The organism is Rhodococcoides kyotonense (assembly GCF_001645385.1).
Lineage (GTDB): Bacteria > Actinomycetota > Actinomycetes > Mycobacteriales > Mycobacteriaceae > Rhodococcoides > Rhodococcoides kyotonensis_B.
The window spans coordinates 288,358-346,028 of record NZ_LVHI01000001.1; the positions used below are offsets into that span (position 1 = coordinate 288,358).

Sequence of the window (57,671 nt, forward strand, 5' to 3'; positions counted from 1 at the left end):
GTTCGTCTCGTGGGCTTCGAGGCCGCGGGTGACGGCGTCGAGACAGGTCGTCACGCAGCCACGATCAGCGGCGGTACCCCGGGAGCCCTGCACGGCGCGTACTCCTACCTGCTGCAGGACGAGGACGGCCAGACCATCGAGTCGCACTCGATCTCGGCAGGTCTGGACTACCCGGGCGTCGGCCCGGAGCACTCGCATCTCAACGATCTCGGACGCGCGGAGTACCGCGGGATCACCGACACCGAAGCGATGGATGCCTTCAAGCTGCTCAGCCGGACCGAGGGCATCATCCCGGCCATCGAGTCGGCGCACGCGGTCGCCGGTGCGCTGAAGCTCGGCAAGGAACTGGGCGAAGGCAAGATCGTGCTCGTGAACCTGTCCGGCCGCGGCGACAAGGACGTCGACACCGCAGCCGAATGGTTCGGGCTGGTCGACAGCGATGGCGAAGCACACGTGGACGCCGAGAAGGGTGCGCAGGAATGACCGAACGTTCAGGGCTCGCAGCCACATTCGAGAAGACTCGCGCCGAGAACCGCGCAGCGCTCGTCGGTTACCTGCCGGCCGGTTTCCCGACGGTCGAAGGGTCGATCGAGGTTCTCGAGACCATGGTGAAGTCCGGTTGCGACATCGTCGAGGTCGGAATCCCGTATTCCGACCCGGTCATGGACGGCCCGACCATCCAGGCGGCCGCCGACACGGCATTGCGCGCGGGTGTCAAGGTCAAGGACGTCTTCACGGTCGTCGAGAAGGTGTCGGCGGCGGGTGGTAGCGCGGTCGTCATGACGTACTGGAATCTGGTGCTGCGCTACGGAATAGATCGGTTCGCGCGGGATCTCGCGAACGCAGGCGGACTCGGCATCATCACTCCCGACCTCATTCCCGACGAAGCAGGGGAGTGGCTGGAGGCGTCGAAGGCACACGATCTCGATCGCATCTTCCTCGTCGCGCCGTCGTCCACGGAGGAGCGTCTCGCCAGCACGGTCGAACTGAGCAGTGGTTTCGTCTACGCCGCCTCGACGATGGGCGTGACCGGCGCACGCGACGCCGTGTCGTCGGCCGCTCCCGAACTGACGAAGCGCATCCGCGCTCACTCCGACATTCCGATCGGCGTCGGACTCGGTGTGCGTTCGGGCGCGCAGGCCGCCGAGATCGCCCGCTACGCCGACGCGGTCATCGTCGGTTCCGCTCTGGTCAGCGCGGTCGACAACGGACTGGATGCTGTCGCCTCGCTCACGAGCGAACTCGCCGAGGGCGTCCGTTCGGCTAACGTGTCGTCGTGACTTCCGCCCTTGCGTCGTCGACCTCTGTCCTTGCCTACATTCCCAGCCCGCCGCAGGGCGTCTGGTACGTGGGTCCGCTCGCATTGCGGGCCTACGCGCTGTTCATCGTTCTCGGCATCGTCGTCGCGATCATCTGGGGTGACCGTCGCTGGGTCGCTCGCGGAGGAACCAAGGGAACGGTTCTCGACGTCGCGGTGTGGGCCGTCCCGTTCGGCCTGATCGGCGGGCGGCTCTACCACGTCGCCACGGACTGGACCACGTACTTCGGTGCGGGCGGTGACCCGATTCGAGCGCTGAAGGTCTGGGAGGGTGGCCTCGGAATCTGGGGCGCCGTACTGCTCGGTGGCGTCGGCGCCTGGATCGCGTGCCGCAGACGCGGTATTCCGCTGCCCGCGTTCGGCGACGCCGTGGCACCCCCGATCCTGCTGGCACAGGCGATCGGCCGCATCGGCAACTACTTCAACCAGGAGCTGTACGGCCGCGAGACCACGGTGCCGTGGGGTCTCGAAATCTACGAACGCGCCGACGCGAACGGCCGCATCGATTCGCTGTCCGGTGTGTCGACGGGACTCGTCGAGAGGGTCGTCCACCCGACGTTCTTGTACGAGCTCCTGTGGAGCCTCGCGGTCGTCGTGGTTCTCGTCATCGTGGACAAGCGGTTCTCCATCGGCCACGGACGCCTGTTCGCGCTCTACGTCGCCGGTTACTGTGCGGGTCGATTCTGGGTCGAGCTCATGCGAGACGACTACGCGACGCACATCGCAGGCATTCGCATCAACTCGTTCACCTCGGCCATCGTCTTCGTGCTCGCGGTGGCGTACGTCGTGCTGGCCAAGAAGGGGCGCGAGGAGCCGTCGACCCTGGTGTCCAAGGGCGCCGAGGAGGAGAACGCGGCGACCGACGAAACAGCCGACGACGCCGCGGAACGCACACCCGAGAACTGAACCGACTCACATGGCAGACTCTCCGCATCAGCTGCCGACCTGAACGAGGAGCGCACGGTGACCGAGCCCGAGAAGAACCGAGACGAGACGACGAGCGGATCCCGCAGCGACGCGGAACGTCCGTCCACTCCACCGGAGTTCGGTGCACCGTTCGACTACGACGCGACCGCGGAAGCATCGTTGTCGGAGCCGCCCGCCACGTCGGAGATCGGGCCGGTCACCGGTGCGACGGGGTCGGGCTCCGGGTCGGGTCCGGGATGGGATGTTCACTCCGGCGTCGGCAACGGTCCCGGATGGGGAGCAAGCCCGAGCTACCCGCCGCCGAGTGAGCCCGACGCGCCGGGTGTGAATCTCGACAAGCCCTCGGCGACACCGTCGTACGACCCGAACGCGTACGGAACCGACTACGGAACTCAGCCGTACGGTGCTCCCACGTACGGCGCGCCCAACTACGGTGACCCGAACCACGGGGGACCGGTGTACGGGCCGCCGGACCCCGGCTACCAGCAGTTCGCGCAGCCGACTCCCGACGCGGGATACGCGCCGCCGCCCCCTCCCGGGTACGGACCCCAGGGCTACGCGCCACAGCCGTACGGCGGGTTCCAGGGTGGCTACGGCGTCGATCCGTCGGCACCGTTCGGGCGTCACCCGATGACGGGTGAGCCGCTGTCGGACAAGTCCAAGGTGACGGCCGGGCTTCTCGAAATCCTGCTCGGCGCTTTCGGTGCCGGTCGGTTCTATCTCAATCAGCCGGGGATCGCGATCGCGCAGATCGCCGTCACCTGGTTGACCTGTGGCATCGGTGGCATCTGGCCGTTGATCGACGGCATCATGATGCTCACCGGCAGTGTCCGCGACCAGCACGGTCGGCCACTGCGCGATTAGCGTCGGTCGAGACCGGTAGCCCTGGAATTGTCGAGCTGTCAAGGGCTACTGGTAGGCTCGTTTCGTTCGGCCCCGGCCGGACCCCTTCGCGGGCCAGAGTTGTCCCGGTAGACCCCGAATTTCAGCACGAGCGAGCTCTCGCGTGACCCGTATCGTTGTCACCAGAGCTCATTCGCTGGCGGAGTCGCCGAGGAAAGAACGCCGCCGATGCGGCGCACAGCATTTTCACGGTGTCTCCCTGGCACAGGTGGAGGAGACGAGAATGCTGTTCTCACAGTTGCCGGCAGAGCAAGGTCTGTACGACCCTGCCCAGGAGAAGGACTCGTGCGGCGTCGCCATGATCGCCGACGTGGCCGGACGTCGGTCGCACAGCATCGTCGCCGATGGAGTTCTGGCGCTCGAGAACCTCGAACATCGAGGCGCGGCCGGTGCGGAACCCAACAGCGGTGACGGCGCGGGCATCCTGTTGCAGCTTCCCGTCGAACTCCTCGAGTCTCTGGTCGACTTCCCGCTGCCCGAAGCGCTGGCGGACGGCACCAACACGTACGCCGCCGGAATCTGCTTCCTGCCGCAGGGCATTCGCGAACGCGCCGACGCCGTGGCGCGCGTCGAGGCGATCGCCCACGAAGAGGGTCTCGACGTACTCGGGTGGCGCGAAGTTCAGGTCGATCCCGACGGCGCGGACATCGGTCTGACAGCGCTCGGCTGCATGCCGCACATGTCCTATCTGTTCATGGCAGCGCCTGAGGTCGACGGCGTTCGGCTCGGCGGCCTCGAGCTCGACCGTCAGGTCTACGCAGTGCGTAAGCGCGCGGAGCGCGTCACGCCGGAGATCGCCGCGGCCGGTACCGGACTGTTCTTTCCGTCGCTGTCCAGCCGGACCATCGTTTACAAGGGCATGCTCACCACGATGCAGCTGCCCATGTTCTTCCCCGACCTTCGGAACCCGTTGTGCAAGAGCGCGATTGCGATCGTGCACAGCCGATTCTCGACCAACACGTTCCCGTCGTGGCCTCTTGCTCACCCGCACCGCTACGTCGCGCACAACGGTGAGATCAACACCGTCATGGGCAACCGCAACCGCATGCGGGCACGTGAGGCGATGCTGAGCAGCGCCATCATCCCTGGCGACCTCGAACGTCTGTATCCCATCTGCAACCCCGATGGTTCGGACTCCGTGTCCCTCGACGAGGTGCTCGAACTCCTGCATCTCGGTGGCCGCAGCGTGCCGCACGTCGTCATGATGATGCTGCCCGAGCCGTGGGAGAACCACCGCGACATGGACCCCGACGTGCGCGCGTTCTACCAGTTCCACGCGTCGATCATGGAGCCGTGGGACGGCCCCGCCTGCGTCACGTTCACCGACGGTTCCTACGTCGGTGCCGTGCTCGATCGCAACGGTCTGCGCCCCGGACGATGGTGGCAGACGGTCGACGGACGCATCATCCTCGCCAGTGAGGCGGGTGTCCTCGAGGTTCCGCAGTCCGAGGTCGTCGCGAAGGGTCGCCTCGAACCGGGCAAGATGTTCCTCGTCGACACCGCGGCGGGTCGCATCGTGCCCGACGCCGAGATCAAGCAGCAGCTCGCGGGCGAGCACCCGTATCAGGAATGGCTGCACGCGGGACTGCTCGAGATCAAGAGTCTGCCGGAGCGCGCCCACATCCAGTACAACCACGAGTCGGTCGTGCGCCGTCAGATCGCGTTCGGCTACACCGAGGAAGACCTGCGGGTCGTTCTGTCGCCGATGGCCGCGTCGGGCGGAGAACCGTTGGGCTCCATGGGAACCGACACTCCCGCCGCCGTCATGTCGCAGCGGTCCCGGTTGCTGTACGACTACTTCGTCGAACTGTTCGCGCAGGTCACCAACCCCCCGCTCGACTCGATTCGTGAAGAGATCGTCACGTCGCTGTCCCGCGTCATGGGCCCGGAGCAGAACTTGCTGGAGCCGACGGCCGCGTCGTGCCGCCAGATCGTGTTGCCGTGGCCGGTTCTCGACAACGACGAGCTCAACAAGATCATCCACATCAACCACGACGGGGATCACCCCGGCCTCGCTGCCACCGTGCTGCGCGGGCTGTACGAGGTGGAACGCGGGGGAGAGGGACTGGCCGAAGCCATCGAGAGTCTGCGACGCCGCGCGAGCAAGGCCATCGCAGCCGGGTTCCGCACGCTGATCATCTCCGACCGCGATTCGGACCACACGCATGCGCCGATTCCGTCCCTGCTCGCGACCGCGGCGGTGCACCATCACCTCGTCCGCACGAAGGAGCGCACCAAGGTCGCACTCGTCGTCGAGTCCGGCGACGCCCGCGAAGTACACCATCTCGCGCTGCTCATCGGCTACGGCGCCGCGGCGGTCAACCCGTACCTCGCCATGGAGTCCATCGAGGACCTCGTCGGCGAAGGCGAACTGACGGGCGTCGAATCGTCCGTGGCGGTGCGCAACTATCTGTACGGACTCGGCAAGGGCGTGCTGAAGGTGATGTCCAAGATGGGCATCTCGACCGTCGGATCCTATACGGGCGCACAGGTTTTCGAGGCCATCGGCCTCGACAAGGACGTGGTGCGCGAGTACTTCAAGGGCACCGTCAGCAAGCTCGGTGGTGTGGGCCTCGACGTGCTGGCCGAAGAGGTCAAGCTGCGGCACCGCCGCGCGTATCCGGAGAATCCGACCGACCGCGTGCACCGTCGTCTCGAGATCGGCGGCGAGTACCAGTTCCGTCGCGAGGGCGAACTGCACCTGTTCACGCCCGAGACGGTGTTCCTGCTGCAGCACGCGACGCGTACCGGACGCTTCGACGTCTTCCAGAAGTACAGCGACGAGGTCGATCGTCTGGCACGTGAGGGCGGCGCGCTGCGCGGGCTGTTCGAGTTGAAGGAAGGCATTCGCCCTCCTGTTCCGCTGGACGAGGTCGAGCCGGTCGAGTCCATCGTGACCCGGTTCAACACGGGTGCGATGAGCTACGGATCCATCTCGGCCGAGGCGCACGAGGCGATGGCAGTCGCGATGAACAATCTCGGCGGACGCTCCAACTCGGGAGAGGGCGGCGAGGACACCGACCGGTTGTACGATCCGACGCGTCGCAGCGCCGTCAAGCAGGTGGCCAGCGGACGTTTCGGTGTCACGAGCGATTACCTCGTGAACGCGTCGGACATTCAGATCAAGATGGCGCAGGGTGCGAAACCGGGTGAGGGAGGCCAGCTTCCGGGCTACAAGGTCTACCCGTGGGTGGCCAAGACGCGGCACTCGACGCCGGGCGTCGGGCTGATCTCGCCGCCCCCGCACCACGACATCTACTCGATCGAGGACCTCGCTCAGCTGATCCACGATCTGAAGAACGCGAACGAGAATGCGCGCGTTCACGTCAAGCTCGTCAGCTCGGTCGGGGTCGGCACGGTCGCGACGGGTGTCAGCAAGGCGCATGCCGACGTCGTCCTGATCTCGGGTTACGACGGCGGTACCGGCGCTGCGCCGCTGACCTCGCTCAAGCACGCTGGTGCGCCGTGGGAGATCGGTCTCGCCGACGCGCAGCAGACGTTGGTGCTCAACGGACTTCGTGACCGCATCACCGTGCAGTGCGACGGCGGTCTGCGGACGGGGCGCGACGTCATCGTGGCGGCGCTTCTCGGTGCCGAGGAGTTCGGTTTCTCGACTGCGCCGTTGATCGTGTCCGGCTGCATCATGATGCGGGTCTGTCACCTCGACACCTGCCCGGTCGGCGTCGCGACGCAGAACCCTGACCTGCGCAAGCGTTTCAACGGCAAGCCCGAGTTTCTCGAGGACTTCTTCCGTTTCGTTGCGGAAGATGTCAGGCAGTACCTGGCGAAGTTGGGCTTCCGCAGCATCGACGAGGCCGTCGGACACGCGGATGCGCTCGAGACGTCTGCAGGCATCGCGCACTGGAAGAGCCAGGGACTCGACCTGTCGCCGATCTTCGCAATGCCGACCGACCAGCACGGAGCTCCGCTGACGCAGCGGCGACGGTTGCGCGGCCAGGATCACGGTCTGGACTTCGCCCTCGACCGCACGCTCGTTCAGCTCGCCGAGGGTGCGCTCGAGGATGCTCACCCGGTCACGCTCGAACTACCGGTACGCAACGTGAACCGCACGGTCGGAACACTTCTCGGCTCCGAGGTCACCCGCCGGTTCGGTGGACGGGGTCTGCCGGACGACACCATTCGAGTGCAGCTGACCGGTTCGGCCGGGCAGTCGCTCGGCGCCTTCCTGCCCGCAGGTGTCACGATCGATCTGATCGGCGACGCGAACGACTACGTCGGCAAGGGACTGTCCGGCGGCCGCGTCGTCGTGCGTCCCGCCGAAGACGTCTCCTTCGTCCCGGAGGACAACGTCATCGCAGGCAACACACTTCTCTACGGCGCGACGTCGGGTGAGGTGTTCCTGCGCGGCCGCGTCGGCGAACGGTTCGCGGTGCGCAACTCGGGTGCGACGGCCGTCAACGAGGGCGTCGGAGACCACGCGTTCGAGTACATGACCGGAGGACGCGTCGTCGTCCTCGGCCCGACCGGGCGAAACATGGCCGCCGGAATGTCGGGCGGTATCGCCTTCGTCCTCGGCCTGGATGCGAGCGACGTCAACATGGACATGGTGACGTTGCAAACTCCCGATCCCGACGACTTCGCGTGGCTGCGCGAGACGGTGGAGAACCACCTGAAGTGGACCGGATCCACCGTCGCGGCCTCGCTCCTCGCGGACTGGCCTCGGCGGTCCGCACTGTTCACGAAGATCATGCCCGTCGACTACCAGCGTGTGCTGGAGGCGACGAGGATGGCGCGCGCCGAGGGGCGCGACGTCGACTCAGCAATCATGGAGGCAGCACGTGGCTGATCCCAGAGGATTCCTCAACGTCGTCAAGCAGGAAGCCGCCAAGCGGCCGATCACCGAACGCGTCAAGGACTGGAACGAGGTCTACTCGCACCAGCCCGCGTCCGAGCGCGCCGCAGAGGTGTCGGACCAGGCTCGTCGCTGCATGGATTGCGGTATTCCGTTCTGTCACTCGGGAACTGCGGGCTGTCCGCTGGGCAACCTGATTCCGGAGTGGAACGATCTCGTGCGACGGGACCGGTGGGACGCTGCGAGCGACCGACTGCACGCGACGAACAACTTCCCCGAGTTCACCGGACGCGTCTGCCCCGCGCCCTGCGAGGCGGCGTGCGTGCTGTCGATCGCCGAGAGCGACACCGGCGGTAGCGTGACGATCAAGCGTGTCGAGCAGACCATCGCCGATCTCGCGTGGGACGCAGGCTCGGTCGTGCCCCAGCCTCCGACGATCAACACGGGAAAGCGTGTCGCCGTCGTCGGTTCCGGTCCGGCGGGACTTGCTGCAGCGCAGCAACTCACGCGCGCCGGCCACGACGTGACCGTCTACGAACGCGACGACCGTCTCGGCGGTCTGCTGCGCTACGGCATCCCCGAATTCAAGCTGGAGAAATCCGTGCTGGACCAGCGACTGATGCAGATGCGTGCCGAGGGAACGCATTTCGTCACGGACTGCGAAGTCGGTGTCGACTTCACCGTCGAGCAGTTGCGGGAGAAGTTCGACGCGGTCGTGCTGGCGGTCGGAGCGCTGCGCGCTCGGGACAACACCGAGGTCGAGGGACGCTCTCTGGCCGGAATCCACTTGGCCATGGAGCATCTCGTGCCGGCCAACAAGGAATGCGAGGGCGACGGCCCTACATCGATCTCCGCGAAGGACAAGCACGTCGTCATCATCGGCGGCGGTGACACCGGGGCCGACTGTCTCGGTACCGCGCACCGGCAGGGTGCTGCGTCGGTGACCCAGTTGGATTACAACCAGGCGCTTCCCGAGATCCGCGACGAGCGCTCGCCGTGGCCGTCGTGGCCGCTGGTTCTCCGGACGTCGCCGGCTCACGCCGAGGGTGGCGTCGTACGGCACCAGGTTGCCGTGCAGCGTTTCCTGGGCGACGAGAACGGTCACGTACGCGCCATGGTGCTCGCCGAGGTCGAAGTCCAGCGCGATGCGGACGGCCGACGCGTCATCACCCCGATCGGCGAGGAGGTCGAGTTGCCGTGCGACCTCGCGCTGTTCGCCATCGGGTTCGAGGGCGTCGAGCACGGGCCGCTGCTCGACGACTACGGACTGACCCTGACCCGTCGCGGCGCGCTGTCGTGTGGCCCGGACTGGCAGACGACGGCGCCCGGTGTCTTCGTGTGCGGCGACGCGCACCGAGGAGCGTCGTTGGTCGTATGGGCCATCGCGGAAGGCCGGTCGGCGGCACATGGCGTCGACGCATACCTGACGGGCCGGTCGGATCTGCCGTCTCCGGTGCACCCGACTGCTTTGCCGCTGGCCGTGGTCTGAATTGATCCAGGTGTTCTGAACAGGTCCGACGCGATGTTACCGACGGGTAGAATCGCGTCGGACCCCTCTGCCATGGAGAAGGCAGGAGCCACAGTCTAGGCTCGTGTTCGTGAGCCGACGTACGAAGATCGTTTGCACCCTTGGACCCGCCACCGCTACCAGTGATCGAATCCGTGAACTCGTCGAGAGTGGAATGGATGTCGCCCGACTGAATTTCAGCCACGGCGATCACCCGGATCATCAGGCAAACTACGAAAGAGTCCGTGCCGCTTCGAATGCCACGGGCAAAGCCGTCGGCATCCTCGCCGATCTGCAGGGACCGAAGATCCGCCTCGGCCGTTTCGCCGAAGGCAAGACCACGTGGGCCAACGGCGAATTGGTGCGCATCACCGTCGAAGAGTGCGAAGGCACCCACGACCGCGTGTCGACGACCTACAAGGAACTCGCTCAGGACGCCAAGGAAGGCGACCGGCTGCTGGTCGACGACGGCAAGGTCGGACTCGTCGTCACCGGCGTCGAGGGCAACGACGTGCTGTGCCGCGTCACCGAGGGCGGACCCGTCAGCAACAACAAGGGTGTCTCGCTGCCCGGTATGAACGTGTCGGTACCGGCGCTGTCCGAGAAGGACATCGCCGATCTCGAGTTCGCACTGCAGCTCGGAGTCGACTTCATCGCACTGTCCTTCGTTCGGTCGCCCGCCGACGTCGAACTGGTGCACGCGGTCATGGACCGCGTCGGCCGACGAGTTCCGGTCATCGCGAAGTTGGAGAAGCCGGAGGCCATCGACAACCTCGAAGCCATCGTGCTCGCGTTCGACGCAATCATGGTCGCGCGTGGCGATCTCGGCGTCGAGCTGCCGCTCGAGCAGGTTCCGCTGGTGCAGAAGCGCGCCATCCAGATCGCGCGTGCCAACGCAAAGCCCGTCATCGTCGCGACGCAGATGCTCGAGTCGATGATCGAGAATTCGCGCCCCACCCGCGCGGAGGCGTCGGACGTCGCGAACGCCGTGCTCGACGGCACCGACGCCGTGATGCTGTCCGGTGAGACCTCCGTCGGTAAGTACGTCATGGAGACCGTCCGCACGATGGCTCGGATCGTCGAGACCGTCGAGAGCGAGGGCGAGCCGGTTCCGCCGCTGACCCATGTGCCGCGTACCAAGCGTGGTGTCATCTCCTACGCTGCACGCGACATCGGCGAGCGTCTCGACGCGAAAGCTCTGGTCGCCTTCACGCAGTCCGGTGACACCGTGCGTCGTCTCGCGCGTCTGCACACGTCCCTTCCGCTGCTCGCGTTCACCTCGATCCCCGAGGTTCGGTCACAGCTCGCACTGAGCTGGGGCACCGAGACCTTCCTGGTCCCTGAGGTCGCGACGACGGACGCGATGGTGATCGAGGTCGACAAGGCGCTCCTGGAGCTGGGTCGATACAACAAGGGCGACCAGGTCGTGATCGTAGCCGGAGCTCCTCCCGGCACAGTAGGCTCGACCAACTTGATCCACGTGCACCGAATTGGAGAAGAGGACCGGTAAGTGACCGATGCGGGGGGAACCGGCGCTGCAGCCGCAGCGTCGACCGAGGGCAAGACGGATCTACAGACGCTCCTCGAGTTGCTCGAGCTCGAGGAGACCGGCGAGGACACGTTCCGGGGGGTTCATCCTCGCCAAGTGGGCAGCCGGACCTTCGGCGGACAGATGGTGTCTCAGGCACTGATCGCTGCCGGGCGCACGGTGTCCGGCACGTCACGTGACGTGCACGCCATCAATGCGCACTTCATTCGTGGCGGTGACGTCAAGAAGCCGATCGAGTATCGCGTCGAGCGTCACCGCGACGGGCGCGCCTTTGCGAACCGTCAAGTCACCGCGCTGCAGGACGGCGACGAGATCTTCGTGATGCTCGCGGCGTTCCAGGATTTCGGCAAGGGGCTCGAGCACAGCGTCGAGTTGCCCGAGGTGCCGTACCCGGACACGTTGCCGCCGTTGGGTGATCACTTCGTCGGGTACGAGGATCGACTGCAGATGTTCGTCGACGCGCTCAAGCCCATCGACATGCGCTACGCCAACGACCCCGCCTGGATTCTGCAGACCACGGGGGAGAAGCTCACGCACAATCGCGTCTGGATGAAGGCGGACGGGGAACTGCCCGACGATCCGATCTTCCACGCGGCAACCATGGGGTACGCGTCGGACACCACGGTGCTCGATTCGATCCTCACCACCCACGGATTGTCGTGGGGACTCGACCGTATCGTCGCGGCGACGGTCAACCATTCCATCTGGTTCCACCGTCCGTTTCGTTTCGACGAATGGGCCCTCTACGCCACGGAATCACCTGTGGCCGCGGGGTCGCGCGGTCTCGCGACCGGCCGCTTCTTTTCGACGGACGGAGTACTGCTCGCAACCGTCGTGCAGGAAGGCCTGATTCGGCACTTCCCGAGAAAGTAGCTTCATCCGCGATCGACGACGGCCCTCCACGCGTCGAGCTTGCGTTCGTACGTCATCGACGCGTGCGCCGGGCTCGTCGACGGCAGCCGTACCAGTGCGATCGGACTCTGCGGGGTTGTCACGTACCGGAGGAAGCTGGATTCGGCTTTGGCCCCGTTGAAGAAGATGCGTTCGATCGTCGGATGTTCGCGAATCAGCGTGTCGATGTCGTTGACGACGATGGACGATTCCTCGATCGCCGAATCGAGACTGCCGAGACGCGTACACAGTTTCAACACATCCCATACAGCGATCCCGTGGGACTGCAGCACCGTCGTCCGTTTCTCGTACGGGACCGACGGTCCCGCGCCGAAGAGATCGCCCATGATCGGCCAGAACGCGTTTCGCGGATGGGCGTAGTACTGATTCGCCGTCAGGGAGGCGACGCCGGGCATCGAGCCCAGGATCAACGTGTGCGCGGAACGATCGATGATCGGCGGGAAACTGTGCACGGTGGTCACCGCTCCACAGTGACACACGACGAAAGTCGGGGACACGTCACGAAAGGATGCGAGTTCGCCTGTGAAGGGCGGACAATGGAGCCCATGTTGGATCCACGAGTACTCGACAACCATGAACTCGACGCCGAACTGGCTGTGCTGCGCCGCGGCCGCGACCAGTCGATGGACGAAGGCGCCGACGACGCAGCGCTGGCCGAAGCCGATCGCCTCATCGCGGCGTTCGAGAACGAGATCGAGTCGAGGCGCCGGACGTCAGCCGACCCGGAGATCTAGGCAGGCCGCGACCGCGGCGACTGTTCGCGTGTGATTCCACCGCGTCCACCGAGCGATGTAGTCGGTCCACGTTCGCAGGCGGTGTGCGGACTGTGGATCGGCGTGTCACCGGGGAGTGTGCGCCGACGCGCGACACAGGCTCGGTGTCGTGATCTCGCTTGTGTCTTGACGTTTCGAGATGTGGTGCCCCCGGTCAGACTCGAACTGACACTGTACGGGTTTTGAATCCGTTTCCTCTGCCAATTGGGATACGGGGGCCTGCGTTGTCTTGCGGTTCACTACTTTAGAAGATGCGCCGACGGGGTCAACCACCGGTACCCTTCAAATGCTCTCACGACCGGGTGGAAGCATCGTGCGTGCCTACGCATGCGAACGGTTTGCGCTGGTCGATGACTTGTCGAAGGAGACTGTTACTCATGAATGCTCCTGTTACGCAGGAGGGCGGCAGGCCCGCTCTCCGTGTCGTGGTTGCCGAGGACGAATCGCTGATTCGCCTGGATCTGGTGGAGATGCTGCGCGAGGAGGGCTACGAGGTCGTCGGAGAGGCCGCCGACGGGCAGCAGGCCGTCGATCTGGCCGTCGAACTCCGTCCGGATCTGGTGATCATGGATGTGAAGATGCCTCGGCGTGACGGCATCGACGCCGCGTCGGAGATCGCGGAGAAGCGCATCGCGCCGGTCGTGATTCTCACCGCATTCAGTCAGCGCGAGTTGGTTGAGAAAGCGCGCGACGCGGGCGCGATGGCCTACCTCGTGAAGCCGTTCTCCAAAGCCGATCTGATGCCGGCCGTCGAACTCGCGGCAAGCCGCTACACCGAGATCTCGTCCCTCGAAAGCGAAATCGCGGATCTGCAGGAACGTCTCGAGACGCGCAAGCTGATCGAGCGTGCGAAGGGCAAGCTCATGGAGTCGCAGTCCTTGACAGAGCCGCAGGCGTTCAAGTGGATTCAGCGCGCGGCCATGGACAGGCGAACGACGATGAAGGCCGTTGCCGAGGTCATCATCGAGACGCTCGATCCACCCGCTGAGGCGTGACAGCGCCCTCGAACGCTACGGCCACGTAAATCTTCGGCAGCTGAGGTCACAGTCAGGTCACGAGCCTTCTTCTCACCGATCGCACATCGCTTCGGGCAGATAGCGTCTGATCCCACACGAGGCACATATTTCACGTGCGCTTCATCGATGAGCAATCAAGGAGACCCCCGATGGCAAAACGGACCTACGTCCGCACAGCTGCGGTTCTGAGTGCTGCGTCATTGGCACTGTTCGGCTGTTCTTCGAGTGACGATTCCAGCTCGGAGGACAGTGCCAATTCCGCCAGCGGTGGCGGATCGGCAGCCGCGGAGACGACGGTGTCCACCGATTGCACACCGGAACAGGCCACCGCCGGTGCCACCCCGGTCACGACGCCTCTCGTCGTCGGCACGTTGCTCCCCGAGACCGGAACTCTCGCCTTCCTCGGCCCGCCCGAAGTCGCCGGTGTCCAGCTCGCGATCAACGACGTCAACGCCGCAGGGGGCGTACTCGGTCAGCCGGTTCAGTTGATCCCCGGTGACTCCGGCGACACCACGACGGACACCGCGAACGTCACCGTCGACCGCCTACTCGCCGGTGGCGCCGACGTCATCGTCGGAGCAGCGTCGTCGTCGGTGTCGCTCAAGGTGATCGACAAGATCGCCAGCGCAGGCGTCGTGCAGTTCTCGCCGGCCAACACCTCCGACCAGTTCGTCTGCTACCCGGACAAGGGGCAGTACTTCCGTACCGCACCGACGGATGTCCTACAGGCACAGGCGTTGTCGCAGCTCATCGCCGAGGACGGCGCTCAGCGTGTGTCCATCCTCGCGCTGAACGACCCGTACGGCACCGGTCTCGCGCAGAACACCGTCGACAACCTTCAGGACGCGGGCATTCCGTCGGATCAGATCCAGAAGATCATCTACGACCCCAATGCGCAGTCCTTCAACGCCGAGGTCGACGACGTGAAGAACTTCGCGCCCGACGCGGTTGCGGTCATCGGCTTCGAGGAGTCGGCGAAGATCATCACCCGTATGCACGAGGTCGGCATCGGCCCGTCCGACGGCACTCTGGTCTACGGTGTCGACGGCAACATGGGTAACGCACTGGGTGAGGCCGTCGCAACGCCGTTGCTGGACACGATGAAAGGCACGACGCCGCTCACCGACGTCGGAACCGAATTCCAGGACCGTCTGAAGGCGCTCAACCCTGCGCTGGTCGACTTCAACTACTCCGGTGAGTCCTACGACGCCGTCGTCATCTCGGCGCTCGCGGCGGAACAGGCGAAATCGACTGCGGGAACGGACATCGCGGCCAACATCAACAGTGTCACCAAGGACGGCGAGAAGTGCACCAGCTTCGCGCAGTGCCTGCCGCTGGTCCAGGCCGGAACGGACATCGACTACGACGGCATCACCGGCGCGCTGAACTTCAGCGACTCGGGTGAGCCCGCCACCGGGTCCTACGGCAAGCTCGTCTTCGGCCCCGAGAACACCCTCACGACAGAGGGATACATCGTCGTCGGGGAGTGATGCTCGACCGGATGTGAACGAGCCCCGATCCGCTCAGCGGGTCGGGGCTCGTTCGTGTTCGGCCGCGGTGGGCTTGGGTGACCGAATGACGCCCTCGCTCACTCTGAGTGAGCAAGGGGCGCCCTCGGTCCGGGGGGCGCGGTGAGCCTGGGTGACCGAATGACGCCCTCGCTCACTCTGAGTGACCAAGGGGCGCCCTCGGTCCGGTGAGCCGGCCCCAAGTGACCGAAGGTGACATTCGGTCACCCCCAAGCACGCGCACCTACTTCTCTTTACTCCCCGCGAGCGTGCCGAGGTACAGCTCGATGACCTTCGGGTCGTTCATGAGGTTGGTTCCGGTGTCGGTGTAGGCGTTTCGACCCTGATCGAGCACGTATCCGCGGTCGCAGATCTGTAGGCATCGGCGGGCGTTCTGTTCGACCATGATGATCGAGACACCCGTCGCGTTGATCTTCTTGCAGCGGATGAACACCTCGTCCTGGAACATCGGGGACAGGCCGGCCGACGGCTCGTCGAGCAGAAGGACCGACGGTTCCATCATCAACGCACGGCCCATCGCGACCATCTGCCTCTCGCCGCCGGACAGTGCGCCTGCCTTGACCTTCCTGCGTTCACCCAGGAGTGGGAACAGCTCGCTCACGAACGCGAACCTTTCCGCGAACTTCTTGGGACGCAGATAGATTCCCATCTCGAGGTTCTCTTCGATGGTGAGCGACGGGAACACGTTCTGCGTCTGCGGAACGTAGCCGACACCTTTGGTGACCAGGACGTGCGCCTGGGCCGACGTGATGTTGTCGCCGCGCAGCTTCACCGATCCCTGACGGACGGGGATCAGGCCGAACAGGGTTTTCAGCAGTGTCGACTTGCCGGCGCCGTTGGGGCCGATGATGCCGACGATCTCACCGTCACGAAGAAAGAAATTGCATTCGTTCAGGATGTTGACCCCGGGGATGTAGCCGGCCACCAGGTTGTCGGCGCGGACCAGTGCCCCCTCGGCGAGCCTGGCGTGTTCTTCCGGCGTCGCCGCGAATTCCGCTGGTGTCAGGTTTCCTGTGTTCGCTTCGCTCATCGCCCGTCCTCCTTTGTTGCCGTGGGGGAGTCGGCCACGAATTCCGGTTCGGACAGGTCGCCGCCTGCTTCGAGCTCTTCCGCTTCGGCTTGTTCGAGTGCTTCGGCCAAACGTGCTGTGGCACCGACCGGATCACCGTTCTCGTCGAACTCGAGCGCTTGGTCGTGGTGACTGCCGAGGTAGGCGTCGACGACGGCGCCGTTGTTGGACAGTTCCTCCGGCGTCGATTCGGCGATCACGCTGCCCTGAGCCATGACGACGACCCAGTCGCTGATGTCACGGATGACGTCCATGTCGTGCTCGACGAACACGACGGTCATGCCGTCGTCGCGTAGGGACTTGATGTGACTCAACAAGCTCTGTGTCAGAGCTGGATTGACGCCCGCCATCGGCTCGTCCAACATGACCACCGCCGGGTCGGTCATCAGTGCGCGCGCCATCTCGAGCAACTTGCGCTGACCGCCCGACAGCGAGCCGGCGAGGTCGTCGGCTTTGGCGTCGAGTTTGAAGCGGCTGAGCAACTCGTACGCACGCTCGGTGATCTCCCTCTCCTGGGCCTTCCAGGTCCAGGGCAGGAGAGTGTTCAGGATTCGCTCACCGCGCTGGCCGGTGGCCCCCAACTTCACGTTGTCGAGAACGGACAGCTTCGACAACGCCTTGGTCAGCTGGAACGTGCGCACGACGCCCTGCCGTGCGACCTGATGCGGGTGCATGCGGCCGAGGGACTTCCCGTCCATCGACCACGTTCCCGTGTCCGGGCGGTCGAACCCGGTGAGCAGGTTGAACAAGGTCGTCTTGCCTGCCCCGTTCGGACCGATGAGCCCGGTGATGCACCCTCGTTGGATCTCGAGATGGGCGACGTCGACGGCCTTGAGTCCGCCGAACGTGCGCGAGACACCGTCGACGACGAGCGTCGGATCCGGTTTCGGTGCGCCCGGAACTCCGGGAACGCCCGCGAAGAGCGCGGCGCGTTGCTCCTTGCTGAGCACAGTCTTATCGGGCATCGATCTGGACCTCTCGCTTGTTGCCGAGGATACCCTGGGGTCGGAAGACCATCAGTACCGCGATCAGGATGCCCAACAACACGAAACGTGTTGCGCCGACTTGTTGTTCGGTGAGGTTCAACAGCGGATCCGGGCCTGCGATGGCTTGACGCAGTAGAGCGTCGGGAATCGACAGCAGGAACCAGAACAGCATCGCGCCGAGCACCGGGCCGAAGACCGTCGCAGCGCCGCCGAGGATCAACGCGCCGAACGCGAAGAAGGTCTGTGCCGTCGAGTAGAAGTCGGGGTTGATGGACTTGGTCTGCAGGGCGTTGAACACGCCGCCCATGCCGCCGATGACACCGCCGAGCACGAGGGCCTGCATCTTGTAGACGAAGACGTTCTTGCCCAGAGACCGCGCGGCGTCCTCGTCCTCGCGCACGGCTTTGAGGACGCGGCCCCACGGGCTGTGCGTCAGCAGGTACACCAGCCCGCACAGCAGCAGGACGAGCGACCATCCGACGACCATGGCCCACAGGTCGTCGCCGTAGAACTTGACCCCGAGGAACGAGTACTGCTTACCGGAGTCGAACGGACTGAGCGAGGTGAACGGATCGGCGAAGCCGAAGATGCCGTTCGTCGACTTCGTCACGGAATCGGTTGCCGTCGAACGGAACACGAGACGCAGAATTTCCGACGCGGCGATCGTCACGATGGCCAGATAGTCGGCTCGCAGCCTGAGCGTCGGGATGCCGAGCACGAGTGCGAGGAGTCCCGCCGCTCCGAGGCCGACGAGGATTCCCAACCACAGCGGCTGCTGATAGGTGATCGTCATGATGCCGACGCCGTATCCGCCGAGCAACGCGAATCCGATCTGACCGAAGTTCAGCAGACCGGCGTAGCCGAAGTGCAGGTTCAGTCCGATCGCGAGCAGCGCGTAGAAGATTGCCGACGGCCCGATCAGCTGTGCGAGCGAGACTTGAAGTGCTCCGAGAACATCCATGTCGTATCACCCGATCCTTTGCCGCGAACCGAGGATGCCCTGAGGCCTGACCACGAGGATGAGAATCAAGACGAGCAGTCCTCCGATGTACTTGAGATCGGGATTGATGATCATCGTCGACCACTGAACGAGCAGTCCGACGATCACGCAGCCGAGGAGCGCTCCGTATGCGGTTCCCAAGCCGCCGAGGGTGATTCCGGCGAACATGAGCAGCAGCAGTTTGAAGCCCATCTCCCATTGGACCCGGCCCCCGAGTTCCGACAGCCCGAACAGGACACCGCCGAGGGCGGCCAATCCACCGCCCAGACACCAGACGAAGGTGACGACACGTTCGACGTCGATACCCGACGACGCAGCGAGGTCGCGATTGTCGGCCACGGCGCGCATTGCCTTGCCGATTCGGGTGCGCTGCAACATCACTGCGACACCGACGAGGACGACGATGCTGATGACGATGCAAGCGAGGCCCACGTTCGTGATCGCGAACGGCCCCCATTCGTTCTGCGTCTGCGCCTGATAGTCGTCGAAGGGCTCCGAACGGTCGGAGAAGAAGATCAGAATCAGATACCGCAGCGCGATGGCGAGGCCGATGGACACCACCAACTGTGCGATCAAGCCGGTCTTACGTTTTCGTAGTGGTCTCCAGATGGCAGAGTTGGCCAGCCACCCGATCGCTATTCCGACGACGATCGCCAGAAGCGTCGCCCAGATGAGCTGAATACCCATGGACACGTTGAAGACCCAGGCTGCGACGGCGCCCAGCGTGACCAGCTCGCCGTGCGCGAAGTTGGTCAGTCCCGTCGTCCCGAAGATGAGGCTCAGGCCCACGGCGGCCAGTGCGATCACGAGGCCGAATCGAAAGCCGTCGACCGTCGTTCGGATGAACTTCTCGTAGAACGGGACCTCGTTCGAGGTACGCGCCTCGCCGAACGAGAAGATGACGGTGTTCGCTCGGCCCGCTTGGACGTCGCGTTCGACCGAGCCCTGGACGCTGACGTCGTCGGGCAGCGTGTCTGCGACGACCTCGAACGTGTATGTGCCGGGCGACAATTCGAGTGTCCAGCGACCGCCGTCCTCCGACGTCGTGCGGCCCGCCTCGGCGCCCGACGCGTCGACCGCCCGGACGTCCACGCCGACCAGTCTCTCCCCGCCGTTGTTCAGGCTGCCGCTGACGGCGACGGCGTTCGCCGGAGGAGGAGGCGGTTCCTGCGCGAGCGCGGAACCGCCGAACGCCACCGCGAACACGGCGGCGAGAAGTGAGAGAACGAGTATTCGGGACGAATGTCGGCGGTGGCGCCGTGGTCGAGTCGATCTTCGGTTCCATCGCACACTTGGAGCCACGCACGTCCTCCGGACGGTGTAAGAGCCGGCCAGTATCGGCCGACTGGAGCTTGCAATTCTCGGACTCTAACCGTCCGGACCGCCCGAAACCGGCGAGTTGAATTTCCGGCTTGTATCTTTTGCGTTTCGAACTACTTGGCCGCACGTCGGAGGCGTGCCTCGAGATCCGTTTACGTCCTGTCGGTGCCCGTACCTAGACTGAGTAACCGTGAGCCCCGTAACCGACGCACGTGCATCCTCCGCATCCTCGACCGGTACGTCCGCAGATGGCGAGCAGCCGACGTTGCTGCTCATCGACGGGCACTCCATCGCCTTTCGGGCGTTCTTCGCGCTGCCGGTGGAGAACTTCAAGACCACCAGTGGGCAGTCCACCAACGCCGTCTACGGGTTCACGTCGATGCTGATCAACCTGTTGCGCGACGAGAAGCCGACGCACATCGCGGCGGCGTTCGACGTGTCGCGACAGACCTTTCGTGCCGAGCGGTTCCCGGACTACAAGGCAAACCGCAGCAAGACGCCCGACGAGTTCGCCGGCCAGGTCGACATCACCAAGGACGTCCTGGGTGCGATGGGCATTCCGGTCATGGCGGAGGCGGGCTTCGAGGCCGACGACATCATCGCCACGCTGACGACGCAGGCCGAGGCGCTCGGATACAAGGTGCTCGTCGTCACCGGCGACCGCGACTCGCTGCAGTTGGTGACCGACAACGTGACGGTGCTGTACCCGCGCAAGGGCGTCTCGGATCTCACGCGGTTCACGCCCGCTGCCGTCACCGAGAAGTACGGGCTGACGCCGTCGCAGTACCCGGATTTCGCGGCGCTGCGCGGCGACCCGAGCGACAACCTCCCCGGCATTCCTGGCGTCGGCGAGAAGACCGCGACCAAGTGGATCGTCCAGTACGGGTCTCTCGAAGAATTGGTCACCAACGTCGACAAGGTCAAGGGCAAGGTCGGCGATGCGCTGCGTGCCAACTTGTCGAGTGTGGTGCTCAACCGGGAGCTAACCGAGATGGTGCGCGACGTCCCACTGCCGTACACGCCCGATCAGTTGGAGCTCGCGCCGTGGGATCGCGAAAAGATTCACGGCTTGTTCGACGATCTCGAGTTTCGCGTGCTGCGCGACCGCCTGTTCGACACGTTGGCGTCGGCAGAACCCGAAGCGGAGGAAGGGTTCGACGTCCGCGGCGGCGCGATCGCCCCGGGCGAGCTCGCCGAGTGGCTGACAACGCATGCGTCGTCCGGGCAGCGTCACGGGCTCTCGGTGGTCGGTCCACGTCGTCCGTTCGACAGCGACGCGTTGTCCATCGCCATTGCTGCGTCCGATGGTGAAGGCGGATTCGTGGACACCGCTTCGCTCGACGAGTCGGACGAGAAGGCGTTGGCTGCCTGGCTCGCCGACGACGGTCAGCCCAAGGCGCTGCACGAGGCGAAGTGGGCCATCCATGCGCTGCGCGGCCGCGGGTGGACGCTCGGCGGGCTCACGAGCGACACCGCGCTCGCGGCGTACCTGGTGCGTCCAGGTCAGCGCAGCTTCAACCTCGACGACCTCTGCCTGCGGTACCTCAAGCGCGAACTGCGCGCCGAGGATTCCGTCGAGGGCCAGATGTCGCTGCTCGACACCGAGGACGTCGCGGCCGCCGCCGTGGCCGAGGGCGAGATTCTGCGTGCTCAGGCAGTCCTCGATCTCGCCGCGACGCTCGACGACGAGCTGGCGAGCATCGAGTCGAGCGCGTTGTTGACCGACATGGAATTGCCTCTGCTGTCGGTGCTTGCCGACCTCGAAGCAACCGGTATCGCCGTCGACAACAATCATCTCGGTGAGCTGCAGAGCCAGTTCGCGTCTCAGGTCGCCGACGCCGCCAACTCGGCGTACGAGGTCATCGGCAAGCAGATCAACCTGGGGTCGCCGAAGCAGCTGCAGGTCGTGCTGTTCGAGGAGCTCGACATGCCGAAGACGAAGAAGACCAAGACCGGTTACACCACCGACGCCGACGCCTTGCAGGGTCTGTTCGAGAAGACCGAGCACCCGTTCCTGAAGTTCCTGCTCGACCATCGAGACGCGACTCGGATGAAGGTCACCGTCGACGGTCTACTCAAATCCGTGGCCGACGACGGCCGCATCCACACCACCTTCAACCAGACCGTCGCGGCGACCGGGCGGTTGTCCTCGACCGAGCCGAATCTGCAGAACATCCCGGTTCGTAACGACGCGGGACGACACATTCGAGACGGCTTCGTCGTCGGCGACGGCTACGACACGCTGCTCACCGCCGACTACAGCCAGATCGAGATGCGCATCATGGCTCACCTGTCCGGCGACGAGGGGCTGATCGAGGCGTTCAACACCGGCGAGGATCTGCACAGCTTCGTCGGTGCGCGCGCATTCGGTGTACCGATCGAGGACGTCACATCGGAACTCCGTCGCCGCGTCAAGGCGATGTCGTACGGCCTTGCCTACGGGTTGAGCGCGTTCGGTCTTGCCGCGCAGCTCAAGATCTCCACCGACGAGGCCAAGGAGCAGATGGAGGCCTACTTCTCGCGCTTCGGTGGTGTGCGTGACTACCTGCGCAACGTCGTCGAGGAGTCGCGGAAGGTCGGATACACATCGACGTTGTACGGTCGGCGTCGCTACCTTCCGGATCTGACCAGCGACAACAGGCAGCGCCGCGAGGTCGCCGAGCGTGCTGCGCTGAACGCCCCCATTCAGGGCACTGCCGCCGACATCATCAAGGTCGCCATGATCGACACGCACACGGCGTTGGCGGAAGCCGGGCTGCGTTCGCGCATGCTGCTGCAGGTCCACGACGAACTCGTCCTCGAGGTCGTCGAGTCCGAACGCGAAGAGGTCGAGGCGCTGGTGCGCGACAAGATGTCGTCGGCCATCGATCTGTCGGTCCCGCTCGAGGTGTCGGTCGGCACCGGCGCCAGCTGGGACAAGGCCGCGCATTAGGAGTTCCCCAATAGCAAGAGGCCCGGTCGCGAGTGCGACCGGGCCTCTTGTCGTTCAGTCCTGCCTACTGGGTGTCGGCTCCAGCGTTCTGCTCGGCGATCTGCTTACGCACCTCGTCCATGTCGAGAGCCTTGACCTGACCGACCAGGTCCTCCAGCGCGGATGCCGGCAGCGCACCAGGCTGCGCGAACACGAGCACACCCTCGCGGAAAGCCATGATGGTCGGAATCGACTGGATGTTCGCCGCCGCAGCCAGGCCCTGCTCGGCCTCGGTGTCCACCTTCGCGTGCACCACGTCGGGGTGCGCTTCGGAGGACTTCTCGAACGTCGGAGCGAACTGACGGCACGGTCCACACCAGGACGCCCAGAAGTCGACGAGGACCACGTCGTTACCTCCGACGATGTCGTCGAAGTTCTGCTGAGTCAAAGTCTGTGTTGCCACGCCTGCCCTTTCGTCGGTATCCATGACCTTCTGCCGCCTTCAACGCGCGACGGTACCGAAATCATTCCGCGGCACCGACGAGCGGAGCTGTCCGAAAGGTCCGGCGGTAGGCGTTGGGGGTCGTGCAGCGCAGGCGAACGAAGTGCTGACGAAGGACGGCGGCGTTGCCGAACCCGACGCGTTCGGCGATGACGTCCATCGACAGATCGGAGTTCTCCAGAAGCTGCTGTGCCGCGAGTACGCGTTGGTCGTTGAGCCACCGCGCAGGCGTCGTACCGGTCTCGGCTTGGAAGCGTCGTGCGAAGGTTCGGGTGGACATGTTCACGCGCGCCGACAGCTTCTGCACGGACAGTTCGGTGTCGAGGTTCTCGGTCATCCAGTCGAGCAGCGGGGCGAGTGTCTCGACCTCGACGGTCGGCAGGGGAGAGGTGACGAACTGCGCTTGCCCACCGTCCCGATGCGGCGGGACGACCATGCGTCGGGCGATACCGTTCGCGACGACGCTTCCTTGTTCCTTGCGCACGATGTGCAGGCACAGATCGATCCCGGCCGCAGTACCGGCGCTGGTCAGGACGTTCCCGTCGTCGACGTACAGAACGTCGGGGTCCACTTCGGCGAGCGGATAGTCCGCTGCGAGCCGTGCGGAATGCCGCCAGTGCGTCGTGCATCGTCGACCGTCGAGCAAACCGGCTTTGCCGAGCACGAACGCGCCGTTGCACAGGCTTGCGACCTTGGCTCCCCGTGCGACCGCGGCGCGCAGCTTCACGAGCAACGGCTCGACGGATTCGTCGAAGTCGCTCGAGCACATCGAACACCCGTCGTCCGAGAGGTGGGTGCCACCCGCGGGGATGATGATGAGGTCGGCGTCGTCGAGCTGTGACAGGTCGTAGGGAACGTCGATGGTGTAGCCGAAGCGCGACCTGATCGGTCGATCGACTCCGGCGATCAACGAGAAGTCGTATGTCGGCAGGCCTTCGTCGGATCGATCGAACCCGAAGACCTCGCACGCGACGCCCAACTCGAATTGTTCGATCAACGGCATGAGTGGAACGACGACTCGTTTCAGCATGCCCGTCAGTATGGCAGGAAAACGCGCAACTGTGTCGTATCTGCCGCTGTTGTGAGAAAGCTGCTGGTAGCAGACTCGAGGACATGACACTCGCATTGTTGATTTTGGCAGTTCTGGCCGTCATGCACCTGGCCGTGGTCGGCGGATTCGCGCCCGATACGCACAGGCAGAAGAGTCAGTTCGGCGACTACGGGTTTTGAGCCGCGTGGCCGACGAGCCATTCGACCTTGCCGTCGCCGTCCCACCGCCGAAGCGCTGAGGTCTCGCCGACGAGAATGCCCGGTTCCGAATGCAGTAGTTCGATGGCCGACCCCAGCTCGTCGTCGGTCATTCGGCGAGCAAGCGTGACGTGGGGCGTCCAGTGTCCAGGCGCGGTGTGGGGCCTGACGCCTCGCGCGGTGCCGACCAGCGACGCGACGGCGGTGTGCGCGTCGAGCAGTTCGGCGGACGGGATCACCAGACGGGCGAGCGTTGCGTGCCGCCCGCGGAACACGACCAGAGGCCCGAGCCGGATCGGAAACAGTGGAACGGGCAGGGTCCCGATTCGCGCATCCAGGTCCGTGAAGTCGTCGGCGACCGCGAGGGTGACGTGCGGACGATTCGACGCGCCTCGGTGCCGCGCCTGACTGGGCAGACCGGCGTCGAACAGCAGTTGCCACTCGCGCCGGACCGCGTCGTCGAGCTCGTCGTCGAGGAGGAGTTCTACCGACTGCACCATGTCAGCCATGATGACTGACATGACTGACAGCCAGGTACACACGGTTCGAATCGGGTCGATGGTCGGCGACGGGATCGGGCACGAAATCGTGCCGGCGACGGTGCGCGTCGTCGACGCCGCGGCCCAGGCCGAGCATCTCTCGATCGAGTGGGTCGAACTCGCCCTCGGTCGCGACGCCATCGACGCACACGGCTCGCCCGTCCCGCAGTCGACGCTCGACGAGCTGGCGACGCTGCCCGCCTGGATCCTGGGCCCACACGACAGCGCGTCGTACCCGGAGCCGTTCCGGTCGCAGCTCACACCTGGCGGTGTCGTTCGAAAGACGTTCGACCTGTTCGCGAACATTCGGCCTGCGGTGGCCCACCCCGGTGTACGGGCGGTCTCGCCGAACATGGATCTCGTCGTGGTCCGTGAGAACACCGAGGGGTTCTACGCGGACCGGAACATGCACGTCGGCGGAGGCGAGTTCATGCCGACCCCGGATGTCGCACTCGCGGTCGGTGTCTTCACCCGAACCGCGTGCGAGCGCATCGCGCGGGAGGCGTTCACGCTCGCCCGCTCTCGACGGAAGAACGTCACCATCGTGCACAAGACCAACGTGCTGTCGCTGACGACAGGTCTGTTCCGCGACGTGTGCACGTCCGTCGCGCAGGAGTTTCCCGACGTCACCGTCGATCAGGAACACGTCGACGCGCTGACTGCCCATCTCGTCCGACGCGGTCAGGATTTCGACGTGATCGTCGCGGAGAACATGTTCGGCGACATTCTGTCCGATCTGGCCGGGGAGCTGTCCGGGTCGCTGGGCATGGCGCCGTCGTTGAACACCTCCGAGGCGAAGGCGATGGCCCAGGCAGCCCACGGATCTGCGCCCGACATAGCGGGCAAGAACCGTGCCAACCCCACCGCGCTGTTCCTGTCGGCCGCGATGATGCTCGACTGGCTCGCCGTCCACGGGCACGGCCAGAAGTGCGCGCGTGCCGCACTGCGGATTCGGCACGCCGTCACCGGTGCACTCGAGTCGGGAGTCGCGACCGCGGACCTCGGCGGACGCGCATCGACCAGCGAATTCACCGAAACCGTCGTTGCGAGAACACTCAGGACCTGAGCCGTCACGGTTTCGAACTCGCGTACGGGGAAATTCCGTCTTCGACTGGACACGCGGCATTACTGTTCGGTTACCGGTGCGGCAACGTGGCATTCGGTCGCGTACGTTCAACGTCTGGCAGCACCGAGAGATGGTGGTGTCGTTTCGACTCTTGGAGGACCTCTCGTGGTTACACGATCTTTCTCGAAGCCGGCTCGGCTTCTGATCGCACTGTCCGGCGCAGGCGCGCTGATGCTCACCGCATGTGCCCAGAACACCGAGGACGGGGGTGCCCCCGCCGCGGAGGAGACCACTGCCGTCGAGGTCGACAAGGTCGACGACATCGCGGCGACGCTCCCGCAGAAGAACGTCGACTCGGGCACGTTGGTCGTGGGCGTCAACGTGCCGTACTCGCCCAACGAATTCAAAGATGCGTCGGGCAAGATCATCGGCTTCGACGTCGACCTGATGAATGCCGTCGCCGGCGTCCTCGGCGTGACGGCGCAGTACGAGGAAGCGGACTTCGACCGCATCATCCCGTCGATCCAGGCCGGAACCTACGACGTCGGAATGTCGTCGTTCACCGACACCAAGGAGCGCGAGGCGACGGTCGACTTCGCGACCTACTTCAACGCGGGCACGCAGTGGGCGCAGCAGTCCGGCGGCAGCGTGGATCCGGCGAACGCGTGTGGTCTGAAGGTCGCCGTGCAGACCACGACCATCCAGGATCAGGAAGAAGTTCCCGCGAAGAGCGAAGCATGTGTCGCGGCAGGCAAGCCTGCGATCGAGATCGTCAAGTTCGACAGCCAGGACGATGCAGCGCAGGCGCTGGTTCTCGGACGAGTCGACGCGATGTCGGCGGACTCGCCCGTGACGGCGTACGCCATCAAGCAGACCGGCGACAAGCTCGAACCTGCCGGTGAGGTGTTCGATTCCGCGCCGTACGGCTACCCGGTCGCCAAGGGTTCGCCCCTCGCCGCGACGCTGCAGCAGGCGGTCCAACACCTGATCGACAACGGTCAGTACCAGACCATCGCCGAGAACTGGGGCGTCGAGGCAGGCGTGATCGAGCAGTCGCAGATCAACGGCGCAGTGAGCTGATGTCGGTGTCAGACGACGTCGTCCGACGGAAGGGTTCGGTGTGTCCGACTCCGCCTCGTTGAGCACGGGCACCGAGCCCGAGCCCATCAAAGCGATCCCGCTGCGGCATCCCGGACGCTGGATCGCCGCGGTGGTGGTCGTCGTGCTGTTCGGGCTGTTCGCCTACGGCGCCGCGACCAACCCGGCGTACGGCTGGGGGACGTACGGGCGTTATCTGTTCGACAGCCGAATCGGCGAGGGCGTGTGGAACACGCTGCAATTGACCGTGTACTCGATGATCGCCGCCATTCTTCTCGGCGTGCTGCTCGCGGTCATGCGGTTGTCGCCGAACCCCGTGCTGCGCAGCGCCGCCTGGATCTACTTGTGGATCTTTCGTGGCACGCCGGTGTACGTGCAGCTCGTGTTCTGGGGATTGATTCCGTCGATCTACAAGAACGTGGCACTGGGCATTCCGTTCACCGTCCAGTTCGCCGAGTTCGATCTGCAGGCCATCTACAACGCGTTCTGGTTCGCGGTCATCGGGTTGGCCCTGAACGAAGCCGCGTACATGGCCGAGATCGTTCGGGCCGGTATCAACTCCGTCGGCGAAGGGCAGATGGAGGCCTCCGTCGCGCTGGGTATGTCGTGGCCGCAGACGATGCGTCGTACGGTGTTGCCGCAGGCGATGCGCGTCATCATTCCGCCGACCGGCAACGAAGTCATCAGCATGCTGAAGACGACGTCCCTCGTCGTCGCGGTGCCGTTCACCGGAGAGGTCTACGGCCGTGCCAGGGACATCTCCGGGGCGAACTTCGAGCCCATTCCGCTGCTGTTGGTCGCTGCCACCTGGTACCTCGTGATCACGAGCATTCTCATGGTCGGGCAGTTCTATCTGGAGCGGTACTACTCCAAGGGTGCGTCACGACAGCTGACCGGTCGTCAGCTTCGGGCCCTCGCCGACGCGCAGGCCGTGGACGCACGTACCCACGACAACAAGGGCATCTGATGTCTCCGATGATCAAGGCCGACCGCGTCCACAAGAATTTCGGGGCGCTGAAGGTACTCAAGGGCATCTCGCTCGAGATCGACCGCGGCCAGGTGCTCTGCCTCGTCGGACCGTCGGGCTCCGGCAAGTCGACGTTCCTTCGCTGCATCAACCACCTCGAGCAGGTCAACGCCGGTCGGCTGTACGTCGACGGCGAGCTGGTCGGCTATCAGGAGAAGGGCGGCAAGCTCTACGAGCTGCACCCCAAGCAAGCTGCGAAACAGCGTCGCGACATCGGGATGGTGTTCCAACACTTCAATCTCTTCCCGCACCGAACGGCTCTCGAGAACGTCATCGAGGCGCCGACCCAGGTGAAGAAGATGAAGAAGTCCGACGCCGTCACACGGGCGAAGGAGTTGCTCGACCGTGTCGGTCTCGCCGACAAGGCGACGGCCTATCCGGCGCAGCTGTCTGGTGGCCAGCAGCAGCGTGTCGCGATCGCGCGAGCACTTGCCATGGATCCGAAGCTCATGTTGTTCGACGAGCCGACGTCCGCGCTCGATCCGGAGCTCGTCGGTGAGGTCCTCGGAGTGATGCGCGAGCTCGCCAAGGACGGCATGACGATGGTCGTCGTCACCCACGAGATGGGATTCGCTCGCGAGGTTGCCGATCAGCTGGTCTTCATGGATCAGGGTGTCGTCGTCGAATCGGGGGAGCCGCGGTCGCTGCTGGCGAATCCGCAGCACGAGCGCACCAAAGCGTTCCTGTCGAAATTGCTCTAGCGAGGCTTCACGCAGCTGAAGATCGCCGTGCCGGGGAAGAGCTGGCCGCGTAGTGGACTCCACTGACCCCACTCGCGGTCCAGCCACTCCGGCCAGTCCGGTTCGACGATGTCCCGCAGTTCCATGCCTGCGGCGACTATCTCGCGTACCCGATCGCCGATCGTCCGATGGTGTTCGACGTACGTGGGCGTCCCCTCGTCGTCGAATTCGACGTAGGGCGTGCGATCGAAGTACGGAATCGTCGCGGTCAGCCCCGCGGGTCCCGGGTCGTCGGGAAAGATCCACCGCATCGGGTGGTTGACGGCGAACACCCAGCTCCCGCCGGGCCGTAGGACGCGGGCGATTTCGACCATCACGTTCGCGGAGTCGGCGACGAAGGGAACCGCCCCGAACGCGGAACAGACAATGTCGAAACTCTCGTCGGCGAACGGCAGGGATTCGGCACTTGCCTGGATCAGCGGAACACGGTCACCGCCGACTGCCATCGACTCCAAGCCCTTACGGAGCATGCCGCCCGAGATGTCCAGTCCCACTGCGCGAGCTCCCTGGCTGCCGAGCCATCGCGAGCACGGTGCCGACCCGCAGCCCACTTCGAGAACGTCCTTGTCGGCCACGTCGCCCAGCAGGTGTGCGTCGCCTTCGTGCAGGCCTTCGGGGCACCACACGAATTCCCCGCGTTCGGTGCTCACCCCCAAGAATTCACCGTGTGTTCGGTGATACTCGTCGGCGTCGGAATCCCACCACGAACGGCTGGCTCGATCGCTGGCGGCGGACGACAGCCGGGCGCGACCCGGTGTACCAGGTGGCTGGGGTGTGGGTGAGGAGTGAAGACTGTCGGTCACGCATGGTCACGTTAGTCGAACCAAGGCCCCGCCAGGTTTGCGACGGCCCCTGCCAGGTTTGCGACGGCCCCCGCCAGGTTTGCCCAGCTGTGACGCGATCGCGTACCCTATGGAGCGCGAGTGTGTTCGTGCTGCGCGGGATCGAAGGGTCTGTCGCTCATCGGGTTGTCTTCCGTGGGTGACGCTCGCTCGTCGTGTGGCGGAACGAAATCGGTGTGCTCGTTGTTGTACACCGTCGTCCGGTACTTCGGTACCGGCTCTGCTCGTTCTTCATCAGCTTCACCGTCCGACCGAACATCCATCAACCGATACCCAACCCGTCCGGAGCAACTCAACACATGCCCTCAACCACAACCTCGCCGCAGGTAGCCGTCAACGACATCGGCTCCGCAGAGGATTTTCTCGCCGCAATCGACGCCACGATCAAGTACTTCAACGATGGTGACATCGTCGAAGGCACCATCGTCAAGGTCGATCGTGACGAGGTTCTGCTCGACATCGGTTACAAGACCGAAGGCGTCATCCCTTCCCGTGAGCTCTCCATCAAGCACGACGTCGACCCCAACGAGGTCGTCTCCGTCGGCGATGAGGTCGAAGCTCTCGTTCTCACCAAGGAGGACAAGGAAGGCCGCCTGATCCTGTCCAAGAAGCGTGCGCAGTACGAGCGCGCCTGGGGCACGATCGAAGAGCTCAAGGAGAAGGACGAGGCCGTCAAGGGCACCGTCATCGAGGTCGTCAAGGGTGGCCTCATCCTCGACATCGGTCTGCGTGGCTTCCTGCCCGCATCGCTCGTCGAGATGCGTCGCGTTCGCGACCTCCAGCCGTACGTCGGCAAGGAGATCGAAGCCAAGATCATCGAGCTCGACAAGAACCGCAACAACGTGGTCCTGTCGCGCCGTGCATGGCTCGAGCAGACGCAGTCCGAGGTGCGCAGCGAGTTCCTGCACCAGCTGCAGAAGGGACAGGTCCGCAAGGGCTTCGTGTCCTCCATCGTCAACTTCGGTGCATTCGTGGACCTGGGCGGCGTCGACGGACTCGTTCACGTGTCCGAGCTGTCCTGGAAGCACATCGACCACCCCTCCGAGGTTGTCGAGGTCGGCACCGAGGTCACCGTCGAGGTTCTCGACGTCGACCTGGACCGCGAGCGTGTTTCGCTGTCGCTCAAGGCAACTCAGGAAGATCCGTGGCGTCAGTTCGCTCGCACGCATGCGATCGGCCAGATCGTTCCCGGTAAGGTCACCAAGCTCGTTCCGTTCGGTGCGTTCGTTCGCGTCGAAGAGGGCATCGAGGGCCTCGTGCACATCTCCGAGCTGGCCGAGCGCCACGTGGAGGTTCCGGACCAGGTCGTGGGTGTCGGCGACGACGCACTCGTCAAGGTCATCGACATCGATCTCGAGCGTCGTCGTATCTCGCTGAGCCTCAAGCAGGCCAACGAGGACTACGCGGAAGAGTTCGATCCGTCCAAGTACGGCATGGCCGACTCGTACGACGAGCAGGGCAACTACATCTTCCCCGAGGGCTTCGACTCCGAGACCAACGAATGGCTCGAAGGCTACGAGAAGCAGCGTGAAGAGTGGGAAGGCCGCTACGCCGAGGCGGAGCGTCGCCACAAGATGCACACCGCTCAGATGGAGAAGACGGCGAAGGACGAGGCTGCAGAAGCCGCCAACACCAACTACTCCTCCGAGTCGGGTCAGTCGGACTCCGAAGGCGATGCTGCTGCAGCATCCGCTCCGGCATCGTCCGGTGGATCGCTGGCCAGCGACGCTCAGCTCGCTGCGCTGCGCGAGAAGCTGTCGGGCAACGCCTGATAACAGACGCTCGCCCGGTAAGGGTGTGACGCTGGGAAGCCCCGGTTCTCTTCGGAGAGCCGGGGCTTTCGTCTGTCCGATGCCGATGCCGATGCCGGCGACGCATGAATGGACCGCTGAAGTTGTCCAGTCGTATCTATGGCGCATTCACGCGGTTGCACACACAAAAATGGACCCGATCCGTGAGGATTCGGGTCCATCGTCGTATTCGACGGTCGGCTCAACCTGCGACGGCGGGGCTCCACTGAGCGACGGCGGTCCGCTTGCGCATCGAAGCGAAGCTGTGGCGTGCCGGACTGAGCAGGGTGGTGAACCAGTTACGCCGATGATCGGCCAACGCCAAGGCAACTTCGGGAATCAGAATGACGTGAACTCCCGACTCCATGCCGAGACGGTGCCGACCCTGGTGGATCTGATTGCTTCGCATCGAACATCCTTTTCGCTAGCAGCGGGTCGGCAAATACTTATCTCGCACGACGAAGATAACGGACCGATCGGTAAACCTGGTGTATTTGGGGCCGGTGTGCTCCGGCGTGTTCGATGACAGACTGGTCACCATGTTGAGACTGGGCCTCACCGGAGGCATCGGAGCTGGAAAGTCCACCGTGTCGAAGATTCTGTCCGAGTTGGGCGGAGTGATCGTCGACGCCGACGTGATCGCGCGGGAAGTCGTCGAACCCGGCACTCCCGGACTCGCGAAACTGGTCGAGGCCTTCGGCGACGACATCCTGTTGCCCGACGGCGCGTTGGACCGGCCGGCCTTGGCGTCGAAGGCATTTGCCACCGACGAAACGCGCGCGACCCTGAACTCGATCGTCCATCCGCTCGTGGGTGCGCGCACCGCGGAACTCGTCGACGGTGCGCCGCAGGATGCGATCGTCGTCCAGGACATCCCCTTGTTGGTCGAAGGCAAGATGGGCGCGTTGTTCCAACTCGTCGCCGTCGTCTACGTCGACGCGGAGGAGCGGGTCCATCGGCTCGTGCACCAACGAAACATGCCCGAGGACGACGCGCGCGCTCGGATCGCGGCACAGGCGTCGGACGACGATCGTCGTGCCGCCGCCGACATCTGGATCGACAACAGCGGTGCGATGGGAGCGATCGAGGCGAATGTTCGCGCGCTGTGGAGCGACCGACTCGTGCCGTTCGAGAAGAACATTCGCGACGGCGTCACCGTCGCCACACCGCCCGTGCTCGTCGACGCCGATCCGACATGGGGGGCGCAGGCCGAGCGTCTCGTGGCGCGACTCGCGCTGGTGTGTGGAAGTGCCGCTGCGAGAATCGATCACATCGGATCGACCGCTGTCCCAGGTCTCGACGCCCGCGACGTGCTCGACATCCAGATCACCGTCGCCACCCTGGACGACGCGGATTCGCTCGCGGAGTCGTTGCGGCGCATCGGTTTTCCGCGTATCGAGGCGATCACGTTCGACGATCCCGAGCCCGGGTACGGCATCGGGGGAGAAGCCGATCCGGCCGTGTGGGGCAAGCGAATTCACGGTAGCGCGGACCCGGGACGACCGGCCACGGTGCACATCAGGGTCGACGGTTGGCCCGCACAGCAATTCGCCCTCGTGTTCCGCGACTGGCTGCGCGCGGACGCCGACGCGGCCGCCGAATACGGTGCCGTCAAGCGCACGGCCCAGGCAGCCGCAGCCGAGGTCGACGACCCGGCGGACGCGGTCGACAAGTACGAGAGCGTCAAGGCGCCGTGGTTCGACGGCGCCTACACGCGCGCGTGGACGTGGGCCGAGGAGACCGGTTGGAAGGCCTGAGCGTCAGTCGTACGGTCGCCAGGTCGTCGGCATTCCCAGTGAGGCGAGCCACGCGTCGAGGTCGTAGTCGAAGCGGGCCAGCCCGTCGACCGCTGTGACTGCCCGGTGCATCGCGCGCTCGGACGTTGCGCCGTCGAGCAGTCCGGCGCAACGAGCGTCCAGAAGCTCGTCGACGTCGAGGAGATCGAACCCTCGCCCGGTACGCACGACGACATCGAGGTAGTGGTCGGTGGACGTCCAGACGTTCCCGGCCACGAACTCGCCGACGTCGACGTAGTAGTTCTGATCCCGCCGGTGGCCCGCGACGTAGTGGAAGATCGACGCGCGCAGCCCGAGGTCGGGGAGCAGCCACGACTGCAGATAGTCGAACTGCGCGTGATCCGACGGTCGGGCCATGTACAGACCCCACGGTTCGACGCGGTATTCGTCGACCGGGCGTACGAAACCCTTGGGGTCCGTGTTGGTCAGGCCCGGAACGTCGAAGTACTCGACCTTGGGAGAATGGACGTGGGAGTGGGGCGCGGAGGCGGGGGCGTCCATGGGTGATCAAGGTACCTGTCTTCGCGCGGGGAATCTGTCGGTGGTCGCGTCTACCCTGGAAGCATGGCGTTTGCATCCGAACATCCCGTGGTGGCTCACTCCGAGTTCCGTCCGGTAGGCGACATCGAGCGGACGGGTCCTGCGTTCGAGGTCGTCAGCGAACACAAGCCGGCAGGCGACCAGCCCACCGCCATCGCCGATCTCGAACGCCGCCTCAAGGCCGACGAGAAAGACGTGGTTCTGCTCGGTGCCACCGGCACGGGTAAGTCCGCGACGACGGCGTGGCTCATCGAGCGGATGCAACGTCCGACGCTGGTCATGGCACCCAACAAGACCCTCGCAGCACAGTTGGCCAACGAGTTGCGTGACATGCTGCCCAACAACGCGGTCGAGTACTTCGTGTCGTACTACGACTACTACCAACCCGAGGCGTACATCGCGCAGACCGATACGTACATCGAGAAGGACTCGTCGATCAACGACGACGTCGAGCGCCTCCGCCACTCGGCAACGGCACATCTGCTGTCCCGACGCGACGTCGTCGTGGTCGCATCGGTGTCGTGCATCTACGGTCTCGGTACGCCGCAGTCGTACGTCGACCGTTCGATCCATCTGGAAGTGAACGTCGAGGTTCCACGCGATGCCCTGCTGCGGCTTCTGGTCGACGTCCAGTACACCCGCAACGACATGTCGTTCACCCGTGGGTCGTTCCGCGTCCGAGGTGACACCGTCGAGATCATCCCGTCGTACGAGGAGCTGGCGGTTCGCATCGAGTTCTTCGGCGACGAGATCGAGGCGCTGTACTACCTGCATCCTCTGACCGGTGACATCGTGCGCCAGGTCGATTCCGTGCGCATCTTCCCGGCGACGCACTACGTCGCGGGTCCCGAGCGCATGGAGAAGGCCGTCAAGAACATCGAGGCAGAGCTCGAAGAACGGCTCGCGGAACTGGAGGGCAAGGGCAAACTCCTCGAAGCGCAGCGCCTGCGCATGCGCACCGAGTACGACCTGGAGATGATCAAGCAGGTCGGGTTCTGCTCCGGCATCGAGAACTACTCGCGTCACATCGACGGGCGTGGCCCAGGCAGCGCTCCGGCCACGCTCATCGACTACTTCCCCGAGGACTTCCTCCTGGTCATCGACGAGTCGCACGTCACCGTGCCGCAGATCGGTGCGATGTACGAGGGGGACATGTCCCGCAAGCGCAACCTGGTGGAGTTCGGCTTCCGCCTGCCGTCGGCCACCGACAACCGGCCGCTGACGTGGGAGGAGTTCACGCAGCGGATCGGACAAACCGTCTACCTGTCCGCGACGCCCGGCAAATACGAGCTGGGTCAGACGGGCGGTGAGTTCGTCGAACAGGTCATTCGCCCGACCGGTCTCGTCGATCCGAAGGTCGTCGTCAAGCCGACCAAGGGGCAGATCGACGACCTCGTGCACGAGATCCGCGAACGTACCGAGAAGGACGAGCGCGTTCTGGTCACCACGCTGACGAAGAAGATGTCCGAGGACCTCACCGACTACCTGCTCGAACTGGGCATTCGAGTCCGGTATCTGCATTCGGACATCGACACGTTGCGCCGCGTCGAGCTGCTGCGCCAACTACGTCTCGGTGAGTACGACGTGCTCGTCGGCATCAACCTGCTGCGTGAGGGTCTCGACCTACCCGAGGTCTCTCTCGTCGCCATCCTGGACGCCGACAAGGAGGGCTTCCTCCGCAGCGGCACGAGCTTGATTCAGACCATCGGTCGTGCAGCTCGTAACGTGTCCGGCGAGGTCCACATGTACGCGGACAAGATGACCGACTCGATGAAGTACGCCATCGAGGAAACCGAGCGCCGACGCGAGAAGCAGATCGCATACAACAAGGAGAAGGGCGTCGACCCGCAGCCGCTGCGCAAGAAGATCGCCGACATCCTCGACCAGGTCTACGAAGAGGCCGACGACACGGCAGAGTCCGTCGAGATCGGTGGTTCGGGACGTAACGCCAGCCGTGGCCGTCGCGCGCAGGGCGAGAAGGGCCGCGCAGCAGTCAGTTCCGGCGTGTACGAGGGTCAGGACGTGAAATCCATGCCGCGCGCCGAGCTCGCCGAGCTCGTCAAGAACCTCACCGACCAGATGATGAACGCTGCTCGTGAACTGCAATTCGAACTGGCGGGACGCTTGCGCGACGAGATCCAGGATCTCAAGAAGGAGCTGCGCGGAATGGACGCGGCGGGACTGAAGTAGCGGCATCGGCGTTCGATACGGTTCAGGAATGGACGCATCGAACGCAGGCCGGAGTGCACGCGCACTCGAACTTCTTCATTCGCTCACCTACTTCGTCCCCGAAACCCAGGACGCGCTGACCGAAGCGGGCTTGGAGGGTCGGGCACCCTACTTCGCCGGCCGAGCGGCGCCCCTCGGTCCGGTCGGTGCAGGCGTCGTCACGGCGACGTTCTACAGCTTCAACCGGGAACTGATCGAGCCGTTGGTCCCGGCCGCCTGGTCGGTGCTGTCGCCGGAGAAGATCATCGAGATCCGGTACAGAACTCTCGACGCCGCGTACGAGCGTCTGTTGGGAGCTGAGGTACTGCGTTCGGCCGAGATGGCAGAGGCGGCCGAACTGGCATCCATCGCCGCGAGCCAGATCCCCGGCAACGACGGCCGGCCGCTGTACTCCGCGTACGCGGAGCTCGAGTGGCCGGAGGTTCCGCACCTTCGACTGTGGCACGCGTTGACGCTGCTGCGGGAGTATCGCGGCGACGGCCACATCGCAGCCCTGCAGACAGCGGGGCTGAACGGAATCGAGGCGCTGATCTCGCACACGGCGACGGGCAAGGGCTTCGAGAAGGAGTTCGCTCGGAAACGTCGTGGCTGGTCCGAGGAACAGTGGAACGACGGCGTCGACGCACTGCGGGACCGAGAGATCCTGGATTCGAACGGGACCCTCACCGAACATGGCCACGATCTGCGTACCGTCGTCGAGGACATCACCGACGATCTGGCTCTCGCGCCGTGGGCGGCATTGGGTGAGGACGGCGCGGCGAGGCTCGTCGAACTCGCGACGCCGTGGCGTGATGCCGTCGTCGAGCAAGGTGTGTTCCCGCCCGGCGTCTTCGGCAAGTGACACTCGTTCGTGCGCCGCGACGAAGCGGCGCACGAACGAGTGTCAGCTCGTGATGTCCTTGGTGGAGAAGCGCCGCCACGCGACGATTCCGAACACGGTTGCGTAGGCGAGAGCCGAAAACGCACCGACGAGCATGTCGTTCCATTCGATCGTCGGCGACAACGTGTCGGTCCACGCGCTGAAGTAGTGTCCGGGCAGGTAGTTGCGCAGCGATCCCAGCGCGGTGATCTGGTCGAGAATCTGCGTCAGGATCGACGTCATCACAGCCCCGCCGACGGCTCCGAGAGGTGCGTCGGTGAGCACGGACAGCAGCATCGCCAGCCCCGCGACCCACAGCAGGTTCACCGCGATGTACACGATGGCGATCATGAGCCTGCCCAGAGCGTCGACGTACGGGAGACCGTCCCCGAACGGCGTCACCAGGGGTTCGGCGCCGTACAACGCAGTGCCCAACGCCAACGACACGGCCACCAACACCAGGATCGCGACGATCGACAACGTGGCCGACACCAACGCTTTCTGCAGCAGCAGACGCGTGCGCGGTACCGGTATGGCGAGGAGGTACCGCAGTGACGACCACGACGCCTCGCTGGCCACCGAGTCGCCGAAGAACAGCGCGACGACGACGATCAGCAGGAATCCGACCGACATGAACAGGGTGAACACGGTGAAGTTGACGCCACCGCGTGTGCCGAGTTCGATCAGGCCGCCGGCGTCCGCGTCGTCGGACGACCGCCCGATGGCGAACGCGATCGCCAGGATCACCGGGAGCAACGCGAGGAAGCCGATGGCGAGTTGTGTTCGCCGACGGCCCAATTGGCGTCGCAGCTCGGTGCGGAACGGCAGCGTCCGTCCCGCCTGATACCCCGGGGCGCGCCCGTCGGTGTGCGTTGTGCTCATCGGTCGCCCTTCGTCGAGGCCACGGGTTCGGAATCGGTGACCGCGGCAGTCGCGTTCGCGGGAGAGTCACCGTGGACGAGTTCGAGGAACACGTCCTCGAGCCGGGTGGACTGAGAGACACCGCGCACGTCGAGTCCGGCATCCACCAAGGCCCGGACGACGACGCCGGGATCCGTGGTTCCCAGGTCCACGCGGAGTGTGCCGTCGTCGGTCACCTCGGGCGTGTGGTCCGTCTCGGCCACCACCTCGGCTCCGCGCTGGGGGTCGCTGACGCGAATGTCCGTCAGCCCGCCCGAGGCCGTCAGTTCCTTGACGGTTCCCGTGCTGATCACCGAACCTCGGTTCATCACCACGACGTGCGTACACGTCTGCTCGACCTCGGCCAACAGATGGCTCGACACGAGCACCGTTCGACCCGTGCGCGCGTAGTCGATCAGAACGTCCCGCATCGCTCGGATCTGCGGCGGGTCGAGACCGTTGGTCGGTTCGTCCAGAACCATCAGATCCGGCAGCCCCAACATCGCTTGGGCGATCGCGAGGCGCTGTCGCATTCCCTGGCTGTAGGACTTGACCTTGCGTTCGACGGCAGCGCCCAGGTCGGCGATCTCCAGCGCCTCGTCGAGGTGCGCTTCTTCCAGCGGACGTCCGGTCGCCTGCCAGTACAGACGGAGATTCTCGATACCGCTGAGGTGCGGCAGGAAGCCGGACCCCTCGACGAACGATCCCAGTCGGGACAGCACAGGAGCGCCGGGGGAAACCTTGTGCCCGAAGACTCTGATCTCACCGCTCGTCGGCGTGATCAGCCCCATGAGCATGCGAAGCGTCGTCGTCTTGCCCGCACCATTGGGGCCGAGAAGTCCCAGCACCTGTCCCTGCTGGATCGCGAAGCTGACTCCGTCGACGGCTTTGAAGCCGTTGGAGTAGGTCTTGGCCAGATCGGTGATGACGAGGGGAGTGTCGACCAGCGACTCGTCGACCTCGGCCACGAGGCGACGGCGCGACCGAATCACATTGATCGCAACGAGAGTCGCGACGGCGACCGCGATCGCCCCGATGCCGACGAGCGGAGCGATCGGAACCGAACTGTTCCCGCGTGCGACACCGTCGACCATGGGCACGGTGAGCACCGGATCGTCGAGCGCGACGACGAACTGGGCAGGCTGCAGCGGAACGGCGTACGCCTGATCCGTCGTCGACACCGAGACCTCGACGCGATGCCCTTCCGGAACCACGTAGCTGATGCCTGGCAGTGTCACGGTCACCGGAATCGGCCCGTCGTTCACCGTGTCGGGCAACCGAATCGGCGCGACCGCTCCTCCGGGAAGGGTTCTTCGACCGTCCGGCCCGACGTCGTAGAACTTGACGAAGAGAACGGCTTCCTGCGGCCCGGCGAATGCGCCGACTCGGAGGTTCACGCGCGATGCACCCGTCACCGACAGCGGGGCGGTGAGCGGTTCGCTGGTGAACGTTGCCGATTGACCGGGAATGTCGGCTGCCAGTTGTGCTCCCGCGGTGGTCGCCGTCAGCGTCGACAGGACCGAACCGAGGCCGGGGACCGACGAGATCGCCGACGGGGATGCGCCCGGTGGACGGATGATCGTCTGTTCCCCGGTCGTCGTATCGGCGGAACCGGACGGCGACAGCGGAACCGGTACCTCCTCGGTGGACGACGGCTGATCCGACGCCAAGCCGGGGTAGTCGGCCGCGGTCATTCGCCGGTCACGCGACCTCTGCTGCCCAGCCGCCGACCCTTCGAGCGTGTACGCGAAGGGCGCAGCCGCCGGATCCGACTCGCCGCGAAGGTGCTCGTCGAGGAAGTCCTTCATCGCGTTGTCGGCGCTGCCGTTGGTGCCGCCCGCGTCGTGGCCGCCGCCGAACCAGCGCACCTCGACATCGCCTCCCGCGTCGGCGATCTGACGCGCGGTGGCGTCGGCCTGATCGAGGCCGAACAACGTGTCCTGCACACCTTGGACGAGGAGCGTTGGTGCCGTGATGTTCGACGCGACCGCGGCGGGAGAGTGAGCCGTCAGCAGCGCGAGAAGTTCGGGCGACGGCACACCGGTGACAGCCGATTCGCCGTAGGCTGCGCAGAATTCGGGCGCGAAGCGGCCACAACCGGGTGCACCGCCTGCCGCTTCCTGGGGTGTGGCGGACGAGTCGTCGGACGCACCCGATGCGCTGCCCGCGCCGAAAAACGCTCCGGCCCAGCCACGTTTGAGCACTCCTGGCCCGCCGTACACGGACCCGGCCGGGGTGGTGATGGCACCCAGAGCATCGCGACCGGCGTCGGACGTGACGCCGTAATTGGGAAAGAGCGCCTGTCCCAAGTCGTTCCAGGTGATGGCGGACGCCACCGCGTCGACGCGCGGGTCGGTGCCGCCGACGCTCAGCGCGAGCGCGCCGCCGTACGACCCCCCTGCGACGCCGACGCGTGGGTCTCCCGGTCCGTCCAGTTGCACCTCGGGTCGGTCGGCGAGCCAGTCGATCAGTGCCCGCCCGTCGGCGACTTCGCGGTCCGGATCGTTCAGAGAGATGGTCCCGGTGCTCGTCCCGAACCCGCGTGCGCTGTAGGTCAACACGGTGAAACCGTCCTCGGCGAGGGCGCGAGCCTGCCCGTCGACCGAGAACTTGTCGCCGCCGAACCCGTGCGCCAGAAGGACTGCAGGTGCGGGAGTCGATTCGGGAACGTAGAGACGCGTGTCGAGGTCGACGGACTCGGGGGAGCCCGGGCTCTCCGGTACGGTCACCGTCGTGTCGAGGGTGGCGATGTCCGGTGCCGAGTCGAAGGGGCGTACGACGAAGAAGACGGCAATGCCTACCACGGCGGCAATCGTCAGGGCCGCGAGAAGGACGGCCCTCGATGACCGTCGCGGCCGGGGGATCTGCATGAAACCAATCTAGGTGAGACCACCGACTCGTGTTGTCGGCGAAGTTCGCCTCAGGAAAGCCGGATACAGATAGTGTCATCGCAGACATCGCGGGGCCTGCACGTCGGGGCCTGTGACAGACCACGAAACAGCAGGAACGAAGCGCCACACGGCATGTGACGCAACCTACAACTGGAGGAATGAATGAGTGCCTACCGCACCGTAGTCGTCGGAACCGATGGCTCCGAATCGTCGTTGCGGGCCGTGGAGAAGGCTGCCGCACTGGCAGGTGACGCCGACGCGAAACTCGTCATCGCCTGCGCCTACTACCCGGCGGATCCGAAGGAGACGTCACAGGCCGCCGACGCCCTGCGCGAGGACGCCTACCAGATCACCGGTTCGGCTCCTACTCACGACATTCTCCGCACCGCACGGGAGCATGCGACGAAGGCGGGCGCCAAGTCGATCGAGGAGCGTGCCATCGTCGGTTCCCCCGTCGAGTCACTGCTGCAGTTGGTCGACGACGTGAAGGCCGACCTGCTGGTCGTCGGTAACCGCGGTCTGAACTCGTTGACGGGTCGTCTGCTCGGATCCGTTCCGTCGGACGCTGCCCGCAAGTCGACGTCGGATGTGCTGATCGTGCACACCGTTCGCTGACGTCCTGCCCGTGAACGGCACGGTGAGCGTGTGCTCCCCGTGCCGTTCTCGTGTCAGGACACGGCTGCGTCGAAGGGCTGCAGCGCTGCGAGTTCGTCCGGCAACGGTTCCGTGTGGACGACGCCGAGGCGCTGGGTCGCGCGGGTCAGCGCGACGTAGAGGTCACCCATTCCACGTGGTGATTCGGTGACGATGGCCGCGGGTTCGACGATGAGCACCGAGTCGAACTCGAGGCCTTTCGCGTCCTTCACCGTCGACACCGTCACGTACTCGGACTTCAAGGACGAGAACGCGTCGACGAGCGTGTGCGGTACGAGTACGGCGCTCAGACCTGGCCGCGGATGCTCGTCGACGCGTGCCTTCACGACGTCCGTCAAGTCGTCGGGGTTCACGTGCAGCGACCACGGATGCCGACCCGAGTCGCGGACCGAGCGGGGAACCGCCTGCACGGGGTCGATCGAGGCGAGCACGTCACGCGCCACCGTCATGATTTCCGACGGCGTGCGGTAGTTGACGGTCAGTTCCGTACGCTTCCACCGTTGTGCGACATACGGTTCCAGTACTTCGCTCCACGACGTCGTTCCGGCCGGGTCGCCTGTCTGCGCGACGTCGCCGACGAGGGTCATCCATCGATTCGGTATCCGGCGCATGACCATTCGCCACGCCATGTCCGACAGTTCCTGCGCTTCGTCGACGATGACATGCCCGTACGTCCAGGTTCGGTCGCCGGCCGCGCGCTCCGCGGTGGTCAGCCGAGCACCCGAATCCTGGCGCTGCGCAAGCTGACTGGCGTCGATCAGGTCGTAGGCCATGAGGATCTCGGGGTCGAGTTCGTCCTCGAGATCCTGCGGTGCCGAACCGGTGAGGATGTCCAGTGCGCCCTGCGCGTCCGCAATCTGATTGCGCCACTGCCGGTTTGCGCGCTCGCGTTCGGCGGCGTCGTCGATGCCGAGAAGCTCGGCCAGTTCGTCGAGCAGGGGAGCGTCGCCCGTGCTGAACCGTCTGCCGACGCGCAGCAGCGCCTGCCGTTCGTCGTCGGTGAGGTTCGGGGCCGCGGATGCCAGCCGTTCTTCGGAAGCGAAGAGTTCCAACAACACCTGCTGCGGGGACAGATCCGGCCACAACTCGTCGATCGCGGCCATCACGTCGGCGTCGTCGCGCATCTCGTCGCGCATGTCGGCGATGTCGTCGCGGCTGAGGAGGCTACCGCCGTCGACGAGGTTCTGGCCCAACGTGTCTGCAAGCTGCTGCGCGAGCTGATCGATGACGGACGAGACGAACAGCGGACGTGCGAGATTGTGCGGCCGCCGCGACGATCGCGCGCGACCTCGCGCGCGGGTGACGATCTTCTTGTCGAGCACGATCTCGTACGTGTCGAAACGCAGGCGTTTCGGCGCGGACGGAACCTCCTGGCGATCGCGCACCGCTTTCGTGAGCACCGCGATCATGTCGGTCGAGCCCTTCAGCTGCGCCGCGGTGATCGAATCCTCCAGCGTCGCACGCACTCCCGGGTACAGGTTTCCGACCGTCGACAACAGGACACCGGTCTCACCGAGCGACGGGAGAACCTGCCCGATGTAGTCGAGGAACGTGGCGTTCGGTCCGATGATCAGCACACCGCTCTTCGCGAGCTGCTGTCGGTAGGTGTACAGAAGGTACGCGGCGCGGTGCAGCGCGACGGCGGTCTTGCCGGTACCCGGACCACCCTGCACCACCAGAACGCTGCGGTGCTCGGAGCGGATGATCGCGTCCTGTTCGCTCTGGATGGTCTCGACGATGTCGTTCATGTGCCCGGTGCGGGCCGCGTCGAGAGCCGACAACAGAGCGCTCTCGCCGGCGACGCCGGTGGCCGACGCATCGAGGCCTGCATCTTTCGCGGCCGCGAGATCGAGGTACTCGTCGGCGATGGAGGTGACGCGTCGGCTCCGACTGCGAATGTGCCTGCGCCGGACGACATCCTCCGGTGCCGCCGTCGTCGCGAGATAGAACGGACGTGCCATCGGGGCACGCCAGTCCAGCAGGAGGGTCTCGTAGTCGTTGGCCTCGTCGAGAATGCCGACACGGCCGATGTACCGGACCGGGTTGTCGTCGCCCGACGGCTGCAGGTCGATGCGGCCGAAGCACAGACCGTTCTCGGCGGCGTCGTACTTGGCGATGTCGTCGTTGTAGAGCTGACTGAACGACTCTCGTTCGCTTCGAGCCTGCGGGGTGCCGCCGGTTTCGAGAAGAACGGTGCTCAGTCGATTCTGCGCGTACCTGCGCAGTGCGTCGAGCTGGTCGTACAGCATCGTGACGTACGCCTGCTCACGATCCTGCTCGCTCGGTGCTTCCTCGGTGACAGTCGTGGGGTCGGAGGAAGTGTGGCCGTCGTCCGGCAAAGGGTCTCCTCGGGAGTTCGGCAGAAGAATTCGATGGCGCGAAATTCGCCCAAGCAGTCTACGACGTGAACGGGCCCCGCCGCAGAACCGCAGTTCAGGACGGGGCCCGATCGAACAGGTGGTGAATCTGGAGGTGCTACTTGGAGAACTTCTGGACGCGCTTGTCGAGGTCCTTGCGAGCCTTCTCGACCTTCTTCTCCAGCTTCGCGCGAGCCTTCTCGGTTGCTTTGTCGAAATCGCGGCTCTGCTTCTCGGCCTGCTTGCGTGCGCGCTTGCTGAGGCCCTCGGTGCGGTCGGCGGCGATGTCGACCCACTTGCTGCCGCGGTCCTGGGCCAGCTCGGCCAGCTCGGAGCCACGCTTCTGTGCCTTGTCGGCCAGCGTCGATCCGCGCTTCTGAGCGAGGTCGGCCAGATCGGATCCGCGATCCGCCGCCCGGTCGGCGAGCTTCGATCCGCGCTTCTGCGCAATCTCCGCGAGCTCCGAACTGCGGTCGGCCGCCTTGTCGGCCAGCTTGGATCCGCGCTTCTGAGCGACCTCGGCGATCTCGGAACTACGGTCGGCTGCCTTGTGTGCCCATCGGGACAGGACGGGCTGCGCGGTGTCGGCGAGCTCCGAGCTCTTCTCGGCGGCGACGTCGGCCCAGTGCGAGACGACCGGCTGCGCGGTGTCGGCGAACTGCGAGCTCTTCTCGGCGGCGACGTCGGCCCAGTGCGAGACGACCGGCTGCGCCGAATCTGCGAAGCTCGCACTGCGAGCAGCCGCGACCGAAGCGAGTTCCTTGACGCGATCGGATGCGGTGCCGAGGCGGTCGGCGGTGTCGTGCGAGCCGGGGAGTGCCGACGAGATCGACTCCGATGCCTTGCGAGCCGCACGACGGCCGCGCCACGCGAGCGACGGCTTGCCCTCGGTGTCGACCGCGGCGATCAGAAGTCCGCCGAGGAGGCTGACGTTCTTGAAGAACTGGGTGCGCTGAGCGGCCTTCGCCGCGGGGTCGGTCTCGTTCCAGAACGCGTGACCGGCGACCGTCGTCGGAACGAGGCTGCCGGCGAGAGCCAGCGACGCGATACGCGGCGCCTTGCCGGTCGCGAGCAGCAAACCTCCACCGACCTGGATCGCGCCGTTGATGCGGACCAGCGTCTCGGGATCGTCGGGAACGTTGGAGGTGACGCTGTCCGGCAGCGCGTCCTGTCCCTGGGAGATCAACGGTGCCGCGGCCTTGGCTTTTCCAGCGGGATTCCGGAGCGCGTCGATACCTCCCGCGATGAAGATGGTCGACATCAGCGGACGGGCGATTCGGCGGACGAGCATTGACAGCCTCCTGCGTAGTTCGTGGACAACGTCGATGTACGACGCGTCCGACAGGAGCTCGCCCCCGTCGACCCGCGTCGATCCACCGTATCCATACCCGGGAGTTCCGGACTTCAAGCGCGAGCGTGTTTCACCAGCCGCGCTGGCGCCATTCGTCCAGGTGCGGACGCTCGGCGCCGAGCGTCGTGTCCTTGCCGTGGCCCGGATAGACGACGGTGTCGTCGCCGTATTCGTCGAACAACTTCGTGCTGACGTCGTTCAGCAGGGAGGTGAAGTGCTCGGGGTCGGACGTCTTGCCGACGCCACCCGGGAACAGGGAGTCGCCGGTGAACAGGTGCGTGACACCGGACTTCGAATCGGTCAGCGCGAGGGCGATCGATCCGGGTGTGTGACCACTGAGATGAATGACGTCGAGAGTGAGTTCGCCCACCTCGACGGTGTCTCCGTCGGCCAGCAGCCGATCGGGAGCGACCGGCAGAGGTTCGGCGTCCAGGCTGTGCGCGGCGGTGGGCGACGCGGTGCCTCCGGCGATGTCTTCCAAGGCCTGCCAGTGGTCGGCGTGCTGGTGAGTCGTGACGATGAGCGCCAGGGTGGGGGCGTTCTCGTCGATCAGCTGCGACAAACGGGTCGCGTCGTTGGCTGCGTCGATGAGCAGGGACTGGCCCGTCGCGGAACAAACGATGAGGTAGGCGTTGTTGTCCATCGGACCGACCGAAATCTTGGTGATGGTGCCACCCGTGATCGTGCGCCGTTGCGGGGCAGATTCCTGCGACACTGCGCCGGTGTAATGGTCGTCGATGACCATGAGGTGCTCGTCCATTTGGTGGACGCTACCGTCGCCCTCGACGCGTCGCCGCCCCGCCCCTCGGGAGCCGGTTCGGGCGCGCAGCGGGTGGCGAGAAGAGCCAGGTAGGTCGAGCGGTCCACCGAACTTGTCGGTGGGTCGGCCTAGCATTGCTACTGCGTGAGGTCATACCTCGCGCAGGCTTTACATGAGTTTCGGTTCGACTGTTCGGGTACGAACGTCGGTAGGCCAGCTCGTTCGACAAAGAAGGGAACACAGTGGCGGATCGCCTGGTAGTACGGGGTGCGCGCGAACACAACCTGCGGGGAGTCGACATCGACCTCCCACGCGACAGCCTCGTCGTCTTCACGGGCCTGTCCGGATCGGGTAAGTCGTCGCTCGCGTTCGACACCATCTTCGCCGAGGGCCAGCGTCGCTATGTGGAGTCCTTGTCCGCCTACGCGCGCCAGTTCCTCGGTCAGATGGACAAACCGGACGTCGACTTCATCGAGGGTCTGTCGCCGGCCGTGTCGATCGACCAGAAGTCGACCAACCGGAACCCTCGATCGACCGTGGGCACGATCACCGAGGTCTACGACTACCTGCGCCTTCTGTACGCGCGTGCAGGCACGGCCCACTGCCCGGTGTGCGGCGAGAAGATCGCCAAGCAGACGCCGCAGCAGATCGTCGATCAGGTGCTGGCGATGGAGGAGGGCACCAAGTTCCAGGTCCTGGCACCCGTCGTGCGCACCCGCAAGGGCGAGTTCGTCGACCTGTTCGAGTCGCTGAACACCCAGGGGTACTCGCGTATCCGCGTCGACGGTGTCGTGCACCAGTTGACCGATCCGCCGAAGCTGAAAAAGCAGGAGAAGCACGACATCGAGGTCGTCGTCGACCGCCTCACGGTCAAGGCCAGTTCCAAGCAGCGTCTGACCGACTCCGTCGAGACCGCCCTGCGCCTTGCCGACGGCATCGTCGTCCTCGACTTCGTCGACCGCGACGAGAACGCCCTCGATCGTGAACGCCGGTTCTCCGAGAAGCTCGCGTGCCCCAACGCACACCCGTTGTCCATCGACGATCTGGAACCGCGGTCGTTCTCGTTCAACTCCCCGTACGGCGCATGTGGGGAATGCCTCGGACTGGGCGTGCGCAAGGAGGTCGACCCCGATCTGGTGGTACCCGACCCCGAATTGTCGCTCGGCGAGGGTGCCATCGCACCGTGGTCGATGGGCCAGACATCCGAGTATTTCGGACGACTGCTGTCCGGTCTGGCCGACGCCATGGGCTTCGACCTGAACACGCCGTGGAACAAGCTGCCCGCAAAGGTGAAGCGAGCCGTCCTCGAAGGCAGCGACCACCAGGTCCACGTCAAGTACCGGAACCGGTACGGCCGGACCCGCTCGTACTACGCCGAGTTCGAAGGCGTCATGCCGTTCCTGCACCGTCGCCTCGAGCAGACCGAGTCCGAGCAGATGAAGGAGCGGTACGACGGCTACATGCGCGACGTGCCGTGCCCGGTGTGCGGCGGCGACCGTCTGCGCCCGGAGATCCTGTCGGTCACCATCGAGGCCGGCGGTTTCGGGCCGAAGTCCATCGCCGACGTCTGCCGGTTGTCGATTTCCGAGACCGCGGACTTCCTGAACAGCCTGACCCTCGGTAGCAAGGAAGAGGCCATCGCGGGGCAGGTGCTGAAGGAAGTGCAGGCGCGCCTCGGCTTCCTGCTCGACGTCGGCCTGGAGTACTTGTCGCTGTCGCGCGCGGCGGGGTCACTGTCCGGTGGCGAGGCGCAGCGCATCCGGTTGGCGACACAGATCGGTTCCGGTCTCGTCGGCGTTCTGTACGTTCTCGACGAACCGTCCATCGGTCTGCACCAGCGGGACAACCGTCGACTCATCGACACGTTGACGCGTCTGCGCGATCTGGGCAACACGCTGATCGTCGTCGAGCACGACGAGGACACCATTCGGACGTCCGATTGGGTCGTCGACATCGGGCCGATGGCAGGCGAGCACGGCGGCCGCGTCGTACACAGCGGGTCGTACCAGGACTTGCTGACCAACGAGGAGTCGCTCACCGGTGCCTACCTGTCGGGTCGGATGGAAATTCCACTCCCGGACTTCCGCCGGGTCGTGGACAAGAAACGACAGATCACCGTCGTGGGTGCGCGTGAGCACAATCTGCGCGGTATCGACGTCAGCTTCCCGCTCGGCGTCCTGACGTCCGTGACGGGTGTCTCGGGATCCGGGAAGTCGACGCTCGTCAACGACATCCTCGCGACGGTCATGGCGAACAAGCTCAACGGTGCACGTCAGGTACCGGGGCGGCACACCCGCATCAACGGTCTCGATCAGCTCGACAAGCTCGTGCGGGTCGACCAGTCGCCGATCGGCCGGACGCCGCGGTCCAACGCGGCCACCTACACCGGTGTGTTCGACAAGATTCGTACGTTGTTCGCCGCCACCACCGAGGCGAAGGTGCGCGGCTACCAGCCCGGGCGATTCTCGTTCAACGTCAAGGGCGGCCGGTGCGAGGCGTGTTCGGGCGACGGAACGCTGAAGATCGAGATGAACTTCCTGCCCGACGTCTACGTGCCGTGCGAGGTGTGCGAGGGCGCCCGCTACAACCGCGAGACGCTCGAGGTGCACTACAAGGGCAAGACCATCGCTCAAGTTCTCGACATGCCGATCGAGGAAGCCGCCGAGTTCTTCGAGCCGATCAGCTCGATCCATCGCTACTTGAAGACCTTGGTCGAGGTCGGGCTCGGCTACGTCCGGCTCGGCCAGCCGGCGACGACGTTGTCCGGCGGTGAGGCACAGCGAGTCAAGCTCGCGTCCGAGTTGCAGAAGCGGTCCACCGGCCGCACGGTGTACATCCTCGACGAGCCCACCACAGGTCTGCACTTCGAGGACATCCGCAAGCTGCTCGGTGTGGTCAACGGCCTCGTCGACAAGGGCAACACCGTCATCGTCATCGAGCACAACCTGGACGTCATCAAGACGTCCGACTGGATCATCGACATGGGTCCGGAAGGTGGTTCCGGCGGCGGAATGGTTGTGGCACAGGGCAATCCGGAGGATGTCGCCGCCGTGCCCGAGAGCTACACGGGCAAGTTCCTGCAGGAGGCGCTGACGCGTGAGCCTGTGGCTCAGCCGAAGAAGGCTGCGGCGAAGAAGGCTCCGGCGAAGAAGCGTGGTCCCCGCAAGGCCGCTGCGGTGTGACCTCGTTCGAGCGTTCCGCCCTCTACACGCATGTGTGTAGAGGGCGGAGTCGTTTCTGGTGGGGGGTCAGTACACCGGGCCGGTGTACTTCTCGCCCGGGCCCTTGCCCGGCTCGTCCGGGTGCGCCGACTGCTCGCGGAAGGCCTTCTGCAGAGCCTGCAGACCTTCACGAATGGGTCCTGCGTGCGGCCCGAGGTATTCGACGGACGCGGTGACGAGGCCTGCGAGAGCCGTGATGACGCGTCGCGCCTCGTCGAGATCCAGGTAGGGGCTTTCCGACGGGTCCGCCTCGGACAAGCCGAGCTTCTCGGCGGCGGAGCTCATGAGCATCACGGCTGCGCGGCTGATGACCTCGACGGCGGGGACGTCGGCGAGTTCGCGCACGTCGTGCTCGGCGTCGTTGCCGGATTCGGGGGTGCTTGTCATGCCTTCGAGCATTCCATGCCGTCGAAGATGCGCCGACGGACCACCGCCGATTCGTCGTCGGGCGGGGTGCCCTGGTAGAGTCTTCCACCGACCGTCTTCGACGCGCGCACTCGCAAGAGTTCGTTCGTACGGAGGCAGCAAGTGGAGCCCGACTCCCACCGGCATGCAGCACAATAGTTGCTTCCGGTCCGGTCGCTCGACACATCGGAGTTCGATCGCAGCATTCAGGCGATTGCCTCGGATGGCCGAGCTTTCTCGTCCAGTACGAGAAGATCCATACGGCGTGAGCCGGGTGTGATCGACCGGTCGACATCGGGCCCTGCGCCAGCGGAATGCTGGAGCAGGGTTTTTTCGTTGTAGAGGGCAGTGTCCTTTCGGGGACGTGTCCTGACGGCGAGATGTCGAAGGACCCGGGCAGGCGGGCTGTGCGACAGGCAGGCGGTCGGCTCGACACCACACCGCACTACCTAGGAGGCCCCATCAGCACTGAGACCCGCATCAACGATCGCATCCGTGTTCCCGAGGTTCGACTCGTCGGACCCGGCGGTGAACAGGTTGGCATCGTGCGTGTTGAAGATGCACTCCGCTTGGCTCTCGAAGCCGACCTCGATCTCGTGGAAGTGGCTCCCGACGCACGTCCGCCGGTCTGCAAGATCATGGACTACGGGAAGTTCAAGTACGAGGCAGCGCAGAAGGCGCGTGAGTCGCGCAAGAACCAGACCCTCACGGTGATCAAGGAGCAGAAGCTCCGTCCGAAGATCGACGCCCACGACTACGAGACCAAGAAGCGCAACGTCATCCGCTTCCTCGAGGCCGGGTCGAAGGTCAAGGTCACCATCATGTTCCGTGGTCGCGAGCAGTCCCGCCCCGAACTCGGCTTCCGGTTGCTGCAGCGTCTGGGCGCAGACGTTGCCGATCTGGGATTCGTCGAGACGTCCGCAAAGCAGGACGGCCGCAACATGACCATGGTTCTGGCTCCTCACAAGGGCGCCAAGACCCGAGTGAAGGCGCAGGAAAGCGCCGCCGCTCCGCAGGCGCAGCGTGCTCCGGCACCTGCCCAGCCCGCATCCGGCGACGCCCCGGCCACGCCGCCTGCAAGCTAGACCAGAACACGTAAGAACCCTGCCGACCGTCGGTCGGCAGGGTTACAGCCGAGCAAGACCGAAGAGCACTACAGAAACCGAGGACTCCATGCCCAAGCAGAAGACCCACAGTGGCGCCAAGAAGCGATTCAAGGTGTCCGGCAGCGGCAAGATCCTGCGTCAGAAGGCCGGCCGTCGCCACCTGCTGGAGCACAAGGCAACCAAGGTGACTCGTCGCCTCGACGGTGTCGCAGTCGTCACGAAGGCCGACGAGCCGCGGGTCAAGCGCCTGCTCGGCCTCTGATCTGGACTTCGTAGCCGGCGGCCGAGCCGTCGGCCCCTCCCTTTTTCCATCCGGGGTTCGTAGAAGCCCCCAGATCGACAGGATTCACCAGTGGCACGCGTAAAAAGGGCCGTCAACGCCCAGAAGAAGCGCCGTTCGATTCTCGAAGCGTCCAAGGGCTACCGCGGACAGCGCTCACGTCTGTACACCAAGGCCAAGGAGCAGCAGCTCCACTCGCTGACCTACGCCTACCGCGACCGCAAGGCGCGCAAGGGTGACTTCCGCAAGCTGTGGATCACGCGCATCAACGCTGCAGCTCGCGCGAACGACATCACCTACAACCGCTTCGTCCAGGGCCTGAAGGCTGCGGGCGTCGAGGTCGACCGCAAGATCCTCGCGGAGCTTGCCGTCTCGGACGCCGCGGCATTCGCCGGCCTGGTCGCAGTGGCCAAGGCTGCTCTGCCTGCCGACGTCAACGCTCCTGCCGGAGAAGCAGCCTGAGCAGGTTGACTCACGTCGATCCAGACCCGAAACGACCCGTGGACACGCTCACCGAGCGCACCCCACGGGTCGTTTCGGCTGTCAAGCTCCTGCGTGCGGCCGAGCGTCGCAAGACGGGCCTGTTCCTCGCCGAGGGAAGCAACTCGGTCACCGAAGCGCTTGCGGCCGGGGTCGTCGAGCAGCTGTTCTTCCGTGACGACTCCGCCGACCGCAATCGCCTGGTCCTCGACGCGGCGGCCACCGCGGGGGTGCGTACGTACCCGATCAGCGAACGTGCCGCGAAGGGTCTGTCCGACACGGTCACGCCGCCCGGCATCGTCGCGGTGTGCCGAACGATCGACGTCGACGTCCCGACCGCGCTCGACGGAACGCCGCAGCTCGTCGCCGTCCCGGTGGAGGTGTCCGAGCCCGGGAACGCGGGAACCGTCGTTCGCGTCGCCGATGCGGTCGGTGCCGATGCGGTCGTGTTGCTCGGCGATGCGGTCGACCCGCACAACGGCAAGTGCGTCCGCGCGTCTGCGGGCAGTCTGTTCCACCTGCCGATCGCGCGAGAGCGCTCGATCGACACGGGTATCGAGGCCCTGCGCGCGCGCGGGTTGACCGTTCTGGCGACCGCCGCCGACGGTGAGGTCGACCTCGACGATGCCGACGAGTTGTTGAGCGGGCCGACGGCGTGGCTGTTCGGCAACGAGGCGCACGGGCTCGCACCGTCCGTCGCGGCGAACGCCGACCATCGCGTACGAATCCCGATTCACGGGCGAGCAGAGAGCTTGAATCTCGCGACGGCCGCTGCCATCTGTCTGTACGCGAGCGCACGCGCCCAGCGGCAGTCCCGTCGTGATCGATCCGGCCACCTCGCCTAGGATCGAAACGTTCTCGAGCGACCTAGACCATCAAGGAGTTGCACCTCTCGTGGCGAAGAAAGAAGGCGGAAACGCCCAGCCCGTCGATCCCAGTGTGCTCGAGGCATCTGCCCTCGACGCCGCGGCGAAAGAGGCGGAGAAGGCGTTCGCCGACGCGCGGGATCTCGACGAACTGACGTCGGTGAAGATCGAGCACATCGGCAACCGTGCTCCTCTCGCCCTGGCGCAGCGCGCACTCGGGTCGATCCCGGGAGATCTGAAAGCGGAGGCGGGCAAGCGCGTCAAGGTTGCCCGCGATCGCGTGCAGAAGGCATTCGACGCGCGCCGCGAGGTCCTGTTGGCCGAGCGCGACGCCGCGATCCTCGTCGCCGAGACGATCGACGTGACCTTGCCGTCGAACCGCCGTCCCGTCGGTGCTCGCCACCCGATCACGATCATCGCCGACCAGGTCGCCGATGTGTTCGTCGGAATGGGGTGGGAGGTCGAGGAAGGCCCGGAGGTCGAGGCCGAGCACTTCAACTTCGACGCCCTCAACTTCCTGCCCGATCATCCCGCGCGCACGATGCAGGACACCTTCCACATCGCGCCCGAGGGGTCGCGTCAGGTCCTGCGTACGCACACCTCGCCGGTTCAGGTGCGGTCGATGCTGTCGCGTGAGGTTCCGATCTACATCGTGTGCCCGGGCCGTACATTCCGTACCGACGAACTCGACTCGACGCACACGCCGGTGTTCCATCAGGTCGAGGGTCTGGCGATCGACAAGGGTCTGACGATGGCCAACCTGCGCGGCACGCTCGACGCGTTCGCACGGGCACTGTTCGGCGAGGAGACTCGGACGCGCATGCGCCCGAACTACTTCCCGTTCACCGAGCCGTCCGCCGAGGTCGACGTCTGGTTCCCGAAGAAGAAGGGCGGCCCGGGCTGGGTCGAGTGGGGCGGCTGCGGCATGGTCAATCCGAAGGTGTTGCAGGCCAGTGGAATCGACCCCAAGGTGTACTCGGGCTTCGCGTTCGGCATGGGCTTGGAGCGGACGCTGCAGTTCCGCAACGACATTCCCGACATGCGCGACATCGTCGAAGGCGACATTCGCTTCACGATGCCGTTCGGCGTCGGCGCCTGACCTTCATTCCTGCATCAGACACGTAGAGAGAGCTGAACGCACCGTGCGAGTTCCACATTCCTGGTTGACCGAGGTTCTGCAGCGATCCACGCCGCAGTGGCAAGTGACTCCCGAGGAGCTCGACGAGGGCTTCGTCCGGGTCGGGTTCGAAGTGGAGGAACTCGATTCCCTCGACACCGTCACCGGTCCGCTCGTCGTCGGACGCGTGACGTCGATCGAGGAACTGACCGAGTTCAAGAAGCCGATCCGCTTCTGCCACGTCGATGTCGGCAACGACGAGCCGCAGGAAATCGTTTGTGGAGCACGGAATTTCGCTGAGGGCGACCTGATCGTGGCGGCCCTACCGGGCAGCGTGTTGCCGGGCGGCTTCGCGATCGCGGCGCGCAAGACGTACGGCAAGACGTCCAACGGCATGATCTGTTCGACGGCCGAACTGGGCCTCGGCAGGGACTCGTCGGGCATCCTGGTTCTGCCGGAGGGTACCGCCGCGCCTGGTGACGACGCGAAAGTCGTTCTCGGGATGGATGATTCGGTCATCGAATTGAACGTCACGCCGGACCGCGGTTACGCGTTCTCGGTGCGCGGCCTCGCCCGCGAACTCGCGAGCAGCTTCGATCTCGATTACGCCGACCCCGCCGCAGGACCGGTGCAGAACAACGAGGGCGACACCTGGCCCACGACGGTCGAACCCGAGTCCGGCGCGTCCAGGTTCGCGTTGCGCAAGGTCAGCGGGATCGACCCGAAGGCGGTCACGCCGTGGTGGATGCAGCGCAGGCTGCTCCTCGCCGGGATCCGGCCGATCTCTGCCGCCGTCGACGTCACGAACTACGTTCTGCACGAGCTGGGCCAGCCACTCCACGCGTTCGACGCGGCGAAGCTGACCGGCGGAATCGTCGTCCGCCGCGCGAAGGCGGGGGAGAAGCTGACGACGCTCGACGACGTCGAACGCACGCTCGACGCGGAAGACGTCGTCATCGCCGACGACTCCGGCGCAATCTCGCTCGCGGGTGTGATGGGTGGCGCGTCGACCGAGGTGGGCGACGACACCGTCGACGTCATTCTCGAAGCCGCGACGTTCGATCCGCTCGCGGTGTTCCGCACCGGTCGTCGTCACAAGCTGTCGAGTGAAGCGAGCAAGCGCTTCGAGCGCACGGTCGACTCCGCCCTGCCGGTGGCAGCGCTGGATCGAGCCGCTCAGCTGCTCGTCGAGATCGCAGGCGGTCACGTCGAGCCCGTCCTGACCGACATCGGATCGGTGCACACGTTCCCGGCTGTCCGGATCGACATCGATCTGCCGGACCGGGTCGCGGGCGTCACCTACCCCAACGGGGTCGCGGCGCGTCGCCTGACCCAGATCGGTTGTGACGTCGAGGTCGGTGTCAGCGACAGTGGACACGGCGAGCTCGTCGTGACGCCGCCGAGCTGGCGTCCCGACCTGCAGCAGCCGGCCGACCTCGTCGAAGAGGTCCTGCGTCTCGAGGGTCTGGAGCAGATCCCGTCCGTGCTGCCGGCTGCACCGGCCGGGCGTGGGCTGACCGCGACGCAGAAGCGGAAGAGAGCCGTCGGAAAGTCCCTCGCTTTCGCGGGGTACGTCGAGGTGCTCCCGACGGTCTTCCTGCCCACCGGTGTGTTCGACATCTGGGGCCTGCCTGCCGACGATGCTCGTCGTCGGACGACGTCGGTGCTCAATCCTCTCGAGGCCGACCGCCCCGAGCTCGCGACGACGATCCTGCCGGGGTTGCTGGAAATTTTGGCGCGCAACGTGTCCCGCGGTCAGCGCGACCTGTTGCTGTTCGGAATCGCCCAGGTCGTTCTGCCCGGCGACGACACCGCCGCGGTCGAGGCTCTGGCCGTCCACACGCGTCCGAGCGACGAAGAGATCGACCGACTGCGCGCGTCGTTGCCCGCACAGCCGGTGCATGTCGGCGTCGTGCTGTCCGGACAGCGTGAGCCGTCGGGCCCGTGGGGCCAGGGGCGTGCCGCGGAGGCGTCGGACGCGTTCGACGCGGCGCGCACGGTCGCGGCGGCTGCGGGCGCCGACATCGAGTTGCGTGCTGCGCAGTACCTGCCGTGGCATCCGGGCCGTTGCGCCGAAATCCTCGTCGACGGTGTCGTCGTCGGGCACGCGGGTGAGCTGCATCCGGCAGTGCTCGAGCGAGCAGACCTACCGGCTCGCACGTGTGCCGTCGAGCTGAATCTCGATGCATTGCCGATCGTCGAGTCGCTGCCTGCACCGGTCGTGTCGCCGTTCCCGGCGGTCCTGCAGGACGTGGCAGTCGTCGTCGACAGATCGGTTCCTGCTGCCGACGTCGAATCGGCCCTTCGGACGGGTGCAGGCGAGTTGCTGGAGAGTCTTCGCCTGTTCGACGTCTTCGAAGGCGAACAGGTCGGCGAGAACCGGAAGTCGCTGGCCTTCGCACTCGTGTTCCGCAGCTCGGAAGGAACGTTGACGGAGGCGCAGGCGACGGAGGCGCGGGACGCCGCCGTGGCCGCTGCAGCGGCGGCAGTGGGCGCAGAACTTCGACGCTGACCCTCCCGGACTCGCGCCGAAGTACGTAGCGTGGAGGCATGAGCATTCACGGGGTGGAGGGCAGGTCCGACGTCGCGGTGTTACGGGAGGTCCTGGCCGCAGTGTCGGGCCGCCCGGCGCTTGCGCCGCTGCACGCGACCGCATCGGCACTGCTGGCCGATCTCGACACGGCGAGTTCGGACGACCCCTCGTCCGTTCCGCCCGGGGACATCCCGGACGTGGACATTCCGCACGTGACCAAGCCCAGAATCGACCAACCATTGGGTGATCCTCTGGGCGGCACACCGACCCAGCTTCCTCGGCAGACGATCATCGACGCCGAGTTGGTCGACGACAGCGCAATCGACGGGGCGATCGGCGGCGGCGTCAGCGCAGGCCTGTCCAATCACGAGTCACCGACCGGCTACACCGACCAGGGCGTTCCGACGTGGGACTCGGTTCGCGGCAAAGTGGAGGGCCGGTCGGCGATGGCCCTCGGCGCGGAGGAACTCGGTCAGAGCAGTCCGGCCGGCCGCTCTCTCGACGAGCAGTGGAACGACCGTGAAGAAGCGGGTCGCAAGAAGCTCGACGAGATCCGGCGGTCGATGAAGGCTCCTTCGGAGCACGTGCACAAGAATACTTAGCGGGCTCTGTAGTTTCGTGCACATGGGACGGCCCGACCCCAGTCATGAATGAGCTTGCATGATGATGCATAATCAATCGTATGAACGCTCGGATTGATGACGTGGAGACCTCTCCGCTGCGGATCGCCGTCGCGGGGGCAAGCGGATATGCAGGTGGCGAGATTCTGCGCCTGCTGCTCGGACACCCAGGGGTGGCGTCGGGTCGCCTCGTGATCGGTTCGCTCACCGCAGGTGGAAACGCCGGCTCGGCGCTCGGTGAGTTCCATCCGCACCTGCTCCCGCTCGCCGATCGATTCCTCACGGAAACCACCATCGACGAGCTGTCCGGCCACGACGTCGTCTTCCTCGGGCTTCCGCACGGCAAGTCGGGGGAGATCGCCCAGCAGCTGCCGGAGTCCGTCGTGATCATCGATTGTGGCGCCGACTTCCGCCTGTCCGACGCGTCCGCGTGGGAGAAGTACTACAAGTCGGCTCATGCCGGTACCTGGCCGTACGGTCTGCCCGAACTGCCCGGTCATCGTGAGAAGCTCGTCGGCGCGACGCGCATTGCCGTGCCCGGCTGCTATCCGACGGTCTCGTCTCTTGCTCTTGCTCCGGCAGTTGCGGCCGGCATCGTCGAACCGCGCGTCAACGTCGTCGCGGTCAGCGGAGCATCGGGTGCGGGTCGCGCCCCGAAAGCGGACCTGCTGGGCGCGGAGATCATGGGGTCGGTGCGGGCATACGCCGTTGCGGGCGCACACCGGCACACGCCGGAGATCGCGCAGAACTTGTCCGCGTTGTCGCCGGAGCCGGTGACGGTGTCGTTCACTCCCGTTCTCGCGCCGATGCCGCGCGGCATTCTCGCCACCTGCACCGCGGTGACGACGGCGACGCAGGAGCAGGCCACCGAGGTCTACGAAAAGGCGTACGCTGCAGAGCCTTTCGTTCATGTACTCGGCGCAGGTCGCCTACCGCAGACCGGTGCGGTGATCGGGTCGAACGCCGTGCAGATGAGTGTGTCCGTCGACGAGGACGCAGGTCTGCTCGTCGTGGTCGCCGCCGTCGACAACCTGACCAAGGGGACCGCAGGCGCCGCGATCCAATCGATGAATCTTGCCTTGGGCATCCCCGAGACCGATGGTCTCTCGACAGTTGGAGTCGCACCGTGAGCAGCGCCACCGAGGCACAGGCATTGTCTGGCAAGCTCGTTCGCAGTCAGGGCGTCACCGCGCCCGCCGGGTTCCGCGGTGCGGGTATCGCGGCCGGGATCAAGGCGAACGGCAAGCCCGACTTGGCGCTGGTGTTCAACGAGGGCCCGGACACCACCGCGGCAGGTGTCTTCACGCAGAACAAGGTGAAG

At 65.4% G+C, this 57,671-nt stretch carries 48 protein-coding genes and 1 tRNA gene (2 of these 49 only partly in view); 31 read left to right on the forward strand and 18 right to left on the reverse strand.

Translation table 11 applies throughout. The features are described 5' to 3' along the window. From trpB to A3K89_RS01410, 8 genes are all read left to right on the forward strand, one after another. On the forward strand, window positions 1-483 hold the end of the coding sequence (gene trpB / locus A3K89_RS01375) for a tryptophan synthase subunit beta (protein WP_068420792.1). Its footprint begins 831 nt before the window's first position; only the last 483 of its 1,314 coding nucleotides appear in the window; its start codon lies off the left edge, out of view; it ends in the stop codon at window positions 481-483. Continuing rightward, window positions 480-1,280, forward strand: coding sequence for a tryptophan synthase subunit alpha (trpA, locus tag A3K89_RS01380; protein WP_068420794.1), 801 nt, complete (start codon window positions 480-482; stop codon window positions 1,278-1,280). Before trpB ends, trpA begins: the two co-directional genes overlap by 4 nt. Next, window positions 1,277-2,224 (forward strand): prolipoprotein diacylglyceryl transferase, encoded by a 948-nt coding sequence (lgt, locus tag A3K89_RS01385; RefSeq protein ID WP_068420796.1) that lies wholly within the window; start codon window positions 1,277-1,279, stop codon window positions 2,222-2,224. The genes trpA and lgt overlap by 4 nt, the downstream gene beginning before the upstream one ends. A gap of 57 nt (window positions 2,225-2,281) precedes the next feature. Beyond that, entirely contained in the window at window positions 2,282-3,109 is an 828-nt protein-coding gene (locus tag A3K89_RS01390) for a TM2 domain-containing protein (protein WP_068420798.1), read from the forward strand. Window positions 3,110-3,371: 262 nt separating this feature from the next. Beyond that, window positions 3,372-7,955: a glutamate synthase large subunit gene (gene gltB / locus A3K89_RS01395; RefSeq protein WP_068420800.1), complete on the forward strand. Its 4,584-nt coding sequence runs from the start codon at window positions 3,372-3,374 to the stop codon at window positions 7,953-7,955. Beyond that, window positions 7,948-9,450, forward strand: a complete 1,503-nt coding sequence (locus tag A3K89_RS01400; protein WP_068420802.1) for a glutamate synthase subunit beta — start codon at window positions 7,948-7,950, stop codon at window positions 9,448-9,450. Before gltB ends, A3K89_RS01400 begins: the two co-directional genes overlap by 8 nt. 109 nt (window positions 9,451-9,559) lie before the next feature. Then, window positions 9,560-10,978 (forward strand): pyruvate kinase, encoded by a 1,419-nt coding sequence (gene pyk / locus A3K89_RS01405; protein WP_084423518.1) that lies wholly within the window; start codon window positions 9,560-9,562, stop codon window positions 10,976-10,978. Further along, window positions 10,979-11,890 carry an acyl-CoA thioesterase gene (locus tag A3K89_RS01410; protein ID WP_068420805.1) on the forward strand — a complete coding sequence of 304 codons (912 nt, stop codon included), beginning with the start codon at window positions 10,979-10,981 and terminating at the stop codon, window positions 11,888-11,890. It begins immediately after the preceding gene. A gap of 2 nt (window positions 11,891-11,892) precedes the next feature. Here the strand turns inward: A3K89_RS01410 and A3K89_RS01415 are convergent, their stop codons facing one another. Next, window positions 11,893-12,390 carry a DNA-deoxyinosine glycosylase gene (locus A3K89_RS01415; protein ID WP_068420807.1) on the reverse strand — a complete coding sequence of 166 codons (498 nt, stop codon included), beginning with the start codon at window positions 12,388-12,390 and terminating at the stop codon, window positions 11,893-11,895. An 84-nt stretch (window positions 12,391-12,474) separates the two neighbouring features. Here A3K89_RS01415 and A3K89_RS25650 point away from each other — a divergent pair, with 84 nt between their 5' ends. Continuing rightward, a complete protein-coding gene (locus tag A3K89_RS25650) occupies window positions 12,475-12,663 on the forward strand; it encodes a hypothetical protein (protein WP_157105191.1) in 189 nt (62 codons plus the stop codon). Window positions 12,664-12,844: 181 nt separating this feature from the next. Here A3K89_RS25650 and A3K89_RS01425 read toward each other — a convergent pair. Further along, window positions 12,845-12,921 (reverse strand) — tRNA-Leu (locus A3K89_RS01425). 158 nt (window positions 12,922-13,079) lie between these two features. On the opposite strand from A3K89_RS01425, the gene A3K89_RS01430 reads away from it, so the two are divergent. Beyond that, complete coding sequence (locus tag A3K89_RS01430; RefSeq protein ID WP_068420811.1) at window positions 13,080-13,697, forward strand: ANTAR domain-containing response regulator; 618 nt, start codon at window positions 13,080-13,082, stop codon at window positions 13,695-13,697. Window positions 13,698-13,867: 170 nt separating this feature from the next. Then, window positions 13,868-15,208: an ABC transporter substrate-binding protein gene (locus A3K89_RS01435; protein WP_068420813.1), complete on the forward strand. Its 1,341-nt coding sequence runs from the start codon at window positions 13,868-13,870 to the stop codon at window positions 15,206-15,208. 262 nt (window positions 15,209-15,470) lie between these two features. Here A3K89_RS01435 and A3K89_RS01440 read toward each other — a convergent pair whose 3' ends face one another. From A3K89_RS01440 to A3K89_RS01455, 4 genes are read right to left on the reverse strand one after another with little or no spacing between them, the layout of a single operon-like run. Next, window positions 15,471-16,277 carry an ABC transporter ATP-binding protein gene (locus A3K89_RS01440; RefSeq protein WP_068420815.1) on the reverse strand — a complete coding sequence of 269 codons (807 nt, stop codon included), beginning with the start codon at window positions 16,275-16,277 and terminating at the stop codon, window positions 15,471-15,473. Further along, window positions 16,274-17,281: an ABC transporter ATP-binding protein gene (locus A3K89_RS01445; protein ID WP_068420817.1), complete on the reverse strand. Its 1,008-nt coding sequence runs from the start codon at window positions 17,279-17,281 to the stop codon at window positions 16,274-16,276. Before A3K89_RS01445 ends, A3K89_RS01440 begins: the two co-directional genes overlap by 4 nt. Further along, the gene (locus A3K89_RS01450) at window positions 17,271-18,263 is read right to left on the reverse strand and encodes a branched-chain amino acid ABC transporter permease (RefSeq protein ID WP_068420823.1); all 993 of its coding nucleotides are present in this window, start codon (window positions 18,261-18,263) and stop codon (window positions 17,271-17,273) included. The genes A3K89_RS01445 and A3K89_RS01450 overlap by 11 nt, the downstream gene beginning before the upstream one ends. Window positions 18,264-18,269: 6 nt before the next feature. Beyond that, window positions 18,270-19,592 (reverse strand): ABC transporter permease subunit, encoded by a 1,323-nt coding sequence (locus A3K89_RS01455; protein ID WP_371828779.1) that lies wholly within the window; start codon window positions 19,590-19,592, stop codon window positions 18,270-18,272. A 220-nt stretch (window positions 19,593-19,812) separates the two neighbouring features. On the opposite strand from A3K89_RS01455, the gene polA reads away from it, so the two are divergent. Next, window positions 19,813-22,554 carry a DNA polymerase I gene (gene polA, locus A3K89_RS01460; RefSeq protein WP_068420827.1) on the forward strand — a complete coding sequence of 914 codons (2,742 nt, stop codon included), beginning with the start codon at window positions 19,813-19,815 and terminating at the stop codon, window positions 22,552-22,554. A gap of 64 nt (window positions 22,555-22,618) precedes the next feature. Here polA and trxA read toward each other — a convergent pair whose 3' ends face one another. The 3 genes from trxA to A3K89_RS01475 all read right to left on the reverse strand — a co-directional run bounded on the left by trxA (window position 22,619) and on the right by A3K89_RS01475 (window position 24,783). Beyond that, window positions 22,619-22,996 (reverse strand): thioredoxin, encoded by a 378-nt coding sequence (gene trxA, locus A3K89_RS01465; protein WP_068420979.1) that lies wholly within the window; start codon window positions 22,994-22,996, stop codon window positions 22,619-22,621. A 61-nt stretch (window positions 22,997-23,057) separates the two neighbouring features. Next, window positions 23,058-24,065, reverse strand: a complete 1,008-nt coding sequence (locus A3K89_RS01470; protein ID WP_068420828.1) for a helix-turn-helix domain-containing protein — start codon at window positions 24,063-24,065, stop codon at window positions 23,058-23,060. 187 nt (window positions 24,066-24,252) lie between these two features. Then, complete coding sequence (locus tag A3K89_RS01475) at window positions 24,253-24,783, reverse strand: 2'-5' RNA ligase family protein (protein WP_068420980.1); 531 nt, start codon at window positions 24,781-24,783, stop codon at window positions 24,253-24,255. A 19-nt stretch (window positions 24,784-24,802) separates the two neighbouring features. On the opposite strand from A3K89_RS01475, the gene A3K89_RS01480 reads away from it, so the two are divergent. From A3K89_RS01480 to A3K89_RS01495, 4 genes are all read left to right on the forward strand, one after another. Next, complete coding sequence (locus tag A3K89_RS01480) at window positions 24,803-25,888, forward strand: isocitrate/isopropylmalate dehydrogenase family protein (RefSeq protein WP_068420829.1); 1,086 nt, start codon at window positions 24,803-24,805, stop codon at window positions 25,886-25,888. Between the two features lie 231 nt (window positions 25,889-26,119). Beyond that, window positions 26,120-26,968, forward strand: coding sequence for an ABC transporter substrate-binding protein (locus A3K89_RS01485; protein ID WP_068420981.1), 849 nt, complete (start codon window positions 26,120-26,122; stop codon window positions 26,966-26,968). A 40-nt stretch (window positions 26,969-27,008) separates the two neighbouring features. Next, window positions 27,009-27,953 carry an amino acid ABC transporter permease gene (locus A3K89_RS01490; protein ID WP_068420831.1) on the forward strand — a complete coding sequence of 315 codons (945 nt, stop codon included), beginning with the start codon at window positions 27,009-27,011 and terminating at the stop codon, window positions 27,951-27,953. Continuing rightward, window positions 27,953-28,714, forward strand: a complete 762-nt coding sequence (locus tag A3K89_RS01495; protein WP_068420833.1) for an amino acid ABC transporter ATP-binding protein — start codon at window positions 27,953-27,955, stop codon at window positions 28,712-28,714. The genes A3K89_RS01490 and A3K89_RS01495 overlap by 1 nt, the downstream gene beginning before the upstream one ends. Here the strand turns inward: A3K89_RS01495 and A3K89_RS01500 are convergent. After that, the gene (locus A3K89_RS01500; RefSeq protein ID WP_068420835.1) at window positions 28,711-29,556 is read right to left on the reverse strand and encodes a class I SAM-dependent methyltransferase; all 846 of its coding nucleotides are present in this window, start codon (window positions 29,554-29,556) and stop codon (window positions 28,711-28,713) included. The genes A3K89_RS01495 and A3K89_RS01500 overlap by 4 nt on opposite strands. Window positions 29,557-29,894: 338 nt before the next feature. Between A3K89_RS01500 and rpsA the strand changes: the two genes are divergently transcribed. Then, entirely contained in the window at window positions 29,895-31,367 is a 1,473-nt protein-coding gene (gene rpsA, locus A3K89_RS01510) for a 30S ribosomal protein S1 (protein WP_068420838.1), read from the forward strand. A 220-nt stretch (window positions 31,368-31,587) separates the two neighbouring features. Here rpsA and A3K89_RS01515 read toward each other — a convergent pair whose 3' ends face one another. Next, window positions 31,588-31,794 (reverse strand): hypothetical protein, encoded by a 207-nt coding sequence (locus A3K89_RS01515; RefSeq protein WP_068420840.1) that lies wholly within the window; start codon window positions 31,792-31,794, stop codon window positions 31,588-31,590. A 130-nt stretch (window positions 31,795-31,924) separates the two neighbouring features. Between A3K89_RS01515 and coaE the strand changes: the two genes are divergently transcribed. Then, window positions 31,925-33,142, forward strand: coding sequence for a dephospho-CoA kinase (gene coaE, locus A3K89_RS01520; protein WP_068420982.1), 1,218 nt, complete (start codon window positions 31,925-31,927; stop codon window positions 33,140-33,142). Between the two features lie 3 nt (window positions 33,143-33,145). On the opposite strand, the gene A3K89_RS01525 is transcribed toward coaE, so the two are convergent. Beyond that, the gene (locus tag A3K89_RS01525) at window positions 33,146-33,682 is read right to left on the reverse strand and encodes a DUF402 domain-containing protein (protein WP_068420843.1); all 537 of its coding nucleotides are present in this window, start codon (window positions 33,680-33,682) and stop codon (window positions 33,146-33,148) included. Window positions 33,683-33,745: 63 nt separating this feature from the next. Between A3K89_RS01525 and uvrB the strand changes: the two genes are divergently transcribed. Together uvrB and A3K89_RS01535 are read left to right on the forward strand one after the other, a co-directional pair. Beyond that, window positions 33,746-35,911 carry an excinuclease ABC subunit UvrB gene (uvrB, locus tag A3K89_RS01530; protein ID WP_068420845.1) on the forward strand — a complete coding sequence of 722 codons (2,166 nt, stop codon included), beginning with the start codon at window positions 33,746-33,748 and terminating at the stop codon, window positions 35,909-35,911. A gap of 28 nt (window positions 35,912-35,939) precedes the next feature. Beyond that, window positions 35,940-36,791, forward strand: coding sequence for an SCO6745 family protein (locus A3K89_RS01535; protein WP_068420847.1), 852 nt, complete (start codon window positions 35,940-35,942; stop codon window positions 36,789-36,791). A gap of 42 nt (window positions 36,792-36,833) precedes the next feature. On the opposite strand, the gene A3K89_RS01540 is transcribed toward A3K89_RS01535, so the two are convergent. Both A3K89_RS01540 and A3K89_RS01545 read right to left on the reverse strand, forming a co-directional pair. Then, window positions 36,834-37,691, reverse strand: a complete 858-nt coding sequence (locus A3K89_RS01540; RefSeq protein WP_068420849.1) for an ABC transporter permease — start codon at window positions 37,689-37,691, stop codon at window positions 36,834-36,836. Beyond that, window positions 37,688-40,579 carry an alpha/beta fold hydrolase gene (locus A3K89_RS01545; protein ID WP_068420851.1) on the reverse strand — a complete coding sequence of 964 codons (2,892 nt, stop codon included), beginning with the start codon at window positions 40,577-40,579 and terminating at the stop codon, window positions 37,688-37,690. The genes A3K89_RS01540 and A3K89_RS01545 overlap by 4 nt, the downstream gene beginning before the upstream one ends. 183 nt (window positions 40,580-40,762) lie before the next feature. On the opposite strand from A3K89_RS01545, the gene A3K89_RS01550 reads away from it, so the two are divergent. Beyond that, the gene (locus tag A3K89_RS01550; RefSeq protein ID WP_068420853.1) at window positions 40,763-41,215 is read left to right on the forward strand and encodes a universal stress protein; all 453 of its coding nucleotides are present in this window, start codon (window positions 40,763-40,765) and stop codon (window positions 41,213-41,215) included. A gap of 53 nt (window positions 41,216-41,268) precedes the next feature. Here A3K89_RS01550 and A3K89_RS01555 read toward each other — a convergent pair whose 3' ends face one another. The 3 genes from A3K89_RS01555 to A3K89_RS01565 all read right to left on the reverse strand — a co-directional run bounded on the left by A3K89_RS01555 (window position 41,269) and on the right by A3K89_RS01565 (window position 45,722). Beyond that, a complete protein-coding gene (locus tag A3K89_RS01555) occupies window positions 41,269-43,503 on the reverse strand; it encodes a HelD family protein (RefSeq protein WP_157105201.1) in 2,235 nt (744 codons plus the stop codon). Between the two features lie 226 nt (window positions 43,504-43,729). After that, on the reverse strand, window positions 43,730-44,902 hold the full coding sequence (locus tag A3K89_RS01560) for a DoxX family protein (RefSeq protein ID WP_068420983.1): 1,173 nt from the start codon (window positions 44,900-44,902) through the stop codon (window positions 43,730-43,732). Window positions 44,903-45,032: 130 nt separating this feature from the next. Further along, the gene (locus tag A3K89_RS01565; protein WP_068420857.1) at window positions 45,033-45,722 is read right to left on the reverse strand and encodes an MBL fold metallo-hydrolase; all 690 of its coding nucleotides are present in this window, start codon (window positions 45,720-45,722) and stop codon (window positions 45,033-45,035) included. Window positions 45,723-45,964: 242 nt separating this feature from the next. Between A3K89_RS01565 and uvrA the strand changes: the two genes are divergently transcribed. Then, window positions 45,965-48,904, forward strand: a complete 2,940-nt coding sequence (gene uvrA / locus A3K89_RS01570; protein ID WP_068420859.1) for an excinuclease ABC subunit UvrA — start codon at window positions 45,965-45,967, stop codon at window positions 48,902-48,904. A 66-nt stretch (window positions 48,905-48,970) separates the two neighbouring features. On the opposite strand, the gene A3K89_RS01575 is transcribed toward uvrA, so the two are convergent. Beyond that, window positions 48,971-49,330, reverse strand: a complete 360-nt coding sequence (locus tag A3K89_RS01575) for a DUF1844 domain-containing protein (RefSeq protein WP_157105193.1) — start codon at window positions 49,328-49,330, stop codon at window positions 48,971-48,973. Window positions 49,331-49,728: 398 nt separating this feature from the next. On the opposite strand from A3K89_RS01575, the gene infC reads away from it, so the two are divergent. The 9 genes from infC to argJ form a co-directional block, all read left to right on the forward strand. Next, entirely contained in the window at window positions 49,729-50,433 is a 705-nt protein-coding gene (gene infC / locus A3K89_RS01580; RefSeq protein ID WP_068420863.1) for a translation initiation factor IF-3, read from the forward strand. 88 nt (window positions 50,434-50,521) lie between these two features. After that, complete coding sequence (gene rpmI, locus A3K89_RS01585; RefSeq protein ID WP_068420865.1) at window positions 50,522-50,716, forward strand: 50S ribosomal protein L35; 195 nt, start codon at window positions 50,522-50,524, stop codon at window positions 50,714-50,716. Window positions 50,717-50,806: 90 nt separating this feature from the next. Next, complete coding sequence (gene rplT, locus A3K89_RS01590; RefSeq protein WP_068420867.1) at window positions 50,807-51,196, forward strand: 50S ribosomal protein L20; 390 nt, start codon at window positions 50,807-50,809, stop codon at window positions 51,194-51,196. A gap of 38 nt (window positions 51,197-51,234) precedes the next feature. Further along, a complete protein-coding gene (locus tag A3K89_RS01595) occupies window positions 51,235-52,059 on the forward strand; it encodes a TrmH family RNA methyltransferase (protein ID WP_068420868.1) in 825 nt (274 codons plus the stop codon). 49 nt (window positions 52,060-52,108) lie between these two features. Further along, window positions 52,109-53,179: a phenylalanine--tRNA ligase subunit alpha gene (gene pheS, locus A3K89_RS01600; protein WP_068420870.1), complete on the forward strand. Its 1,071-nt coding sequence runs from the start codon at window positions 52,109-52,111 to the stop codon at window positions 53,177-53,179. Window positions 53,180-53,222: 43 nt separating this feature from the next. Beyond that, window positions 53,223-55,709 carry a phenylalanine--tRNA ligase subunit beta gene (pheT, locus tag A3K89_RS01605; RefSeq protein WP_068420872.1) on the forward strand — a complete coding sequence of 829 codons (2,487 nt, stop codon included), beginning with the start codon at window positions 53,223-53,225 and terminating at the stop codon, window positions 55,707-55,709. A gap of 38 nt (window positions 55,710-55,747) precedes the next feature. Next, window positions 55,748-56,332, forward strand: a complete 585-nt coding sequence (locus A3K89_RS01610) for a hypothetical protein (protein ID WP_068420874.1) — start codon at window positions 55,748-55,750, stop codon at window positions 56,330-56,332. An 80-nt stretch (window positions 56,333-56,412) separates the two neighbouring features. Further along, window positions 56,413-57,480: an N-acetyl-gamma-glutamyl-phosphate reductase gene (argC, locus tag A3K89_RS01615; RefSeq protein ID WP_068420876.1), complete on the forward strand. Its 1,068-nt coding sequence runs from the start codon at window positions 56,413-56,415 to the stop codon at window positions 57,478-57,480. Further along, window positions 57,477-57,671, forward strand: partial view of a bifunctional glutamate N-acetyltransferase/amino-acid acetyltransferase ArgJ gene (gene argJ / locus A3K89_RS01620; protein WP_068420877.1) — the 5' end (the start) only. The gene runs 1,032 nt beyond the window's last position; the window shows 195 of its 1,227 coding nt (coding positions 1-195); it begins with the start codon at window positions 57,477-57,479; its stop codon lies off the right edge, out of view. Before argC ends, argJ begins: the two co-directional genes overlap by 4 nt.

Coding starts and splice junctions, on each gene's coding strand:
- trpA (WP_068420794.1), top strand. CDS start 480: ATGACCGAACGTTCAGGGCTCGCAGCCACATTCGAGAAGACTCGCGCC.
- gltB (WP_068420800.1), top strand. CDS start 3,372: ATGCTGTTCTCACAGTTGCCGGCAGAGCAAGGTCTGTACGACCCTGCC.
- A3K89_RS25650 (WP_157105191.1), top strand. CDS start 12,475: ATGTTGGATCCACGAGTACTCGACAACCATGAACTCGACGCCGAACTG.
- A3K89_RS01430 (WP_068420811.1), top strand. CDS start 13,080: ATGAATGCTCCTGTTACGCAGGAGGGCGGCAGGCCCGCTCTCCGTGTC.
- A3K89_RS01435 (WP_068420813.1), top strand. CDS start 13,868: ATGGCAAAACGGACCTACGTCCGCACAGCTGCGGTTCTGAGTGCTGCG.
- A3K89_RS01440 (WP_068420815.1), bottom strand. CDS start 16,277: ATGAGCGAAGCGAACACAGGAAACCTGACACCAGCGGAATTCGCGGCG.
- A3K89_RS01445 (WP_068420817.1), bottom strand. CDS start 17,281: ATGCCCGATAAGACTGTGCTCAGCAAGGAGCAACGCGCCGCGCTCTTC.
- A3K89_RS01450 (WP_068420823.1), bottom strand. CDS start 18,263: ATGGATGTTCTCGGAGCACTTCAAGTCTCGCTCGCACAGCTGATCGGG.
- A3K89_RS01470 (WP_068420828.1), bottom strand. CDS start 24,065: ATGCTGAAACGAGTCGTCGTTCCACTCATGCCGTTGATCGAACAATTC.
- A3K89_RS01475 (WP_068420980.1), bottom strand. CDS start 24,783: ATGGTGCAGTCGGTAGAACTCCTCCTCGACGACGAGCTCGACGACGCG.
- A3K89_RS01480 (WP_068420829.1), top strand. CDS start 24,803: ATGACTGACAGCCAGGTACACACGGTTCGAATCGGGTCGATGGTCGGC.
- A3K89_RS01485 (WP_068420981.1), top strand. CDS start 26,120: ATGCTCACCGCATGTGCCCAGAACACCGAGGACGGGGGTGCCCCCGCC.
- A3K89_RS01495 (WP_068420833.1), top strand. CDS start 27,953: ATGTCTCCGATGATCAAGGCCGACCGCGTCCACAAGAATTTCGGGGCG.
- rpsA (WP_068420838.1), top strand. CDS start 29,895: ATGCCCTCAACCACAACCTCGCCGCAGGTAGCCGTCAACGACATCGGC.
- A3K89_RS01515 (WP_068420840.1), bottom strand. CDS start 31,794: ATGCGAAGCAATCAGATCCACCAGGGTCGGCACCGTCTCGGCATGGAG.
- coaE (WP_068420982.1), top strand. CDS start 31,925: ATGTTGAGACTGGGCCTCACCGGAGGCATCGGAGCTGGAAAGTCCACC.
- A3K89_RS01525 (WP_068420843.1), bottom strand. CDS start 33,682: ATGGACGCCCCCGCCTCCGCGCCCCACTCCCACGTCCATTCTCCCAAG.
- uvrB (WP_068420845.1), top strand. CDS start 33,746: ATGGCGTTTGCATCCGAACATCCCGTGGTGGCTCACTCCGAGTTCCGT.
- A3K89_RS01535 (WP_068420847.1), top strand. CDS start 35,940: ATGGACGCATCGAACGCAGGCCGGAGTGCACGCGCACTCGAACTTCTT.
- A3K89_RS01540 (WP_068420849.1), bottom strand. CDS start 37,691: ATGAGCACAACGCACACCGACGGGCGCGCCCCGGGGTATCAGGCGGGA.
- A3K89_RS01545 (WP_068420851.1), bottom strand. CDS start 40,579: ATGCAGATCCCCCGGCCGCGACGGTCATCGAGGGCCGTCCTTCTCGCG.
- A3K89_RS01550 (WP_068420853.1), top strand. CDS start 40,763: ATGAGTGCCTACCGCACCGTAGTCGTCGGAACCGATGGCTCCGAATCG.
- A3K89_RS01555 (WP_157105201.1), bottom strand. CDS start 43,503: ATGCTGTACGACCAGCTCGACGCACTGCGCAGGTACGCGCAGAATCGA.
- A3K89_RS01560 (WP_068420983.1), bottom strand. CDS start 44,902: ATGCTCGTCCGCCGAATCGCCCGTCCGCTGATGTCGACCATCTTCATC.
- A3K89_RS01565 (WP_068420857.1), bottom strand. CDS start 45,722: ATGGACGAGCACCTCATGGTCATCGACGACCATTACACCGGCGCAGTG.
- A3K89_RS01575 (WP_157105193.1), bottom strand. CDS start 49,330: ATGACAAGCACCCCCGAATCCGGCAACGACGCCGAGCACGACGTGCGC.
- infC (WP_068420863.1), top strand. CDS start 49,729: ATGTCGAAGGACCCGGGCAGGCGGGCTGTGCGACAGGCAGGCGGTCGG.
- rpmI (WP_068420865.1), top strand. CDS start 50,522: ATGCCCAAGCAGAAGACCCACAGTGGCGCCAAGAAGCGATTCAAGGTG.
- A3K89_RS01610 (WP_068420874.1), top strand. CDS start 55,748: ATGAGCATTCACGGGGTGGAGGGCAGGTCCGACGTCGCGGTGTTACGG.
- argC (WP_068420876.1), top strand. CDS start 56,413: ATGAACGCTCGGATTGATGACGTGGAGACCTCTCCGCTGCGGATCGCC.